The organism is Streptomyces sp. NPDC001339, from assembly GCF_042895955.1.
Classification (GTDB): Bacteria; Actinomycetota; Actinomycetes; order Streptomycetales; family Streptomycetaceae; genus Streptomyces.
In genome coordinates, this window is record NZ_JBIAWT010000002.1 from 173,015 (window position 1) to 229,487 (window position 56,473).

At 71.4% G+C, this 56,473-nt stretch carries 54 protein-coding genes and 2 pseudogenes (1 of these 56 only partly in view); 36 read left to right on the top strand and 20 right to left on the bottom strand.

The window, feature by feature from the left end:
- The 9 genes from ACFY12_RS05955 to ACFY12_RS05995 all read left to right on the top strand — a co-directional run.
- On the top strand, positions 1-716 hold the 3' portion of the coding sequence (locus tag ACFY12_RS05955; protein WP_390714521.1) for an FKBP-type peptidyl-prolyl cis-trans isomerase. The gene continues 292 nt to the left of window position 1, outside the view; only the last 716 of its 1,008 coding nucleotides appear in the window; its start codon lies beyond the left edge, outside the window; the stop codon is at positions 714-716.
- A 69-nt stretch (positions 717-785) separates the two neighbouring features.
- The gene (locus ACFY12_RS05960; protein ID WP_390714522.1) at positions 786-1,160 is read left to right on the top strand and encodes an FKBP-type peptidyl-prolyl cis-trans isomerase; all 375 of its coding nucleotides are present in this window, start codon (positions 786-788) and stop codon (positions 1,158-1,160) included.
- A gap of 153 nt (positions 1,161-1,313) precedes the next feature.
- The gene (locus ACFY12_RS05965; RefSeq protein ID WP_390714523.1) at positions 1,314-2,381 is read left to right on the top strand and encodes a helix-turn-helix transcriptional regulator; all 1,068 of its coding nucleotides are present in this window, start codon (positions 1,314-1,316) and stop codon (positions 2,379-2,381) included.
- A gap of 20 nt (positions 2,382-2,401) precedes the next feature.
- A complete protein-coding gene (locus ACFY12_RS05970; RefSeq protein WP_390714524.1) occupies positions 2,402-3,352 on the top strand; it encodes a helix-turn-helix transcriptional regulator in 951 nt (316 codons plus the stop codon).
- Positions 3,353-3,470: 118 nt separating this feature from the next.
- Positions 3,471-3,716, top strand: coding sequence for a hypothetical protein (locus ACFY12_RS05975; protein WP_390714525.1), 246 nt, complete (start codon positions 3,471-3,473; stop codon positions 3,714-3,716).
- A gap of 63 nt (positions 3,717-3,779) precedes the next feature.
- Positions 3,780-3,983 (top strand): hypothetical protein, encoded by a 204-nt coding sequence (locus ACFY12_RS05980; protein WP_390714526.1) that lies wholly within the window; start codon positions 3,780-3,782, stop codon positions 3,981-3,983.
- 246 nt (positions 3,984-4,229) lie between these two features.
- Positions 4,230-4,532 (top strand): Sec-independent protein translocase subunit TatA, encoded by a 303-nt coding sequence (tatA, locus tag ACFY12_RS05985; protein ID WP_390714527.1) that lies wholly within the window; start codon positions 4,230-4,232, stop codon positions 4,530-4,532.
- A 63-nt stretch (positions 4,533-4,595) separates the two neighbouring features.
- Positions 4,596-5,609 carry a twin-arginine translocase subunit TatC gene (gene tatC, locus ACFY12_RS05990; protein WP_390714528.1) on the top strand — a complete coding sequence of 338 codons (1,014 nt, stop codon included), beginning with the start codon at positions 4,596-4,598 and terminating at the stop codon, positions 5,607-5,609.
- Between the two features lie 208 nt (positions 5,610-5,817).
- Entirely contained in the window at positions 5,818-8,628 is a 2,811-nt protein-coding gene (locus tag ACFY12_RS05995; protein ID WP_390714529.1) for a DEAD/DEAH box helicase, read from the top strand.
- A gap of 438 nt (positions 8,629-9,066) precedes the next feature.
- Here ACFY12_RS05995 and ACFY12_RS06000 read toward each other — a convergent pair whose 3' ends face one another.
- Together ACFY12_RS06000 and ACFY12_RS06005 are read right to left on the bottom strand one after the other, a co-directional pair.
- Complete coding sequence (locus ACFY12_RS06000; RefSeq protein ID WP_390714530.1) at positions 9,067-9,918, bottom strand: siderophore-interacting protein; 852 nt, start codon at positions 9,916-9,918, stop codon at positions 9,067-9,069.
- Positions 9,919-10,031: 113 nt separating this feature from the next.
- Positions 10,032-10,946 (bottom strand): 5'-3' exonuclease H3TH domain-containing protein, encoded by a 915-nt coding sequence (locus ACFY12_RS06005; protein WP_390715057.1) that lies wholly within the window; start codon positions 10,944-10,946, stop codon positions 10,032-10,034.
- A 226-nt stretch (positions 10,947-11,172) separates the two neighbouring features.
- On the opposite strand from ACFY12_RS06005, the gene ACFY12_RS06010 reads away from it, so the two are divergent.
- From ACFY12_RS06010 to ACFY12_RS06025, 4 genes are all read left to right on the top strand, one after another.
- The gene (locus ACFY12_RS06010) at positions 11,173-12,342 is read left to right on the top strand and encodes a glycine betaine/L-proline ABC transporter ATP-binding protein (protein ID WP_390714531.1); all 1,170 of its coding nucleotides are present in this window, start codon (positions 11,173-11,175) and stop codon (positions 12,340-12,342) included.
- A complete protein-coding gene (locus ACFY12_RS06015) occupies positions 12,335-14,170 on the top strand; it encodes an ABC transporter permease/substrate binding protein (protein ID WP_390714532.1) in 1,836 nt (611 codons plus the stop codon). Before ACFY12_RS06010 ends, ACFY12_RS06015 begins: the two co-directional genes overlap by 8 nt.
- A 257-nt stretch (positions 14,171-14,427) precedes the next feature.
- Complete coding sequence (locus ACFY12_RS06020; RefSeq protein WP_390714533.1) at positions 14,428-14,865, top strand: hypothetical protein; 438 nt, start codon at positions 14,428-14,430, stop codon at positions 14,863-14,865.
- 126 nt (positions 14,866-14,991) lie between these two features.
- On the top strand, positions 14,992-15,732 hold the full coding sequence (locus ACFY12_RS06025) for a helical backbone metal receptor (RefSeq protein ID WP_390714534.1): 741 nt from the start codon (positions 14,992-14,994) through the stop codon (positions 15,730-15,732).
- A gap of 20 nt (positions 15,733-15,752) precedes the next feature.
- On the opposite strand, the gene ACFY12_RS06030 is transcribed toward ACFY12_RS06025, so the two are convergent.
- Positions 15,753-16,895 carry a TDT family transporter gene (locus tag ACFY12_RS06030; RefSeq protein WP_390714535.1) on the bottom strand — a complete coding sequence of 381 codons (1,143 nt, stop codon included), beginning with the start codon at positions 16,893-16,895 and terminating at the stop codon, positions 15,753-15,755.
- Between the two features lie 70 nt (positions 16,896-16,965).
- Here ACFY12_RS06030 and ACFY12_RS06035 point away from each other — a divergent pair, with 70 nt between their 5' ends.
- Together ACFY12_RS06035 and ACFY12_RS06040 are read left to right on the top strand one after the other, a co-directional pair.
- Positions 16,966-17,919, top strand: coding sequence for a LysR family transcriptional regulator (locus ACFY12_RS06035; RefSeq protein ID WP_390714536.1), 954 nt, complete (start codon positions 16,966-16,968; stop codon positions 17,917-17,919).
- Between the two features lie 105 nt (positions 17,920-18,024).
- Positions 18,025-18,384 carry a hypothetical protein gene (locus tag ACFY12_RS06040; RefSeq protein ID WP_390714537.1) on the top strand — a complete coding sequence of 120 codons (360 nt, stop codon included), beginning with the start codon at positions 18,025-18,027 and terminating at the stop codon, positions 18,382-18,384.
- A gap of 42 nt (positions 18,385-18,426) precedes the next feature.
- Here ACFY12_RS06040 and ACFY12_RS06045 read toward each other — a convergent pair whose 3' ends face one another.
- The 3 genes from ACFY12_RS06045 to ACFY12_RS06055 form a co-directional block, all read right to left on the bottom strand.
- On the bottom strand, positions 18,427-19,131 hold the full coding sequence (locus tag ACFY12_RS06045; protein ID WP_390714538.1) for a gamma-glutamyl-gamma-aminobutyrate hydrolase family protein: 705 nt from the start codon (positions 19,129-19,131) through the stop codon (positions 18,427-18,429).
- 54 nt (positions 19,132-19,185) lie between these two features.
- Positions 19,186-20,667, bottom strand: coding sequence for an ethanolamine permease (eat, locus tag ACFY12_RS06050; RefSeq protein ID WP_390714539.1), 1,482 nt, complete (start codon positions 20,665-20,667; stop codon positions 19,186-19,188).
- Between the two features lie 144 nt (positions 20,668-20,811).
- Positions 20,812-21,561 (bottom strand): FadR/GntR family transcriptional regulator, encoded by a 750-nt coding sequence (locus tag ACFY12_RS06055; RefSeq protein ID WP_390714540.1) that lies wholly within the window; start codon positions 21,559-21,561, stop codon positions 20,812-20,814.
- Between the two features lie 73 nt (positions 21,562-21,634).
- On the opposite strand from ACFY12_RS06055, the gene ACFY12_RS06060 reads away from it, so the two are divergent.
- The 4 genes from ACFY12_RS06060 (at position 21,635) to ACFY12_RS06075 (ending at position 26,560) form a co-directional block, all read left to right on the top strand.
- A complete protein-coding gene (locus ACFY12_RS06060) occupies positions 21,635-23,002 on the top strand; it encodes a glutamine synthetase family protein (protein WP_390714541.1) in 1,368 nt (455 codons plus the stop codon).
- 14 nt (positions 23,003-23,016) lie between these two features.
- Positions 23,017-24,387 carry an aldehyde dehydrogenase family protein gene (locus tag ACFY12_RS06065; protein ID WP_390714542.1) on the top strand — a complete coding sequence of 457 codons (1,371 nt, stop codon included), beginning with the start codon at positions 23,017-23,019 and terminating at the stop codon, positions 24,385-24,387.
- Entirely contained in the window at positions 24,384-25,187 is an 804-nt protein-coding gene (locus ACFY12_RS06070) for a 3-oxoacyl-ACP reductase (RefSeq protein ID WP_390714543.1), read from the top strand. The genes ACFY12_RS06065 and ACFY12_RS06070 overlap by 4 nt, the downstream gene beginning before the upstream one ends.
- Before the next feature lie 89 nt (positions 25,188-25,276).
- On the top strand, positions 25,277-26,560 hold the full coding sequence (locus ACFY12_RS06075; protein ID WP_390714544.1) for a haloacid dehalogenase-like hydrolase: 1,284 nt from the start codon (positions 25,277-25,279) through the stop codon (positions 26,558-26,560).
- Positions 26,561-26,650: 90 nt separating this feature from the next.
- On the opposite strand, the gene ACFY12_RS06080 is transcribed toward ACFY12_RS06075, so the two are convergent.
- The gene (locus tag ACFY12_RS06080) at positions 26,651-27,874 is read right to left on the bottom strand and encodes an amino acid deaminase/aldolase (RefSeq protein ID WP_390714545.1); all 1,224 of its coding nucleotides are present in this window, start codon (positions 27,872-27,874) and stop codon (positions 26,651-26,653) included.
- A gap of 216 nt (positions 27,875-28,090) precedes the next feature.
- Here ACFY12_RS06080 and ACFY12_RS06085 point away from each other — a divergent pair, with 216 nt between their 5' ends.
- The 4 genes from ACFY12_RS06085 (at position 28,091) to ACFY12_RS06100 (ending at position 32,218) form a co-directional block, all read left to right on the top strand.
- Positions 28,091-29,383, top strand: coding sequence for a hypothetical protein (locus ACFY12_RS06085; RefSeq protein ID WP_390714546.1), 1,293 nt, complete (start codon positions 28,091-28,093; stop codon positions 29,381-29,383).
- 47 nt (positions 29,384-29,430) lie between these two features.
- Entirely contained in the window at positions 29,431-30,588 is a 1,158-nt protein-coding gene (gene mycP / locus ACFY12_RS06090) for a type VII secretion-associated serine protease mycosin (protein ID WP_390714547.1), read from the top strand.
- A 70-nt stretch (positions 30,589-30,658) separates the two neighbouring features.
- Positions 30,659-31,390, top strand: coding sequence for an SseB family protein (locus ACFY12_RS06095; RefSeq protein WP_390714548.1), 732 nt, complete (start codon positions 30,659-30,661; stop codon positions 31,388-31,390).
- Positions 31,391-31,471: 81 nt separating this feature from the next.
- Entirely contained in the window at positions 31,472-32,218 is a 747-nt protein-coding gene (locus tag ACFY12_RS06100) for an MIP family channel protein (RefSeq protein WP_390714549.1), read from the top strand.
- Positions 32,219-32,260: 42 nt separating this feature from the next.
- On the opposite strand, the gene ACFY12_RS06105 is transcribed toward ACFY12_RS06100, so the two are convergent.
- Complete coding sequence (locus tag ACFY12_RS06105; protein ID WP_390714550.1) at positions 32,261-32,650, bottom strand: DUF1844 domain-containing protein; 390 nt, start codon at positions 32,648-32,650, stop codon at positions 32,261-32,263.
- Positions 32,651-32,993: 343 nt separating this feature from the next.
- Between ACFY12_RS06105 and infC the strand changes: the two genes are divergently transcribed.
- The 7 genes from infC to pheT all read left to right on the top strand — a co-directional run bounded on the left by infC (position 32,994) and on the right by pheT (position 40,477).
- The gene (gene infC / locus ACFY12_RS06110; RefSeq protein WP_390714551.1) at positions 32,994-33,680 is read left to right on the top strand and encodes a translation initiation factor IF-3; all 687 of its coding nucleotides are present in this window, start codon (positions 32,994-32,996) and stop codon (positions 33,678-33,680) included.
- Between the two features lie 123 nt (positions 33,681-33,803).
- The gene (rpmI, locus tag ACFY12_RS06115) at positions 33,804-33,998 is read left to right on the top strand and encodes a 50S ribosomal protein L35 (protein ID WP_016576627.1); all 195 of its coding nucleotides are present in this window, start codon (positions 33,804-33,806) and stop codon (positions 33,996-33,998) included.
- A 104-nt stretch (positions 33,999-34,102) separates the two neighbouring features.
- Positions 34,103-34,486 carry a 50S ribosomal protein L20 gene (gene rplT, locus ACFY12_RS06120; RefSeq protein WP_390714552.1) on the top strand — a complete coding sequence of 128 codons (384 nt, stop codon included), beginning with the start codon at positions 34,103-34,105 and terminating at the stop codon, positions 34,484-34,486.
- 141 nt (positions 34,487-34,627) lie between these two features.
- Positions 34,628-35,482: a TrmH family RNA methyltransferase gene (locus tag ACFY12_RS06125; protein WP_390714553.1), complete on the top strand. Its 855-nt coding sequence runs from the start codon at positions 34,628-34,630 to the stop codon at positions 35,480-35,482.
- Positions 35,483-35,565: 83 nt separating this feature from the next.
- Positions 35,566-36,675, top strand: coding sequence for an ATP-binding protein (locus tag ACFY12_RS06130; protein ID WP_390714554.1), 1,110 nt, complete (start codon positions 35,566-35,568; stop codon positions 36,673-36,675).
- A gap of 152 nt (positions 36,676-36,827) precedes the next feature.
- Positions 36,828-37,952, top strand: a complete 1,125-nt coding sequence (pheS, locus tag ACFY12_RS06135; protein WP_390714555.1) for a phenylalanine--tRNA ligase subunit alpha — start codon at positions 36,828-36,830, stop codon at positions 37,950-37,952.
- Positions 37,952-40,477 (top strand): phenylalanine--tRNA ligase subunit beta, encoded by a 2,526-nt coding sequence (pheT, locus tag ACFY12_RS06140; RefSeq protein ID WP_390714556.1) that lies wholly within the window; start codon positions 37,952-37,954, stop codon positions 40,475-40,477. Before pheS ends, pheT begins: the two co-directional genes overlap by 1 nt.
- A 217-nt stretch (positions 40,478-40,694) precedes the next feature.
- On the opposite strand, the gene ACFY12_RS06145 is transcribed toward pheT, so the two are convergent.
- A complete protein-coding gene (locus tag ACFY12_RS06145) occupies positions 40,695-41,276 on the bottom strand; it encodes a methyltransferase family protein (protein ID WP_390714557.1) in 582 nt (193 codons plus the stop codon).
- 82 nt (positions 41,277-41,358) lie between these two features.
- Between ACFY12_RS06145 and ACFY12_RS06150 the strand changes: the two genes are divergently transcribed.
- Positions 41,359-41,895, top strand: coding sequence for a GNAT family N-acetyltransferase (locus ACFY12_RS06150; protein WP_390714558.1), 537 nt, complete (start codon positions 41,359-41,361; stop codon positions 41,893-41,895).
- Positions 41,896-41,922: 27 nt separating this feature from the next.
- Here ACFY12_RS06150 and ACFY12_RS06155 read toward each other — a convergent pair whose 3' ends face one another.
- The 5 genes from ACFY12_RS06155 to ACFY12_RS06175 form a co-directional block, all read right to left on the bottom strand.
- On the bottom strand, positions 41,923-42,699 hold the full coding sequence (locus ACFY12_RS06155; protein WP_390714559.1) for an SAM-dependent methyltransferase: 777 nt from the start codon (positions 42,697-42,699) through the stop codon (positions 41,923-41,925).
- 76 nt (positions 42,700-42,775) lie between these two features.
- On the bottom strand, positions 42,776-43,036 hold the full coding sequence (locus ACFY12_RS06160) for a hypothetical protein (protein WP_390714560.1): 261 nt from the start codon (positions 43,034-43,036) through the stop codon (positions 42,776-42,778).
- A gap of 179 nt (positions 43,037-43,215) precedes the next feature.
- Positions 43,216-43,824, bottom strand: coding sequence for a response regulator transcription factor (locus tag ACFY12_RS06165; RefSeq protein WP_390714561.1), 609 nt, complete (start codon positions 43,822-43,824; stop codon positions 43,216-43,218).
- Positions 43,821-45,044, bottom strand: a complete 1,224-nt coding sequence (locus ACFY12_RS06170; RefSeq protein ID WP_390714562.1) for a sensor histidine kinase — start codon at positions 45,042-45,044, stop codon at positions 43,821-43,823. Before ACFY12_RS06170 ends, ACFY12_RS06165 begins: the two co-directional genes overlap by 4 nt.
- A 132-nt stretch (positions 45,045-45,176) precedes the next feature.
- Entirely contained in the window at positions 45,177-45,617 is a 441-nt protein-coding gene (locus tag ACFY12_RS06175; RefSeq protein ID WP_390714563.1) for a hypothetical protein, read from the bottom strand.
- A gap of 479 nt (positions 45,618-46,096) precedes the next feature.
- Between ACFY12_RS06175 and ACFY12_RS06180 the strand changes: the two genes are divergently transcribed.
- Positions 46,097-48,217: a bifunctional polysaccharide deacetylase/glycosyltransferase family 2 protein gene (locus ACFY12_RS06180; protein WP_390714564.1), complete on the top strand. Its 2,121-nt coding sequence runs from the start codon at positions 46,097-46,099 to the stop codon at positions 48,215-48,217.
- Between the two features lie 110 nt (positions 48,218-48,327).
- Positions 48,328-49,560 carry an LCP family protein gene (locus ACFY12_RS06185; protein WP_390714565.1) on the top strand — a complete coding sequence of 411 codons (1,233 nt, stop codon included), beginning with the start codon at positions 48,328-48,330 and terminating at the stop codon, positions 49,558-49,560.
- Between the two features lie 44 nt (positions 49,561-49,604).
- Here ACFY12_RS06185 and ACFY12_RS06190 read toward each other — a convergent pair whose 3' ends face one another.
- Entirely contained in the window at positions 49,605-50,141 is a 537-nt protein-coding gene (locus ACFY12_RS06190; RefSeq protein ID WP_390714566.1) for a MarR family winged helix-turn-helix transcriptional regulator, read from the bottom strand.
- Positions 50,142-50,259: 118 nt separating this feature from the next.
- Between ACFY12_RS06190 and ACFY12_RS06195 the strand changes: the two genes are divergently transcribed.
- Complete coding sequence (locus tag ACFY12_RS06195; RefSeq protein WP_390715058.1) at positions 50,260-51,045, top strand: dienelactone hydrolase family protein; 786 nt, start codon at positions 50,260-50,262, stop codon at positions 51,043-51,045.
- A 48-nt stretch (positions 51,046-51,093) separates the two neighbouring features.
- Here ACFY12_RS06195 and ACFY12_RS06200 read toward each other — a convergent pair whose 3' ends face one another.
- The 3 genes and pseudogenes from ACFY12_RS06200 to ACFY12_RS06210 form a co-directional block, all read right to left on the bottom strand.
- Positions 51,094-52,287 carry a branched-chain amino acid ABC transporter substrate-binding protein gene (locus ACFY12_RS06200; RefSeq protein WP_390715059.1) on the bottom strand — a complete coding sequence of 398 codons (1,194 nt, stop codon included), beginning with the start codon at positions 52,285-52,287 and terminating at the stop codon, positions 51,094-51,096.
- A gap of 597 nt (positions 52,288-52,884) precedes the next feature.
- Positions 52,885-53,490, bottom strand: a pseudogene (locus ACFY12_RS06205) (caspase domain-containing protein); the annotation flags it as partial.
- Between the two features lie 3 nt (positions 53,491-53,493).
- Positions 53,494-53,967, bottom strand: coding sequence for a hypothetical protein (locus tag ACFY12_RS06210; RefSeq protein WP_390714567.1), 474 nt, complete (start codon positions 53,965-53,967; stop codon positions 53,494-53,496).
- Positions 53,968-54,493: 526 nt separating this feature from the next.
- Here ACFY12_RS06210 and ACFY12_RS06215 point away from each other — a divergent pair.
- Positions 54,494-54,622, top strand: a pseudogene (locus ACFY12_RS06215) (histone-like nucleoid-structuring protein Lsr2); the annotation flags it as partial.
- On the opposite strand, the gene ACFY12_RS06220 reads toward ACFY12_RS06215, so the two are convergent.
- Positions 54,564-54,800: a hypothetical protein gene (locus ACFY12_RS06220; RefSeq protein ID WP_390714568.1), complete on the bottom strand. Its 237-nt coding sequence runs from the start codon at positions 54,798-54,800 to the stop codon at positions 54,564-54,566. The pseudogene ACFY12_RS06215 and the gene ACFY12_RS06220 sit on opposite strands and share 59 nt — an antisense overlap.
- Positions 54,801-55,349: 549 nt before the next feature.
- Here ACFY12_RS06220 and ACFY12_RS06225 point away from each other — a divergent pair.
- A complete protein-coding gene (locus ACFY12_RS06225) occupies positions 55,350-55,505 on the top strand; it encodes a hypothetical protein (RefSeq protein WP_390715060.1) in 156 nt (51 codons plus the stop codon).
- A gap of 178 nt (positions 55,506-55,683) precedes the next feature.
- Here the strand turns inward: ACFY12_RS06225 and ACFY12_RS06230 are convergent, their stop codons facing one another.
- Positions 55,684-56,274 (bottom strand): DUF4870 domain-containing protein, encoded by a 591-nt coding sequence (locus ACFY12_RS06230; protein ID WP_390714569.1) that lies wholly within the window; start codon positions 56,272-56,274, stop codon positions 55,684-55,686.
- Positions 56,275-56,473: the final 199 nt, after the last annotated feature.

Here is a 56,473-nt window from a genome sequence, read left to right on the forward strand (position 1 = left end):
TGTCGATGAACTACACCGGCAAGCTCTGGAAGGGCGGCAAGGACCTCGGCAGCTCCTATGACCAGGGCGGCGCGCAGCTGGTCACGGCCGGTTCGGACGCCGCGATCGCGGCGTTCTCGAAGGCGCTGGTGGGCCAGAAGGAGGGCAGCCGCGTCCTGGTGGTCGCTCCGCCGTCCGCGGCGTGGGGCGATCAGGGCAACCCGCAGGCGGGCGTGTCCGGCACCGACACCCTGGTCTTCGCACTCGACGTGGGCAAGATCACCCCGAAGATGGCCAAGGGCACCCAGGCCGACATCCCGTCGGATCTGCCGCAGATCAAGGCGGACAAGGAGGAGCCCGCCACGATCTCGATCCCGAAGAACGATCCGCCGAAGAAGCTGGTCGACAAGGTCCTCATCGAGGGCAAGGGGGCCGAGATCAAGAGCGGCCAGCGGGTGACCATGCAGTACAGCGGCGCCGCCTGGAAGATCAACGAGGGCAAGCCCAAGGCCGCGCTCTTCGACTCGTCCTGGAAGACGGGCCAGCCCTTCACCACCGCGATCGGCCAGGGCCAGGTCATCGAGGGCTGGGACAAGGGCATCGTCGGCAAGCACGTCGGCGACCGGGTGCTGCTGGTGATCCCGCCGGACCAGGCGTACGGCAAGGAGAACAAGGGCAAGGAGCTGCCGGCCGACTCGACGCTGGTGTTCGTGGTCGACATCCTGAGCGCGGCCTGATCTGCGGTACCGGCAAGATCTGCGAGACTGGCCAGGTAATCGTAAAGATTCGTAAGTAGGAGCACATTCGTGAGCATCGACAAGCCCGAGATCGACTTTCCTGAGGGTCCGGTTCCGACCGATCTGGAGATCGTGGACCTGTGGGAGGGCGACGGGCCGGTCGCCAAGGCCGGGGCCATGGTCTCGGTCCACTACGTCGGCGTCTCCTACAGCACCGGCGAGGAGTTCGACGCGAGCTGGAACCGCGGCAAGCCGCTGCAGTTCCAGCTGGGCGCCGGCCAGGTCATCCCGGGCTGGGACCAGGGCGTGCAGGGCATGAAGGTCGGCGGCCGCCGCCGGCTGACCATTCCGCCGCACCTGGCGTACGGCGAGCGCGGCGCGGGCGGCGGCCGGATCGCCCCGAACGAGACGCTGATCTTCGTCTGCGACCTGGTCTCGGTCTGAGTCTCGGTCCGAGACACCTGTAGGTCACCGTCCGTACGGGCACCGACCGCTTCCGAGGACCCGTGCCACCCCTGGCACGGGTCCTCGGGTTTTCCCGTACGTGTCCCGAGCGGTACGGTCAGCGATCGGGAAGTTCCACGAGAAAGGGCGTCGATGGCCATTGCCAAGGCCGAGCGGCTGATGAACCTGGCGCTGTGCCTGCTGGGGACGCGACGCCCGCTGACCAAGCGCGAGCTGAGAGACTCGATCGAGGCCTACGTCGAGGCCTTCGGGCCGGGGAGGGGTGCGGCCTTCGGGCCGGGGAGGGGTGCGGCCTTCGGGCCGGGCAGAGGTGCGGCCCCCGCGTCGGGCAGAGGCGCGGCCGGCAGTGACGACTCCTTCAACCGCATGTTCGAGCGGGACAAGGACGATCTGCGCGAGCTCGGCCTGGTCATCGAGACCGTCGAGGGCATCGACGGCGAGATCGGCTACCTGGCCCGCCGGGACAGCAACCGGCTGCCCCCGATCACCCTGGACGCCGAGGAGGCCGCCGCCCTCGGGCTCGCCGCCAAGGTCTGGCAGCAGGCCCGTCTGGCCGGCGCGGCCAGCGGTGCCCTGCAGAAGCTGCGCGCCGCCGGGATGCCGCTGGCCGAGGACGGCGGGGAGGACTACGACGCCGGACCGCCGCACAGCGCCCTCGAACCCCGCATCCCCGCCCATGAGGCGGCCTTCGAGCCGTTGATGCTGGCCTGCCGTGACCGCCGCCCGGTCGTCTTCGACTACCGCAAGTCGACCGCCGCGCACCCGGAGCAGCGGCAGGTCGAGCCGTGGATCCTGGAGTGCTGGCGCGGGCACTGGTACGTCGCCGGCTGGGACCGCGGACGTAAGGCGGAGCGGGTCTTCCGGCTCTCCCGGATCACCGGCAAGGTCCGTTCCCGGCAGGGCAAGTTCACCGCTCCGGTGCCCGATCACGTCACCGTACGGGAGACCGTGGAGAGCTGGGCGGGGGAGACCGCCACCGGCACCGCGCGGATCAGACTCCGGGCCGAGCACGGCTATCCGCTGCGCGCCCGGGCGCTGTCCGTGCGCGAGCTGGGCGACGGCTGGGACGAGCTGGAGATCCCCTACGGTCATGGACTCGACGCCTGGCTCGTGGAGTTCGGCCCGGATGCGGTGGTGCTGGAACCGGCCGAGCTGCGGGCCGATGTCGTCGACCGGCTGCGTGCCGTGGCCAAGGGCTGAGAGGGACGGGACGCGGACTCATGGCTTCCAACGCGATCGACCAGACCCGGCGGATGCTGTCGCTGGTGACGTACCTGCGGGAGCGCCCCGGCGCCCGGGTCGGCGATGTCGCCCGCGCCTTCGGCATCACCGAGGACGAGCTGATCGCCGATCTCGACGTGCTGCCGATGTGCGGGACGAGCTTCCGCGGCGGCGACCTGCTCGACATCGACACCGACGGCGACCGGATCTGGTGGCACAACCCCGACGATGTCGCCGAGCCGCTGCGGCTGGCCGCCGACGAGGCGACCGCGCTGCTGGTCGCGGCGCGCGCGGTGGCGACCCTGCCGGGGCTGCGGGAGGGCGACCGGCAGGCGCTGCTGCGGGCCACCGCCAAGCTGGAGGCGGCGGCCGGTGAGGCGGCCGGCGCCAGTTCCCGGCTCTCGGTGACGTTCGAGTCGGAGGGCGGGGTGTTCGCCGACGTCGACCGGGCGATCGCCGAGCGGCGCAGGCTGTGGCTGCGCTACTACTCCCCGGCCCGCGACGAGCTGACCGAGCGCGAGGTGGACCCGATCCGGCTGTTCGCCGTCGGCCATACGTACATGGAGGCCTGGTGCCGGCTCTCGGAGGCCCGGCGCACCTTCCGGCTCGACCGGGTCGCCGAGATCAAGCTGCTGGACGCGCCGGCCGATCCGCCGCCGGTCGAGCTGCGGGACCTGTCGGAGGGGCTGGTGCAGCCGGCCGCCGAGGATCCCGAGGTGTCGGTCGAGGTCGGTCCGGGCGGACGCTGGGTCGCCGAGTACTACCCGCACGACAGCGCCGAGGAGCTCCCCGACGGCGGGCTGCGGATCACCCTGCGCACCCCCGATCCGGCCTCGCTGCGGCGGCTGGCGCTGCGGTTGGGCCGGGACGGCCGGATCGTGGCGCCGCAGGCGCTCGCGGACAGCGCCCGGCGCGCGGCGGAGCAGGCGCTCGCGGCGTACGGCGAGTGAGCGAGCACAGCGAGCTCACCCTCAAGAGGTGCGCGCGCCGGGCATGCGGGGCCGGGCGAAGCGAGGTATCGGCATGAGCGGTGCGCGGGGTGCGGGGAGAAGGCGGAGGCAGCGAGGGATGACGACCACGATGGCGGGCGCGACCGCTCCGGTGCTGTTCAAGGCGGCCTGCCCGGACTGCCGGGGCCGCTTCGAGCTGGACTCGGACGCCTTCCGGCTGGCGATCGGGGCCAGCCGGCGCACCACCTTCTACTCCTTCACCTGCCCCGACTGCGGCCGGGCGGTCCGCAAGCCGGCCGGGGAGCGGATCGTCGAACTGCTCACCGGCGGCGGGGTGCGCACGCTGCGGCTCCACACGGGCTGACGGACGGGCTCGGCGCCGTACGGCTGACCGGCGGGCTCGTGGCGCGACCGATAGGCTCGCCCCATGCTCTGGCCCATGATCGCAATCACCCTCGGCTTCCTCGGGATCGCCGTGCTCGGCATCCTCGCCGTCCGCGTCTTCGTCGAGGTGCGACGGCTGGCACGGCAGGTGGGGGCGGCGTCGGAGCGGATCCAGCGGGCGGCCGACGATCTCGAGCGGGCGGCCGTGCCACTGGCCTCGCGGCTGCACGGGGCCGGCCGGGACTGACCCCGGCCCCGGTCGTCGGCCGGCCGTGGACGTTGCCGAGCGGTGCCGGGAGCCTGCTCCGGCGGGGAGCGGAGAGGTAGGCTGGCCGGCGGTTCGGGCAGTGCGGCGCTCTCGGCAATCGGGAGTACGCAAGGGGATTGCCCGGCGTTCACCACCGAACGTTACGATCGACGCAGCACCAGTACGCCAGACCGACCCATCGGCAGGCAACCAGCAGACGCCGCCCCGGCGAGAAGGTAGTCGCACATGCTCAGCAACCTGAGGGCCCCCGAGATCATCCTGATCCTCGTTGTCATTGTGCTGCTGTTCGGCGCGAAGAAGCTTCCGGACATGGCGCGTTCGCTCGGCAAGTCCGCTCGCATCCTCAAGAGCGAGGCCAAGGCGATGAAGAAGGACGGCGGCGAGACGGACGGCGGTGCCGCGGGCACGGCGTCCGAGGCTTCCGCCGAGGCGGCCCCGCAGGCTCCTCGTACGATCCAGGCGGCTCCCGGTGACGTGAGCAGCTCGCGCCCCGTGGCCGAGCCGAGCCACGCCACCAAGCAGAGCTGACCGTACCGATCCCGTCGGACCCGTCCGGTCCGGGACGGCTGATGCACGAGACGAGGAAGTGGGTTGCTCAAGTCTGCCCGCAAGCAGAAGCAGCACAAGGACCCCGAGGGGCGGATGCCGCTCGCGGCGCACCTGCGTGAGCTGCGTAACAGGCTGCTGAAGTCGGTGCTGGCGATCGGTGTGGTCACCGTCGTCGCGATGCTCTATTACAAGGAGATCGCACACTTCATCACCGGGCCGACGATCAAGGCCGTGGGCTGTCCCGAGGGCATCACCGGTGCGATGCGTGAGCACCCCTGTGCGCAGGTCTACGCGAACGGTCTGATCGCGCCGTTCACGATCCTGCTGAAGCTCTCCCTCACCACGGGTGTGGTCCTCGCCAGCCCGGTGTGGCTCTACCAGTTCTGGGCCTTCCTCGCGCCGGGTCTGCACGCGCACGAGAAGAAGTACGCGCTGAGCTTCGTCGGCGCCGGTGTGCCGCTCTTCCTCGGCGGCGCCTACCTCGCGTACGCGGTGCTGCCCACCACTGCCGGGGCGCTGGTCGGGCTGACTCCCGAGCAGTGGGGCAACATGTTCCCGGCCGACGAGTTCCTCGACATCGTCACGCGCATGGTCGTGGTCTTCGGCCTCGCCTTCGAACTGCCGCTGCTGCTGGTGCTGCTCAACTTCGGCGGGGTGCTCACCGGGCGCCGGATCCTGAGCTGGTGGCGGTTCATGGTGCTGGGCATCACGATCTTCTCGGCGCTCGCCACGCCGACCGGTGACCCGATGACCATGTGCCTGCTGGCCTCCCCGATCGTTCTGCTGTACTTCGGCGCCGTCGGTGTCTGCCTGCTCAACGACCGCCGTCGCAGGCGGGCCGACCCTGACGCGGAGCTGGACGACGACGAGGCGTCCGAGCTGGATCTGACGCCGTCGGAGGTCGGGGAGATCGAGCCGGTGCCGTCCGCGCGGATGCTGCCGGAGCAGACCGGCCGCGGCGAGGGCGACGACGGGTCGCAGGGACATGGCGGCGTCGGCGGCGGGCGCGCCCCCGGCAGCCCCGGAGGCCCCGGCGGCTACGACGACGTGACGTGAGCGGCCGGCGGTGACGGACCGCGACACCAGGTGACGGCCCCCGTGCTCGACTCGACGAGCCGGGGGCCGTTCGCCCGCACGGGACCGGGCGGCTGTCCGGCGGCGAGGACGGCTGCCCGGCGGTGAGGGGGACTTCGCCGGTGGCCAGTAGCGGTCCCCCATAAAGATCGGGTCGTTGTCAGAGGTGGCCGGTAGGCTCGTAAGCACGATGACCGAGGACATGTCCCCTGCTGAACGCTATGCCGCCGCCAAGCTCCGGGCGGCCGAGCAGGCCACCGCACTCGCCCCCTTCCGCGGGCTGTACGACTTCGATCTGGACCCGTTCCAGGTCGAGGCGTGCCAGGCCCTGGAGGCCGGAAAGGGCGTGCTGGTCGCGGCTCCCACCGGATCCGGCAAGACGATCGTCGGCGAATTCGCCGTCCACCTGGCCCTGGAGCAGGGCCGTAAATGCTTCTACACCACCCCCATCAAGGCGCTGTCCAACCAGAAGTACCTGGACCTGGTCAAGCGTTACGGCGCCGACAAGGTCGGCCTGCTGACCGGCGACAACAGCGTCAACTCCGAGGCCCCGGTGATCGTGATGACCACCGAGGTGCTGCGGAACATGCTGTACGCGGGCTCGCAGTCGCTGGTGGGCCTCGGGTATGTGGTGATGGACGAGGTGCACTACCTCTCCGACCGCTTCCGCGGCGCCGTCTGGGAAGAGGTGATCATCCATCTCCCCGAGTCCGTGACGCTGGTGTCACTGTCCGCGACGGTCTCCAACGCCGAGGAGTTCGGTGACTGGCTGGACACGGTCCGTGGCGACACTGCCGTGATCGTCTCCGAGCACCGCCCGGTGCCGCTGTGGCAGCACGTCCTCGCCGGCCGCCGGATATACGACCTGTTCGAGGAGCGGGACGGCCAGGGCGGCGGCCGCCGGGAGGTCAACCCGGACCTGGAGCGGCTGTCCCGGATGGAGAACAGCCGGCCGACGTTCGGCCGGGACAAGCGCCGGGGCCGGAACATGCGCGAGGCGGACCGCGAGCGCGAGCGGCGGCAGCGCGCCCGGATCTGGACACCGAGCAGGCCCGAGGTCATCGACCGCCTCGACAACGAAGGCCTGTTGCCCGCCATCACGTTCATCTTCAGCCGCGCGGGCTGTGAGGCGGCCGTCCAGCAGTGCCTGTACTCGGGTCTGCGGCTGAACGACGCGGAGGGCCGCGAGCAGGTCCGGCGGATAGTCGAGGCGCGGACGGCCGGCATCCCGGACGACGACCTCCATGTGCTGGGCTACTTCGAGTGGCTGGAAGGCCTGGAGCGCGGTATCGCGGCGCACCACGCCGGCATGCTGCCGACCTTCAAGGAGGTCGTCGAGGAGCTCTTCACCAAGGGCCTGGTCAAGGCCGTCTTCGCCACCGAGACGCTGGCGCTGGGCATCAACATGCCCGCGCGTTCAGTGGTGTTGGAGAAGCTGGTGAAGTGGAACGGCGAGCAGCACGCCGACATCACGCCCGGCGAGTACACCCAGTTGACGGGCCGGGCCGGCCGCCGCGGCATCGACGTCGAGGGCCATGCGGTGGTGCTGTGGCAGCGCGGCATGAACCCGGGAGCCCTGGCCGGCCTGGCCGGCACCCGTACGTATCCGCTCCGCTCCTCCTTCAAACCGTCGTACAACATGGCGGTCAACCTCGTCTCGCAGTTCGGCCGGCACCGTTCGCGGGAGCTGCTGGAGATGTCCTTCGCGCAGTTCCAGGCCGACAAGTCGGTGGTCGGCATCTCCCGGCAGGTGCAGAAGAACGAGGAGGGCCTGGCGGGCTACCGCGGCTCGATGACCTGTCATCTCGGCGACTTTGAGGAGTACTCCCGGCTGCGGCGGGAGCTGAAGGACCGGGAGACGGAGCTGGCCAAGCAGGGCGCGGCGCAGCGGCGGGTGGCGGCCGCGGCGGCCCTGGAGAAGCTGCGGCCCGGCGACGTCATCCACGTGCCGACCGGCAAGTACGCGGGCCTGGCGCTGGTCCTGGACCCCGGTATGCCCTCGGGGCGGACCAACGGCCACCGCGGCTTCGACGCGCAGGACGGCCCGCGGCCGCTGGTGCTGACCGCCGAGCGGCAGGTGAAGCGGCTCGGCGCGATCGACTTCCCGGTCCCGGTCGCCGCACTGGACCGGATGCGGATCCCCAAGTCCTTCAACGCCCGCAGCCCGCAGTCCCGCCGCGATCTGGCGTCCGCGCTGCGGACGAAGGCGGGGCACATCCCGCCGTCGCGGCAACGCAAGCAGCGTTCGGGGGCGGCCGACGACCGGGAGATCTCCCGGCTGCGGACGGCGATCCGCGCGCACCCGTGCCATGGCTGCGCCGAGCGCGAGGACCACGCCCGCTGGGCGGAGCGCTACCACCGGCTGCAGCGTGACACCCGCCAGCTGGAGCGCCGGATCGAGGGCCGGACGAACACCATCGCCCGTACCTTCGACCGGATCTGCGCCCTGCTGACGCAGCTGGACTACCTCGAAGGCGACACGGTCACCGACGAGGGCCGCCGGCTGGCCCGGCTCTACGGCGAGCTGGATCTGCTGGCGAGCGAATGCCTCCGCGAGGGCGTCTGGGAGGGGCTCGGCCCGGCGGAACTGGCGGCCTGCGCCTCGGCGCTGGTGTACGAGGCGCGGCAGGCCGACGACGCGGCGGCACCCAAGCTGCCGTCCGGGAAGGCCCAGGCCGCGCTGGGGGAGATGGTCCGGATCTGGGGCCGGCTGGACGCCCTGGAGGACGACCACGGGATCAGCCAGACGGAGGGCGTCGGCCAGCGCGAGCCCGACCTCGGCTTCGCCTGGGCCGCGTACCGGTGGGCCTCCGGCTTCAGCCTGGACGAGGTGCTCCGCGAGGCGGAGATGCCGGCCGGCGACTTCGTCCGCTGGTGCAAGCAGCTGATCGACGTCCTCGGCCAGATCGCGGCGGCGGCCCCACCGGGCGTAGCGCGCGCGGCGCGCCAGGCGGTGGAGGGGGTTCTGCGGGGCGTGGTGGCCTACTCCTCCGTGGGTTAACCGTCCGCTGCGCTTGCGCTCCGCTAGGGGCTTCCCACGTTGTCGGCTGCGGCGCCGTACCTCCGTTTCGCCGTTGCGCCTGCGGCGGGCGTGGTTGGTCGGGTGCGGGTCCGCTCCTCCGGACTTCGTCCTGCGGAGCGGCCCCTCTCGGGAGTGGGAGGAAGAACGGTGAGTGGGGGTGTGCGCAAGTGGTCCACTGCGCGCACGTAAGGGATCACGTACGCCCCCACCGGTCTTCTTCCACCCACCCACGGGAGGGGGCGCACCGCAGAACGAAGTTCGGAGGGGCGCACCCGTGACGTACAGCCCCGCGCAGCGGCAACGGCCCGCCGCCAGGCGCCACGGCGGGAAAGCTAAAAACGTGGGAATCAAGCCAAGCGCAGCGGACGGGCGCAACGGCGAGCAACAAGCACGGCGCCGCAGCCGACAACGTGGGGATTACGCCGAGCGCAGCTCTTGTTCGGACTCCACCTGCTGGTTCCACGCCCGCTTGGACGCCTGCCAACCGTCCTCGTTGTGGCCGCTGCGCCAGTAGCCCGAAATGGAGAGAGCCTCGCGGGGGACGTGGCGTTCGACGCGCAGGAGGTGGCGGAGTTCCTTGACGAAGCCGGCTTCGCCGTGCACGAACGCCTGGACCTGGCCGGGCGGGAAGGTCAACGCCCGTACGGCGGCGACCAGTTCGCGGCCGACGGGGGCGGTGCCGCGGTGGAGCCAGGTGATCTCGGCGCCGGCCGGCACGTCGAGCTCCTGGTGTTCCTCGGGTCCCGCCACCTCGATGAAGGCGTGTACGGGAACGCCGGCCGGTATCCGGGCGAGGGAGGCGGCGATGGCCGGGAGGGCGCTCTCGTCGCCGGCCAGCAGATGCCAGTCCGCCGTGGGGGCGGGGGCGTAGGCGCCGCCGGGGCCGAGGAGGAAGATCTCGTCGCCCGGCCGGGCGGCGGACGCCCACGGTCCGGCCAGTCCCTCGTCGCCGTGCACCACGAAGTCCACGGCCAGTTCGCGGCGTTCGGCGTCCCAGGCGCGCACGGTGTACGTGCGGGTTCTGGGCCACCGGTTGCGCGGGAGTTCGGCGCGGATCTGCGCGATGTCGAACGGTTCCGGGTAGCGCACTCCGGGAAGCGGGAAGACCAGCTTGACGTAGTGGTCGGTGTACTCGCCGGCCGTGAACTCCGCCAGCCCGTCGCCGCCGAGCACCACGCGGACCATATGCGGGGTGAGCTGCTCGGTGCGCTGTACCCGGGCCCGGTGCAGGGTGGGCTTCTTGCGGGTCGGACGCTCTGCTGCTGCCACGGCGACTCCCTGACATGAGACTTGTTAGGTATACCTAAGCTAACAGGTCGTCGGTGCTGGTGGATCACCGGTTTCGGGCAGTAGTACCAGGCTGAAGGGCGGGTCCTCGCCGGCTACCGGCGGAGTGCGGCCAGCAGACGCTGCAGGGCGCCGCCGAGGCCCCACTGGGCCGCCAGGGCCTCCAGGCGCTCGGGATCGGCCGGATCGGCGGGGAGGGTGTGGTCGATGTCGGGGACGGGGGCGTCGTCGGCCACCTTGACGACCTTCGGCGCGACCTCGACGTAAGGGCGTGCCGTCAGCAGGCGCGTGCGCTGCGCGGGGGTCACCTTCGAGGCCGGGTCCTCGGCGGCGGCCATGATGCCCGCGAGATCGCCGTAGGCGGCCAGCAGCTTGGCGGCGGTCTTCTCGCCGATGCCCGGTACGCCCGGCAGGCCGTCGCTGGGGTCGCCGCGCAGCAGTGCCAGGTCGGCGTAGCCGGGGCCGTCCACGCCGTACTTCTCGCGGAGCAGGGCCTCGTCGGTGAGCTGGAGGGTGCCGACGCCCTTGAGGGGGTAGAGGACGCGGATGCCGCGCCGGTCGTCGACGAGCTGGAAGAGGTCGCGATCGCCGGTGACGATGTCGACCGGGCCGTCGGCCCGTGCGGTCAGGGTGCCGATGATGTCGTCCGCCTCGTAGCCGGCCGCGCCGATACGGGCGATGCCGAGCGCGTCCAGGACGTCCTCGATGATCGGGACCTGCGGGGAGAGGGTGTCGGGGATCTCCTCCGTGTCGGGTTCCGCGGATCCGGCCGGGGCCTCCTCGGCCACCCGGTGCGCCTTGTAGGTGGGGATCAGGTCGACCCGCCACTGGGGGCGCCAGTCGGCGTCCATGCAGGCGACCAGGTCATCGGGGTGGTGGTCCTGGACGAGCCGGGCGATGAAGTCCAGCAGGCCGCGTACCGCGTTCACCGGGGTGCCGTCCGGGGCCCTGACCGAATCCGGTACCCCGAAATAGGCGCGGAAGTAGAGGGAGGCGGTGTCGAGGAGCATCAGGCGTCGAGTCACATCCCGCATGATGCCGTATGCCCCTTACGTCACACCGATGTGATCTGCCGCACTGTCGAGTTTGAGCCTTTTATGGCCGGGCAGGCGCGCACCTGGAGTGGACCCGGAGGAGTTTCAACCTTTTACCGGTGGAAGACGGGCGGACCCCGTACGCTCCACGACCTGCCTGCGGGGGTGGCAGGTCGTTTTACGTGCGACCAGAGAGGTATATGTGTCCAGGCTGCAAGCCGAGCACCTGTACAAGGTGTTCGGCAGACGACCCGAGGACGCGGTCCGCAAGCTCCAGGCCGGTGCCGGCCGGGACGAACTGCGGGCCGAAGGCATCACCGCCGCCGTGATCGACGCCTCGATCGAGGTGGACGAGGGCCAGATCTTCGTCGTCATGGGTCTGTCCGGATCCGGTAAGTCGACGCTGCTGCGCATGCTCAACGGGCTGCTGGAGCCGACCGCGGGCACCGTGCGCTTCGACGGCCAGGACCTCACCTCGCTCAGCGACAAGGAGCTGCGCGCGGTCCGCTCCGAGAAGATCTCCATGGTCTTCCAACACTTCGCGCTCTTCCCGCACCGCAGTGTGCTGGAGAACGCCGCCTACGGCCTGGAGGTGCGGGGCATACCGCGCGCCGAGCGCGAGGAGCGCGCCGCCGAGGCGCTGGCCCTCGCCGGGCTCAAGGGCTGGGAGAAATCCTGGCCCGACGAGCTGTCCGGCGGTATGCAGCAGCGCGTGGGCCTCGCCCGGGCGCTGGCCACCGACGCCGATCTGCTGCTGATGGACGAGTCCTTCAGCGCGCTCGACCCGCTGATCCGCCGCGATATGCAGGATCAGCTGCTGGAGCTCCAGAAGACCCTGAAGAAGACCATCGTCTTCATCACCCATGACCTGAACGAGGCGATGCGGCTCGGCGACAAGATCGCCGTGATGCGGGACGGCCGGATCGTGCAGACCGGCAGCGCCGAGGACATCCTCGTCCGGCCCGCCAACGACTACGTCGCCTCCTTCATCCAGGACGTGGACCGCAGCCGGGTGCTCACCGCCGGTGCGGTGATGACCGAGGTCGGCTCGGTGCTCGGCGGGACGGCACCGGACGGCGGGAAGCTCGGCACGGTCGAGGACTTCCGGGCCGCGGCGCCGGCCACCGTCGGCCTCGACACCCCTCTGGTGGAGCTGTTCGCGCCCTGCTCGGCCAGCAGCGTGCCGGTCGCGGTGACCGACGCCGAGGGTGCCGTGGTCGGCGCCGTGCCGGCCGAGCGGCTGCTGGCGGTGCTCGGCGAGCCGGGACCCGGCCGGCCGGACGGACCCGACGCACCGGACGCGGCGGTGGCCGCCGCGGTCCCCGCGCAGTCGGAGGGTCAGTCCGAGGGCAAGGTGACCGCCCGTGCCTAGGATCCAGGTAGGCAGCTGGGCGAACGACGCCGTCAACTGGCTGCGGGACAACCTCGACTGGCTCTTCAGCTGCGTCACCACGGTGCTGAACGGCCTCTACGACGCGATCCACTCGGTGCTCGCCGCGCCCGCACCGCTGCTGCTGGCCGGCATCCTCGCGGTGCTCGCCTGGTGGCTGCGCGGGCTGCCGGCCGCCGTGCTCACCTTCCTCGGCTTCGCGCTGATCGACTCGATGCAGCAGTGGGGCCCGACCATCGAGTCGCTCTCCCTGGTGCTGGTGGCCTGCCTGATCACCGTCGCGGTCGCGGTACCGCTCGGTATCTGGGCGGCCCGCAGCCGGGTCGTCGGCGGGGCGCTGCGCCCCGTCCTGGACCTGATGCAGACCATGCCGGCGATGGTCTACCTCATCCCCGGCATCCTCTTCTTCGGCCTCGGCGTGGTGCCCGGCATCGTCGCCACCATCGTCTTCTCGATGCCGCCCGCGGTCCGGATGACCGAGCTGGGCATCCGGCAGGTCGACGAGGAGCTGGTCGAGGCGGCCGAGGCGTTCGGCACCCACCCGCGGCGGACGCTCTTCCGTGTCCAGCTGCCGCTGGCGCTGCCCACGATCATGGCCGGAATCAACCAGGTCATCATGCTCGCCCTGTCCATGGTCGTCATCGCCGGCATGGTCGGCGGCGGCGGTCTGGGCTCCTCCGTCTACAACGCGATCAGCTCGGTCAATGTGGCCCTGGGCGCCGAGGCCGGCCTCGCGGTCGTCATCCTCGCCATGTACCTGGACCGGATGACCGGCGCGCTCAACCAGCGGGTCTCCCCGCTCGGCCGGCGCGCGCTGGCCAAGGCGCAGGCGTCGCTCGGCGGGCTGAAGTTCCTGCGGTGGCGGCCCGCCACCTCGATGGCGATGGCCGGTGTGGTGGTGCTCGCGCTGATCGCCGGCGGGATGAGCGTCTTCGCCAAGGACGGCGGCACGGCCGGCGGCGGCAGCGGCCGGCCGATCCGCCTGGGTTACGTCAACTGGGACGAGGGCAAGGCCACCACGTACCTGTGGAAGGAGATCCTGGAGCAGCGCGGATACCGGCCCCAGGTGCAGGCCCTGGAGGCAGGCCCGCTCTTCGCCGGGCAGGCCCAGGGCGATCTGGACGTGCAGACCAACGCCTGGCTGCCGACCACCCACGCCTCGTACTGGGAGAAGTACCAGAACCAGCTGGAGGACCTCGGCGCCTGGTACGACAAGACCTCGCTGGAGATCGCGGTCCCGTCGTACGTCAAGGACGTCAAGACCCTCGACGACCTCAAGGGCAGGGCCGCGGAGTTCGGCGGCCGGATCACCGGAATCGAGCCGGGCGCCGGCGAGATGAAGATCCTCAAGGACAAGGTCCTGGGGGACTACGGCCTGGGTGGCGAGTACTCCGTCCAGGAGTCCAGCACCGCGTCGATGCTCAGCGAACTGGACCGCGCCGTCCACCAGAAGAAGCCGATCGCGGTCACGCTGTGGTCGCCGCACTGGGCGTACGACAAGTACCCGCTCACCAAGCTGAAGGACCCCAAGGGCTCCTTCGGCTCCGGTGACAGCCTGCACCTGCTGGGCCGTAAGGGCTTCGCCCAGGACGAGCCCGAGGTCGCCCGGTGGATGAAGAACTTCCACCTGGACGAGAAGCAGCTCACCAGCCTGGAGAACGAGGTCAAGACGGCCGGCGAGGGCCATGAGCAGGACGGTGTGCGCGCCTGGCTGAAGAAGAACCCCGGCCTGGTCGACACCTTCGCGCCGGCCGGCAAGGCCCCGTCCGGCAAGGCCTCGTCCGCCAAGGGCAAGGACGCCGGGAAGTAGAAGAAGGTGGAGGGACGCGGGGAAGCAAGGTTTCAGTGGGTGAGCCGGTGACGTAGGCGATTCACCGCCATGCAGCTTCCCCCCCCCGCGATCACACCCGCGGGTGTTCGAGCCCCCGTCCGGCCGCTGTCGGACGGGGGCTCGCCGTTGTCTCCCGGCCCCTTCACCCCGGTTGCTGTCACCTGTCCCCCGAGCGCGTCACCTGACCGGGCGCGGCCTCGTCGCGGAGCGGGGCGGCGGATGATTCGCTGGAGGGCGTGAAGTCCGCACGCCCCGCCGCCGTCGCCCTGATCAGCGCCACCGCGCTGGGGCTCGGCGCGCCCGTCGCCGCGGCCCGGGTGGAGCCGGATCCGATGTCGGCCGGTCAGCGGGTGCGCATCAGTGACGGCCGGCAGTGCGCGGCGGCCCGGGGTGCGCGGGCGGACTCGGCGCTCTTCGGTTCGGTGGCGCTGCGGCCGAGCACGCGGGGGATGGCCGCCGATGCCTGGGTCCTCGAGCGGGCGGCGCCGGGGCGCTACCAGGTCACCATCGAATGTGCGCCGGGCGGGGCGAAGTTCACCGAGACCGTGACGGTGCACCGCGGGCGGGTGGAGGGGGTGAACATGGTGCAGGCAGCCAGTGGTCTGGCGCTGTTCCTGCTGGCCGGCAGTGCGGCGTATCTGCTGCGGCGGCGCGGGGCCGGCGCGCGGTACTGAGCGTACTCGTACGGAGCGGCGGGTGCGGTGGCGTCGAGAGCGGGTGGGGTGAGGACGTTCCCGGGTGACGGGTGACGGGTGACGGGTGACGGGTGGCGGGTGGCGGGACGGGCGTACCGTGGGCGGATGACCCGTCACCGGCCCGTCCGACGCGTGGTGTCCCTGGTGCCCTCCCTCACCGAGGCGGTGGCGGCCTCCGCCCCCGAGCTGCTGGTCGGCGTCACCGACTGGTGCAGCCACCCGGCCGGGCTGGACGCCGCCCGCATCGGCGGCACCAAGAATCCCGACACCGCGGCGATCGCCGCCCTGGCGCCCGACCTCGTCCTCGCCAACGAGGAGGAGAACCGGCCGCCGGACCTCGACGCCCTGCGGGCCGCGGGGCTCGACGTGCTGGTGACCGAGGTACGGACGCTGGACCAGGCGTTCGGCGAGCTGCGGCGGGTCCTGGTCGACGGCTGCGGACTGCCCCGGCTCGCGTGGCTGGACGCCGCCGAGGCCGCCTGGCGTGATCTGCCGGTGCGCCGCGGGGACGGGAGGGCCGCGGTGGTGCCGGTCTGGCGGCGGCCGTGGATGGTGCTCGGCCGGGACACCTTCGCCGGGGACGTCCTCGCCCGCCTCGGCGTACGCAATGTCTACGTTGGCTGTGCCGAGCGCTATCCGAAGATCGCGCTCGCCGAGCTCAACGCCGCCCCGGCCGATCTCGTCGTGCTCCCCGACGAGCCGTACCGGTTCACCGCCGACGACGGGCCCGAGGCGTTCCCGGACCTGCCCGCCGCGCTGGTCAGCGGCCGCCATCTGACCTGGTACGGACCGTCGTTGGCGGAAGCTCCCGACGTTCTGGCGAAGGCGCTCGCCGCGGCCCGGTGACGTCGCCCGGACCGTGGAGACTACGCCTTGACCGGCTGAGGTACCGGCTGAGGTGCCGTCAGCAGGCGTCCGTGGACCAGCCCGCTCGCGGTGCGGCAGCCGGCCACCGCCACCGCCGTCACCAGGACGGCGAACAGCGCCACGGCCAGCCAGGTGAAGAGGGCCAGACCGGTGTGCGCGGCCAGCCCGGCCGCTCCGGTGACGCAGGTGCCGAGCGGGAAGGTGAAGCCCCACCAGGTCATCGCGAAGCCCATACCGGCGCGGAACGCGCGGACCACCATCGCCCCCGCTATCGCCAGCCACAGCAGCGCGAAGCCCGTCACCGGCACGCCGTAGAGGACCGCGAAGGCGCTCATGGCGTGGGCGGTCGCGGCGTCCACGGTTTCCGGGGCGACGCCCGCGAGGTTGCTCACCGCGGTGGTGGACTGGCCCAGCGGGCCGAGCACGAGGAAGAGGGTGGGTGTCAGGGCGAGCGGCAGCGGGCCGTGGTGGAGGAGCCGGGACACGACGAGGGGGAGTACGGCCAGGGTCGCCAGCAGGGACATGCCGAACAGGGCGTAGCAGGCCAGCAGCAGCGCCTGCCGCGGCTGGCCGGCCGGCAGATGGGGGACGAGCGCGGGGCCGAGGGCCGCGGAGACCATGGGGGCGACGAGGGGCAGCAGCCAGACGGGGGTGGCGCTGCCCGGTTCGATGCGGTGCCGGGTCACCATCAGGTACGGGATCGCCGCGGCACCCACGACACCGACGAGGGTGCCCAGGGACCACAGGGTGACGTCGACGGCGAGGGCGGCCGGCTCGTCGATGACGTCCCGGCCCACCGCGAGCGTGCCGCCGCCCACCGCCAGCAGCGCCATGGCCAGGCAGCCGTAGAACGGGGCCACCGACGGGTCCTGGAGGTGGCGGCGGGCCTGGTCGGTGTGGCGCAGCCAGTGCACGGCGCGGGCCGTCAGGAGCGTCACCAGCATCAGCGCCGACAGCGCCCAGACCACCTGGTAGGCGGTGTGCAGGCCGGGAGCGGTGAGCGGGAGGGCATGGCCCGCGTTGGCGACGATGGCGGTGCCCATGACGGCGGCGTACCAGTTCGGCCCCAGGTGACGGACCGGGCTCGGGGGCCGCGGAGCGGAGGGGGCGGTGCGGGACGCTGCGTGCGCGAGGGTAGCCATGGCTCCAGCGTCTCCGTGCGGAACCGTCCCCACCAGGGACTATCCGTCTATGACGGCATAAGCTGGGGTTATGGGCAGGAGTGGTTACGAGGAGGGCGCCGGTGCCGGGCCCGTCGCCGTATCGCTGTCGCACCGGGTGCCGGATCTCGGTGCGCTGGAGCTGCTGCTCGCCGTCGCGCGGCTGGGCAGTCTGGGGCGGGCGGCCCGGGACCGGGGGATCAGTCAGCCCGCGGCCAGCAGCCGGATCCGGTCGATGGAGCGGCAGTTGGGGGTGGCGCTGGTCGAGCGGTCGCCGCGCGGCTCCCGGCTGACCGACGCCGGGGCGCTGGTGACGGACTGGGCGCGGCGGGTGGTGGAGGCGGCCGAGGCGTTCGACGCGGGGGCGCAGGCGCTGCGCGGGCAGCGGGACTCCCGGCTGCGGGTCGCGGCGAGTATGACCATCGCCGAGTACCTGCTGCCCGGGTGGCTGGTCGCGCTGCGGGCGGAGCTGCCCGGGACGGCCGTCTCGCTGCTGGCGGGGAACTCCAGCGCGGTGGCCGAGCGGCTGCTGGCCGGTGCGGCGGACCTCGGTTTCGTGGAGGGCCTGCAGGTGCCGGCGGGGCTGGACGGTGCGGTCATCGGGCATGACCGGCTGCTCGTCGTCGCCGCGCCGTCGCATCCGTGGACCCGGCGCCGCAGCGCGCTGACCCCCGCCGAGCTGGCCGGGACCCCGCTGATCCTGCGCGAGCGCGGCTCCGGCACCCGGCAGGTGCTGGACGCGGCGCTCGCCGGGCACGGCGGACTGGCCGAGCCGCTGCTGGAGCTCGCCTCGACCACCGCGGTGAAGGCCGCCGTGGTGAGTGAGGCGGCACCGTCGGTGCTCAGCGAGCTCGCGGTCGGGGAGGAGCTGAGCGCCCGCCGGCTGGTGGAGATCCCGGTGAGCGGGCTGCGGCTCGGCCGTGACCTGCGGGCCGTGTGGCGGACCGGTCAGCGGCCCGTGGGCCCGGCCCGCCGCCTGCTGGGGCTGACCCGGGGGACGTCCTGAGGCGGCGGGAGCGGTGTTGATCGCCGCACACGGGCCTCGCTAGGGTGTGCGAATCGAGTGGGCGCCACCGCGCCCACTGCGGACAACAAGGGGGAACGGCCGCATATGAGGCTCAAGTTCATCGCGCCCGCCGTCGTCTCGGCGGCTCTGGTCGGCACCGCGTTCACTGCCGGGACGGCTGTGGCCGGCACACCCGGAGCGGCGCGGCCGGCCGTGACGGCCAAGGCCACGGCGGCCGACTGCGTCTCCGCGTGGGCCCAGGAGAATGTGAAGATCCGCAAGGAGCGGAAGCTGAACAGCACCGCGGTCGGGCTGTTCACGAAGGATGCGAAGACCTGCATCCAGGGCAAGGGGACGGGGCAGGCCTACGACCTGTGCAACCGCTCGGGCAACGACTGGTACAAGATCACGTTCCGCGGCAACACCGGCTGGATCCCCGCCTCCTGCGGGATGCGGGAAGTCTGAGATACGCGGGACGTCCGAGGCACACGGGACGTCTGAGACACGTCACACCTCACGCCCCGGGGACACCTCGCGTGCCGCCGCCACCAGCGCGTCCATCACGCGCGGGTCGTCCCCGGCCTCCGGGTGCCACTGCACCCCCAGCGTGAAGGCCCGCGCGTCCGGCAGTTCCAGCGCCTCGACGGTGCCGTCCGCCGCGTACGCCGAGGCCAGCAGCCCGCTGCCGAGCCGGTCCACCGCCTGGTGGTGGTACGTCGGTACGGACACCGGCTCGGGCAGCGCACGGCCGAGCAGCGTCCCGGGGACCGGCTCGACATCGTGGTGCCCGAAGACCCCGGGCGGTCCGGCATGCCCGTCGAGGTGCTGGACGAGGGTGCCGCCCCGTGCCACGTTCAGCAGTTGCAGTCCGCGGCAGATGCCCAGCAGCGGCACCCCGTCCGTCAACGCGGCCTCGATCAGGGCGAGTTCCCAGGCGTCCCGGTCCAGGGCCGGCGGTCCGGTCCTGGGGTGCGGCTCCGCGCCGTAGCGGTCCGGTGCCACATCCGCGCCGCCGGCGATCACCAGTCCATCCAGCCGGGCCACCGTCGCCGCGGCGGTCGCCGGATCACCGGGCGGCAGCAGGACGGGCAGTCCGCCCGAGCGCTGGACCAGCCGGGGGTATCCGGCGGGCACCAGCGCGGCCGGCAGCGTCCAGACTCCCCAGCCGGCCTCCTCCTGATAGGTGCTGACGCCGATGAGGGGGCTGGTCACGGGTCCTCCAAGGGTCCAAGGGGTGGGAAGAGCACGGGAGTCGGGGACGGTCGGTCAGTGTTCCAGCTCGGCTTCCGCCGCCGCCAGCGCCGCGAACTCCTCCTCGGGCGCCGCGGCCACCAGCCGGTGCCGGGAGTAGAACGCGAAGTACGCCAGCGCCACGACGTACACCGCGAGCGCGATGACCGCGGCGTCCTTGTCGACCAGGAACGTCGCCACCAGCGCCGAGCAGGCCAGAACGAAGGCGACGGACGAGGTCAGCAGGCCGCCGGGGGTGCGGTAGGGGCGGTGCAGACCGGGCTCCCGGCGGCGCAGCACGATATGCGACAGGGCCATCAGAGCGTACGAGATGGTGGCGCCGAAGACCGCGATGTTCAGCAGCCGGGCGCCGTCGCCGGTGGCCGCGGCGAGCCCGAAGCCCAGCCCGCCGGGCACCAGCAGCCCCAGGTAGGGGGCCTTGCGGCGGCTGGTCAGCGAGAGGAAGCGGGGGAGGTAGCCGGCCCGGGAGAGGGCGAACAGCTGCCGGGATCCGGCGAAGATCAGCGAGAAGAAGGACGCCACCAGGCCTGCCAGGCCCGCGTAGTTGACGATCCGGCTGACCGTCGTCGGCACACCGTGCGGTTGCAGCGCCTGGACGAGGGGGTCGCCCACCGACTGGAGGGCGGCCGAGCCGCGTGCCCCCGTCGCGGCGACAAAGGTGATCAGGGCGAGCAGCAGCAGCACGCCCATCGCGGCGGCCATCGCCCGGGGCAGGGAACGCGCCGGGTCCTTGGTCTCCTCCGCGGCCAGCGGTACGCCCTCGACACCGAGGAAGAACCACATGGCGAAGGGGAAGGCCGCCCAGATCCCCAGGACCCCGAACGGCAGCCAGGAGTTCGCCCCGAAGGCGCCGGCCTCGACCGGGATGTCGTCGAGCGCGTCGACGTGGAAGTCGGTGAGCGCGGCGCAGGCGAAGACGAGGAGCGCGGCGACCGCGACGGCGGTGACGATCAGGCTGAAGCGGAGCGCCTCGCCGACGCCCCACAGGTGGATCCCGATGAAGAGGACGAAGCAGGCGAGGTGGACCGGCCAGCTCGAGTGCAGGCCGAAGAGGCCCAGGGATTCGATGTAGTCGCCGATGAAGAGGGCGATCGCGGCCGGGGCCAGGACGTATTCGATGAGGATGGCGGTGCCGGTGAGGAAGCCGCCCCAGGGGCCCAGCGCGCGCCGGGCGAAGCCGTAGCCGCCGCCGGCGGTGGGCAGGACCGAGGCCAGCTCCGCCAGCGCGAAGACCAGGCAGGTGTACATCAGGCCCATCAGGACGGCGGCGATCGCCAGGCCGCCGAAGCCGCCGTGGGCCAGTCCGTTGTTCCAGCCCGAGAAGTCGCCGGAGACGACGTAGGCGACGCCCAGGCCGGTCAGCAGCAGCGGTCCCGCGCTGCCGCGGCGCAGGGTCCGCCGCTCCAGATAGGCGGCGTCGGACGAGGCGCCGCCCGGGGGAGCGCCGCCGGTGGAGGCGGTGGGCGGTGCGGTCTGCGAATCGGTGCTGTCGGCCATGAGCCGCTCCTGCCTCGCCGAGGGGAATCGAGCAAAGGTTCTGGCGCGTACCTTTGCTTCCCGGGGCGCTCCGGCGCAAGACCTCTGTGTAAAAGAATGGTTAACCGGGGCCTCGGGGCGCCGGGGTCTCAGGGTGCCGGGGTCTCAGAGCGCAGGGGCCTCAGGGTGTGCCGGTGCGGCCAGGAAGCCGCGCAGCAGCGCCGCGGTCCCGCAGCAGTGCTCCCGCATCACCTCGCGGGCGCCGTCGGCGTCGCCCTCCAGCACCGCCTCGACCAGCGCGCCGTGCTGGGCCTGCGAGTGCTCCAGATTGCGTACCAGCAGCGGAATGCAGTCCAGCAGCTCGTTCACGGTCGCCCGCACGGCCGCGTACTGGGCGGCCAGCGACGGGGAGCCGGACAGCTCGGCGAGGGTGAGGTGCAGCAGGGTGTCCTGCCGGCGGTAGTCCGCGAGCGGTGCGTCCTGGGTCGCCGCCAGGGCCGCCCGCAGCCGGTCGGCCCGTTCCCCGGCCAGGCCGTGCGCGGCGCACAGCCCGGCCGCGCCCACCTCCAGCACCTCCCGGAACCGCAGCGTGTCCTCGACATCGGTCTTCTCGATCCGGCGGCGCAGCTCGGTCTCGCCCGGGGTCTCGGTCCGCACCCGGACGAAGGTGCCGCCGTAGCGCCCGCGCCGGCTCTCCACCAGGCCCTCGTCCTGGAGCACCTTCAGCACCTCGCGCAGGGTGACCCGGCTGATCTGGAGCCGCTCGGCCAACTCCCGCTCCGCGGGCAGCCGTTCGCCCTGGGGTACCAGGCCGAGCCGGACGATCTGGAGTATCTGCTCCAGGGCCTCCTCGAAACCGTTGCCCGCCCGCACCGGCCGCAGTACGGGTGCCAGCCGGTCAGCCGCACCGTCCATCGTCACCCCTTCCCAAGCAATGGTTCATGTGCATACCTTATGACCTCCGGATGCAGTGACAGGAGGCACCACCGTGGCAGACCGCACGCCCCCACTCTCCGTCGGGGAGCTCAGAGCCCTCGTCGACACCGGGGAGATCGACACTGTCGTCCTCGCCTTCACCGATATGCAGGGCAGGCTCCAGGGCAAGCGGTTCGCGGCCCGGTACTTCCTCGACACCGTCCTCGACCACGGCACGGAGGGCTGCAACTACCTCCTCGCCGTCGACGTCGACCTCAACACCGTCGACGGCTACGCCATGTCCTCCTGGGAACGCGGCTACGGCGACTTCGCCATGCACGGCGACCCCGCCACCCTGCGCCGCACCCCCTGGAACCCGGGCACCGCCCTGATCACCGCCGACCTCGCCTGGCACGACGGCTCCCCGGTCGCCGCCTCACCCCGGCAGATCCTGCGCCGCCAGCTCGACCGGCTGGCCGAGCGGGGCTGGCGCGCCTTCGCCGGCACCGAGCTGGAGTTCCTGCTCTTCAAGGACTCCTACGAGGACGCCTGGTCACGCGGCTACCGCCAGATGACCCCGGCCAACCAGTGGAACGGCGACTACTCCGTCCTCGGCACCGGGCGCGTCGAACCCGTCCTGCGCCGCATCCGCAACGAGATGGGCGCGGCCGGGATGACCGTCGAGTCCGCCAAGGGCGAGTGCAACCTCGGCCAGCACGAGATCGTGTTCGTCTACGACGAGGCGCTCACCACCTGCGACCAGCACGCGATCTACAAGACCGGCGCCAAGGAGATCGCCGCCCAGGAGGGCATGGCGCTCACCTTCATGGCCAAGTACGACGAGCGTGAGGGCAACTCCTGTCACATCCACCTCTCGCTCCAGGACGAGCAGGGCCGGCCGGTCCTCGCCGACGACTCCGGCCCCTACGGCATGTCGCCCACCATGCGGCACTTCCTCGCCGGCCAGCTCGCCGCGCTGCGCGACTTCACCCTCTTCTACGCCCCCAACATCAACTCCTACAAGCGCTTCCGGCCCGGCTCCTTCGCCCCCACCGCCGTCGCCTGGGGCCCCGACAACCGGACCTGCGCCCTCCGGGTCGTCGGTCATGGCCGTGCCCACCGCCTGGAGAACCGCCTCCCCGGCGGCGATGTGAACCCCTACCTCGCGGTCGCCGCCATGGTCGCGGCCGGCCTGTACGGCATAGAGCACGAGCTGGAGCTCCCCGAGGCGACGACCGGCAACGCCTACACCGCCGACGCCGCGCACGTCCCCACCAGCCTCCGCGAGGCCGCCGGGCTGTGGGAGCGCAGCGCCGTCGCGCGGGAGGCCTTCGGCGACGAGGTCGTCGACCACTACCGCCACATGGCCCGCGTCGAACAGGACGCCTACGACGCCGCCGTCACGGACTGGGAGCGCTTCCGCTCCTTCGAGCGCATGTGAGGAAACCACCACCCGTGTTGCACGAGCTGAAGATCATCAACCCGGCCACCGAGGAACTGGTGGCCACCGTCCCCACCACCTCCCCCGACGAGGTCGACGCCGCGGTCCGCCGGGCCGCCACCGCCCAGGAGGCCTGGGCCGCGGTGGCCCCCGGCGACCGGGCCCGGATCCTGCGCCGCTTCGCCGAGGTCGTCGACGCCCATGTCGACCCGCTCGCCGATCTCGAACTCCGCGAGGCCGGGCACCCGTTGGGCAATGCCCGCTGGGGAGCCGGCAACGTCCGCGATCTGCTGCACTACGCCGCCGGGGGAGTGGAACGGCTGACCGGACGTCAGATCCCGGTCGCCGGCGGGCTGAACATCACCGTCCAGGAGCCGCTCGGCGTCGTCGCCGTGATCGCCCCCTGGAACTTCCCGATGTCGATCGCCGCCTGGGGCACCGCCCCCGCCCTCGCGGCCGGCAACGCCGTCCTCCTCAAGCCCGCCGAGACCACCCCGCTCACCGCCCTCCGGCTCGCCGAACTCGCCCTGGACGCCGGCCTCCCCGAGCACCTCTTCCAGGTCCTGCCCGGCGAGGGCCCGGTCACCGGCACCGCACTGGTCGACCACCCCGGCGTCGCCAAGGTCGTCTTCACCGGCTCCACCGCCACCGGCCGGCAGATCGCCGCCCGCTGCGCGGCACAGACCAAACGGCTCACCCTCGAACTCGGCGGCAAGAGCCCCAATATCGTCTTCGCCGACGCCGACATCGAGGCAGCGGCGGCCGCCGCCCCCGCCTCCTTCCTCGACAACACCGGCCAGGACTGCTGCGCCCGCAGCCGCATCCTCGTCCAGCGGAGCGTCTACGACCGCTTCATGGAGCTGCTGGAGCCCGCCGTCAAGGCGTTCGTGGCGGGCGACCCGGCCGACCCCGCCACCCGGATGGGCCCGCTGATCTCCGCCGCCCAGCGCGAGCGGGTACGGTCCTACGTCCCCGAGGACGCCCCCGCCGCCATCCGCGGCGAGGTGCCCGCCGGGAAGGGCTTCTGGTACCCGGCCACCGTCCTGGAGGGCCGGCCCGGGGACCGTACCGCCGTCGAGGAGATCTTCGGCCCGGTCGCGGTCGCCCTCCCCTTCGACGACGAGGCCGATGCGGTACGGCTCGCCAACGCCAGCGACTACGGGCTCTCCGGCTCGATCTGGACCCGCGACGTCGGCCGGGCGCTGCGCGTCTCACGTGCCGTCGCGGCCGGCAACCTCTCCGTCAACTCCCATAGCAGCGTGCGCTACTGGACCCCGTTCGGCGGGTTCAAACAGTCCGGACTCGGCCGTGAACTGGGCCCGGACGCGCTCACCGCCTTCACCGAGACCAAGAACATCTTCATCAGCACAGAGGAGTCCCAGTGAGCGACGACCAGACCGCAGTGTGCCGCCGCCTCGTCGGCCGTACCGCCGTGATCACCGGAGCCGGCAGCGGCATCGGCCTGGCCACCGCCCGCCGGCTGGCCTCGGAAGGCGCCCATGTCGTCTGCGCCGACATCGACGAGGCCGCCGGCAAGAAGGCCGCGGACGAGGTCGGCGGGCGCTTCGTCCAGGTCGACGTGACCGACTCCGAGCAGGTCGAGGCGCTCTACAAGACCGCCTTCGACGCCTACGGCTCGGTCGACATCACCTTCAACAACGCCGGTATCTCCCCGCCCGACGACGACTCCATCCTCACCACCGGCCTCGATGCCTGGAAGCGCGTCCAGGAGGTCAACCTCACCTCCGTCTACCTCTGCTGCAAGCACGCCCTGCCCTATATGCAGCGCCAGTTCCAGCAGACCGGGCGCGGCGGCTCCATCATCAACACCGCCTCCTTCGTCGCCGTCATGGGCGCCGCCACCTCCCAGATCAGCTACACCGCCTCCAAGGGCGGCGTGCTGGCCATGTCCCGCGAACTGGGCGTGCAGTTCGCCCGTGAGGGCATCCGGGTGAACGCCCTGTGCCCCGGCCCGGTGAACACTCCGCTGCTCAAGGAACTGTTCGCCAAGGACCCCGAGCGCGCGGCGCGCCGTCTCGTCCACGTCCCGGTCGGTCGGTTCGCCGAGCCCGAGGAGATCGCGTCCGCGGTCGCCTTCCTCGCCAGCGACGACTCCTCCTTCGTCAACGCCGCCGAATTCCTGGTCGACGGCGGTATCGCCGGGGCCTACGTCACTCCGCTCTAGCCCCTCTGTAAGGTCCATGACCAGCACCGGAACCGGCTCTCGTGCCGGTTCCGGTTGCGGTCCTGCCCCTCATGCGTCAAGGAGGATGCATGCGTACCCAGCGCACCCTCGTCTCCGGCCTGCTCGCGGCCGCCGCCCTCGCGGCCTCGGTGCCCGCCGCCACCGCCACGGCCGCGCCGGCCCAACCCCGGTCGCGCACCGCCTGCCCCCAGCTGTCCACGGACCTGCAGTGGTACGGCGACAACCGCGCCAAGCTCCAGAAGATGATCGACGAGCGCGGCAGTTGCAGCGGCATAGGAGGCCCCCGGCCGGTCGCCGCCTTCGACTGGGACAACACCGTCGTCAAGAACGACATCACCGACCTGACCATCGCCTGGGCGCTCCGGCACGACAAGATCCTCCGCCCGGCGAGCTGGAAGTCCACCAGCAAGTGGCTGACCGACGAGGCCGACGCCGCCCTGACCAAGGCCTGCGGCACCGACGTGCCCGTCGGCAAGCGGCTGCGCACCTCCACCAACGCCGCCTGCGCGGACGAGATCTTCGAGATCCGCGCCGAGGGCAGGACGATGAGCGGCGCGGCCGCCTTCGCGGGCGAGTGGAACCACCGGCGCACCGTCCCGCAGTACGCATGGGTGCCCCAGCTCTTCACGGGACACACCGTGCGGCAGCTGGAGTCGTACACCAGGAAGGCCCGCAAGGAGGCCCTGGCCGCGCCGGTGGGTGCCACCCAGAAGGTCGGGACGCACGAGGTCTCCGGCTACGCCCGCTACTACGACCAGCAGCGCGACCTGATCCGCACGCTCAAGAAGGCCGGATTCGACGTCTACATCGTCTCGGCGGGCTCGGAGCCGGTCGCCGAGGTGTGGTCGCGCGGCGTCGGCATCGACCGCGACCACACCATCGCGATCCGCTCGGTCCTGGACAAGCGCGGCCGGATCACCCCCTGGACCCAGGGCTGCGGCGACGTCCCCGTCAGCAAGGGCGAGGCCATCCCGTACATGGACGGCAAGCGCTGCTTCATCAACCAGGAAATCTACCGCGTCAAGGGCAAGAAGGCCTGGCAGCAGCAGCCGTGGGACCGGCGCATCGCGCTCGGCGGCGGTGACGCCGACACGGACGTGACGTTCGTCGGCGACGCCACCGGCGCCCACCTCGTCCTCAACCGCAACAAGGCCGAGGTCATGTGCCGCGCCTACGACAACAGCGACGGCCGCTGGGTGGTCAACCCGATGTTCATCGACCCGAACCGGCGCCAGGCCGCCCCGTACCCGTGCTCGACCACCGGCTACACCCGGCCGGACGGCACGCACGGCCCGGTCCGCCGCCCGGACGGTTCGGTGATCCCGGACCAGCAGGACACCATTCACGGCTGACGGCTGACGGCTGACGGCTGACGGCTGACGGCTGACGGCTGACGGCCCGGGGGCCCGGGGGCCCGGGGGCCGCACCTTCCTGTGCGGGTGTCACAGGAAGGTGCGGCCCTCGCCCCGGTACGTCGGCACCGTGTCCACCACCCGGTCCCCGTCGATCAGCTGCAGCGCGTCGAACCGCTCGCACAGCTCACCGGCCTTCGCGTGCCGGAACCACACCTTGTCGCCGATCGCCAGGCCGTCCGCGGCCGGCCCCAGCAGCGGCGTCTGCACCTCACCGGGCCCCTCCTGAGGGTCATAGCGCAGTCCGGTCGGCAGATACGGCACCGGCAGCCGGTCCGCACCCGCCGCCCCCGACGCCGGATAGCCGCCGCCGAGCACCGTCACCACTCCACGGCCGGGCCGGCGGACCACCGGCTGGGCGAAGAGCGCCGCCGGACGCCCGCGGAACGAACGGAAGTTGTCGAACAGCGCCGGTGCATACAGCCCCGATCCCGCCGCGATCTCGGTGACCGCCGCCTCCGCCGCCGTGTGCTGCACACTCCCCGTACCGCCGCCGTTGACGAACTCCAGCCGCGGTGCCACCGCCCGCACCGCCCGTACGGCCTCCCAGCGCCGCCGCGCCAGCTCCTTGCGCGCCGCCGCCTGCATCACCCGGACCGCCCGCGAGAACACCGGCCGGCCGGCGACCTCGTCGCCCACCCCCGCCACATGCCCCTCGTAGGCCATCAGCCCCACCAGCCGGAAACCGGGCCGGCGCACCACCGACCGGGCCAGCGCGGCCAGATGGTCCGGCGACCGCAGCGGTGACCGCCGGGCACCGACCCGTACCGCCCCCAGCCGGTACGAGGCGTCCAGCTCCAGGCACACCCGTACCTCCTCGCCGCCGCCCGCACCCCGGGGCCGGGCCGCGTCGATCAGATCCAGCTGTGCCGGGTCGTCGACCATCACCGTCACCGCGGCCGCGAGCCCGGCATCGGTGGTCAGCTCGGCGAAGCCCGCCCGGTCCGCCGAGGGGTACGCCACCAGCACGTCCGGGAAACCGGAGCGCGCCAGCCACAACGACTCGGCCAGCGTGAAGCCGAGGATCCCGGCGAAGCCGTCCCGCGCCAGCACCCGCTCCAGCAGCGCCCGGCAGCGCACCGACTTGCTCGCCACCCGGATCGGCTTCCCCCGGGAGCGGCGCACCAGATCGGCGGCGTTGGCGTCGAAAGCCCGGAGGTCGATGACGGCCAGAGGGGCGTCGAGGTGGGCGGTGGCCCGGTCGTAGTCGCCACAGGGCTTCTCGCCCCGCGCGTCGGCTCTCTGCGAAGGCATGACCGCAGCCTGCCAGAGCTCCCCGCCGCCGCGTAGGGGAGAGATCCCGACAGAGTGGACACCGGGTCGCCCGTGGGTTGCCGCACCGGCGCGGCCAGCCCGTAGAGTGACTCGATGCCGCAACCAGCAGGTCAGCGGCGTGTTGTCCGGATACGAACCACCCTGCCCCGATTGCGCATCGGGTTAGGCGGGGAGGCGGCGCGAGGGGGAGCGCGGGTGAGCACCGACGCAGAATTCGCCGATGCGCGACGGATCCCGCCCATACCCCCGCACCCGCCCGTGGCACCCGCGCCGGACGAGGACCCTCATACGGCCGTGCTGCGCCGCCGCGTCCCCGCTGCCCCGCCCGTACCCCCCGCCGCCCCACCCGCCCCACCGGCCCCGTCCGCGCACCACCCCGCGGCCTCCGTCCCGCCACCCGGCCCCGCGCGCCCGGCGGTTCCGCCCCGCCCCACCGCACCGCCGCCCGGCCCGGCCGGACAGCCCGCCGCCTTCCGCGACACCGCCGCCTACCACCTCGCCCGCAGCCAGGACCTGTGGCACGAGCCCCACGAGCGCGCCGCCGCCACCCCGCCGGCCCCCGAACCGGCCTCCGCCACCCCGTCCGCGGCGCCCGGCAGCCGGCCCCCCACTCCCGCGGCCGAGCACCCGCCGCGTCCTCCCCGGCCCCGGACACCGCCCCCGCCCCAGACGGCCGGCGGCGTGCCCGCGCCGTCCCCACGGCCGGCCGGGACCGGCCGCCGTCCCGGCGCCCGGATGATCACCGCCGCGGCCTGCCTCGTCCTCGGCATCGGCCTCCTCGGCGGCGCGGCGGCCGGGAGTTGGCTCACCGCCACCCGCGCCGACGGCCCGCCCTCCCGCGAGGCCGCCTTCGCCAAGGGCCGCGACGCCTGGCACAACACCCCCGTCGACACCCTCTTCCCGCGCACCGTCGAGGGCCTGGGCATCGGCCCCGGAGGCGCCGACCGGACCTGGAGCCGGATCGCCGTCGCCCCCGACGGCGGCTGCGCCGACGCCTACGACGCACCGCTCGCCCAGGCCCTCGCCCGGGCGGGCTGCGTCCGCCTGCTGCGCGCCACCTACCTCGACGCCACCCGCACCAACGTCATCACCGTCGGCGCCCAGACCACCGAGGCCGACCTGGCCGGCATGCTGGCCCTCAACACCCGCTTCAGCACCCAGAGTCTGGGCCACCGCACCGACCTGATGCCGCTGCCGTACGCGCCCAAGGGCACCCCCGCCGAGCGCTTCGGGCGCGCGCAGCGGGCGAGCTGGACGGTCAGGGTGCTCACCGACATCCCGGTCGTCGTGTACGCGGTCTCCGGCTTCGCCGACGGCCGCACCGTCGCCGCACCGCAGCCCGCCGAGGCCGCCACCCGGGCCGGCGCCACCACCGCCCCGGCCGAATCCGGCCTCGGCCACGATGCGAAGGACCTCGCGGACCGTGTCGCGGCGGCCTTCCGCACGGCCTCCGGCATCCCCGGGAAGAGCGCGGAGTCGCCGGCATGACGAAGGCCGTGACGAAGGCCATGAGGAAGGCCGTGACGAAGGCAGCCATGAGGAACAACCTGCTGCGTGGTGCCACCGCGCTGGCCTCCGCGGCGCTCGCCCTGCTCCCCGCCGTACCGGCCCGGGCCGACGCCATCCGCGCCCAGGAGTGGGGCCTGCAGGCCGTCCACGCCCAGGAGGCCTGGCGCACCACCAAGGGCGCAGGCACCACCGTCGCCGTCCTGGACACCGGCGTCGACGCCCGCCACCCCGACCTCGAAGGCCAGGTGCTGCCCGAGAAGGACCTGGTCGGCTTCGGCGCCGGCCCCGGCGACGCCACCTGGGCACAGCACGGCACCGGCATGGCGAGCGTCATCGCCGGCCGCGGCCACGGACCGGGCAACCAGGACGGCATCCTCGGAGTCGCCCCCGAGGCCCGGATCCTCCCGGTCCGCGTCATCCTGGAGGACAAGGACCCCGAGCGCGAACGCGCCCGCACCGCCCGGGCCGGCGCGCTCGCCGACGGCATCCGCTACGCGGCCGACCACGGCGCCGACGTGATCAGCATGTCCTTGGGCGACGACAGCGAGACCGCACACCCCGAGCCCCGGGAGGACGCCGCGATCCAGTACGCCCTCGGCAAGGGCATCCCCGTCGTCGCCTCCGCCGGCAACGGCGGTATCAAGGGCAACCGCGCCTCCTACCCCGCCGCCTACCCGGGTGTCATCGCCGTCACCGCCGTCACCGAGCAGGGCGGCCGCGCCCCGTTCTCCACCCGCCACTGGTACGCCGCGGTCAGCGCCCCCGGCCACGACATCCTCATGGCCGGCAACGACGACGGCTACGTCAACGGCTGGGGCACCAGCCCCGCCGCCGCCTTCGTCTCCGGCGCCATCGCCCTGATCCGCTCCGCCCATCCCGACCTCAGCCCCGCTCAGATCCGCGGTCTGCTCGCCTCGACCGCCCAGGACGCCCCCGAGGGCGGCCGCGACGACGACCTCGGCGCCGGCCTGATAGACCCCGCCGCCGCCCTGGAGGCCGCCGCCGGCCTCGAGCCCACCCCGCAGAAGCCGTCCCCCGCCGCCTACGCCCACCGCTACTTCGGCCCCGGCCCGACCCCGGACGCCACCGACGACACCCCCACCCCCTGGCTCCCCTGGACCGCCGGCGCCATCGGCCTGGCCCTCCTCACCACCGCCTTCCTCCTCCGGCGCACCCGTACCTGACCGCGCCCCACGGAACGCCCCACCGGACGCGCCGGACGACGCCGCACACCGCCCCGATACGCTCGGGACCGTGCAGAAGAACATCCCCGACCCCGGTTTCGCCGACGACGACGGCTCCGCCGACCCCGCCCTCGCGGCGGCGCTGGCGGCCTACGACACCGACCGGAGCACCGAACCCCGGCTCCTGGCCGCGCTGGCCGGCGCCCGCGTCCTCGTTCCCGTCGTCGCCGTCCTCGGCGAGGTGGAGGAGGGCCCGGACGGTCTCCGCCGCGAGAAGACCAGCGATATGGCCGTGCCCACGCTCCAGGCCCCGGACGGCCGCCGTGCCCTGCCCGCCTTCACCTCCATGGAGACGCTGCACCGCTGGCGCCCCGACGCCCGCCCGGTGGCCGTTCCCCTGGAGCAGGCGCTGCTGGCCGCCGCCCACGAGCAGGCCGACACCGTCGTCGTCGACCTGGCCGGCCCGGTGACCTACGCACTGACCGGCCCCGCCCTGCGCGCCCTCGCCGAGGGCCGTACGAGCGCCGACCCGCTCGCCGACCCGGCCGTCACCGACGCCCTGCGTGCCGTGCTCGCCGCCGAGCCCGCCGTCCTCGCCGCCCATCTCGCGCCCTCCGCCGAGACCGACGGCACTCTCGCCCTCGGCCTGGCCGCCGACGCCCCGCCCGCCGAGGCCGCCCAGCGGCTCGCCCAGGCCCTGGCCGCCGACGAGACCCTGCGAGCCCGGCTCGTCAAGGGCCTCGACCTGGCCCTCCTGCGGCCCGGCGCCACCACCCCGGGGGAACCCCTCTACCAGCGCTGACCCGTCACGCCCCAACGGGCGCGATCGTCTCCACGGCCGCACAATGCGAGGAGAGCTCAAGATCCACGCGAGGAGAGCCACATGGAGACAACGGAGACGGAAACCGAGCCCGAGGGCGGCGCGGCCCCGGCCGTGAGCCGGGCCGTCGTGTGCGAGTTCCTCGGCACGCTGCTCCTGGTGTTCTTCGCCGTCGGCTCGGCGGTGCTGGCCGGTGAGTACATCGGCACCTTCGGCATCGCCCTGGCCTTCGGCTTCACGATGCTGGCACTGGTTTACGCCCTCGGCCCGGTCTCGGGCTGCCACATCAACCCCGCGGTCACCCTCGGCATGCTGCTGGCGCGCCGGATCCCGCCGCGCACCGCCGTCGAGTACTGGATCGCCCAGATCGTCGGTGGTATCGCCGGCGCCGCGCTGCTCTTCCTGGTGGCCAAGCAGGTCCCGGGGCTCCAGACGGACGGCGCCTTCGGCACGAACGGCTGGGGCGACCGCTCGGCGGTGCACATCAACCTCGGCGGCGCGTTCGTCGCCGAGATGGTGATGACCTTCCTCTTCGTCTACGTGGTGCTGTCGGTCACCCACGCGGGCGCGGCGGCCGGCCTCGCCGGCGTGGCGATCGGCCTGGCGCTGGCCACCGTCCACCTCATCGGCATCCCCCTGGACGGCACCTCCGTGAACCCGGCCCGGTCCCTCGGACCGGCCCTGTTCGCCGGCGGCGCGGCGCTCACCCAGGTGTGGCTCTTCCTCGTCGCACCCCTAATCGGTGGCGTGATCGCCGCCGCCGTACACCAGGTCACGCACCCTCCCCAGGCCGACGCTGGGCCCACCTGAAGACCACAGGTGTGACGATCAGGCGTATCGGTATCGGACGTATCAGGCGAACACGGGACCGGTGAACTTCTCGCCCGGCCCCTGCCCCGGCTCGTCCGGAACGATCGATGCCTCGCGGAACGCCAGCTGGAGCGACTTCAGGCCGTCGCGCAGCGGTGCGGCGTGGTAGGAGCCGATCTCGGTGGCGCTGGCCGTCACCAGTCCGGCGAGGGCGTGGATCAGCTTGCGTGCCTCGTCGAGGTCCTTGTGCTGGGCGCCCTCCTCGGCGAGCCCGAGGTTGACCGCCGCCGAGCTCATCAGGTGCACCGCGACCGTGGTGATCACCTCGACCGCCGGCACCTCCGCGATGTCCCGGGTCATGCTGTCGAAGTCGGGACGCGGCGCGTCCGTCGCGCTCGCGGCGTCGGGCTGCTGCGGGGTCTGGTCACTCATGTGGCTTCTTCCTGCTGAGGGGTCGGCTCAAGCCTATGACCCGCGCCCGCGGGCCCCGCGTCCGGGGACGTCCGCGTGCGCACACCGTCCGCACACGAGTGCGCACACCATCCGCACACGAGTAGGGCTGCCCTCTTGACTCGTGTATTCTGGTGTTCCGACCGGCCGGACACGTATGTGAACGGCCCACAAGTGGAGGCTCCGATCTCCCACCCGGCCGACCTCAGGGACGGCGGGTCACTGGTCAGGCTGCGCCCCGCGGAGACTTCGCGGCGGTGCTCCCGATCTCGTTCTGGAGCCCCGCCTGTGTCCCGTCCGGGGCGTTTTTCACGTCACGGCGCGGTTGGTCACACCGAACAGACGTTACGCGGCAGTCCGCCAGGCCGTCGCGTGGTGCTACCGAGGAGGATCCATCAGCGCCGAGCCCCGCATCAACGACCGGATTCGCGTCCCCGAGGTGCGACTCGTCGGTCCCAGTGGCGAGCAGGTCGGCATTGTGCCGCTTGCCAAGGCCCTGGAGCTTGCGCAGGAGTACGACCTCGACCTGGTCGAGGTGGCGGCGAACGCCCGTCCGCCGGTCTGCAAGCTCATGGACTACGGAAAGTTCAAGTACGAGTCGGCCATGAAGGCCCGTGAGGCGCGCAAGAACCAGGCGCACACGGTCATCAAGGAGATGAAGCTCCGGCCGAAGATCGACCCGCACGACTACGACACCAAGAAGGGTCACGTCGTCCGGTTCCTCAAGCAGGGTGACAAGGTCAAGATCACGATCATGTTCCGTGGTCGCGAGCAGTCCCGCCCCGAGCTGGGCTTCCGGCTGCTGCAGCGCCTCGCGGAGGACGTCCAGGACCTCGGCTTCATCGAGTCGAACCCGAAGCAGGACGGCCGCAACATGATCATGGTCCTCGGTCCGCACAAGAAGAAGACCGAGGCGATGGCCGAGGCCCGTGAGGCGCAGGCCGCCCGCAAGGCGGAGCGCCAGGGTGGGGCTCCCGCGGAGGAGCCCGCCGGGGAGCCCGCCGAGGCGTGATCCACGGGCGCGAGCCCCGGATGCATGCCGGGGCACCCGCCCCGGACACCAACCGATACATCTGACGCTCCCGTCAGCCGGTCCATGCCGGTGGGAGCGCCACTGACGAGGAGAGAACGGCGCATGCCGAAGAACAAGACGCACAGCGGTGCCAGCAAGCGCTTCAAGGTCACCGGCTCTGGCAAGGTGCTGCGTGAGCGCGCCGGCAAGCGCCACCTGCTCGAGCACAAGTCGTCCCGCGTGACGCGTCGCCTCACCGGCAACGCCGAGATGGCCCCGGGCGACGCCGCGAAGATCAAGAAGCTTCTCGGCAAGTGAGTCCGGGCGCCCCGCCGACGGCCGGGGCGCTGGACCAGGACCGGGACCCAATCGAACCGGGCCGCGTGACGAACAACCGCGGCCCCGCTACAAGGAGTTAACAAGTGGCACGCGTCAAGCGGGCAGTCAACGCCCACAAGAAGCGCCGGGCGATCCTCGAGCAGGCCAGCGGCTACCGCGGCCAGCGCTCCCGCCTGTACCGCAAGGCGAAGGAGCAGGTCACCCACTCTTTCGTCTACAACTACAACGACCGCAAGAAGCGCAAGGGCGACTTCCGTCAGCTGTGGATCCAGCGCATCAACGCCGCTGCCCGCGCCAACGGCATGACCTACAACCGCTTCATCCAGGGTCTGAAGGCCGCCAACATCGAGGTGGACCGCAAGATCCTGGCCGACCTCGCGGTCAACGACTCGAACGCGTTCGCCGCGCTCGTCGAGGCCGCCCAGAAGGCGCTCCCGAGCGACGTCAACGCCCCGAAGGCTGCCTGAACCCCAGCCTGACGACGTTGTGACGCGGACCCGCAGGCCCCCGGCCTGCGGGTCCGCCGCATTTCCGTCCGGCCCCGCTACCGGCCCGGACCCCGTACGCCGGACCCCCACCGCACGAACAACAGAAGCGAGCCGCCGCCCATGGGCACCCCCGAGCTGATCTCCCCGCGTTCCCCGCGCGTCACCGACGCCCGGCGGCTGGCCCGCCGTGCCTTCCGGGGCAAGGAGCGCCGGTTCATCGCCGAGGGCCCGCAGGCCGTACGGGAGGCGATCGCCCACCGCGTCGGCGGTGAGTCCACGCTCGTCGAGCTGTTCGCGACCGTCGAGGCCGCCGAGCGGCATGCCGAGATCGTCGAGGCCGCCCGGGCCTCCGGGGTGCGGGTGCACCTCGCCGACGACCGGACCGTCGCCGACATCTCCCAGACGGTCACCCCGCAGGGCCTGCTCGGCGTCTGCCGGTTCCTCGACTCGCCGTTCGAGGAGATCCTCGCGGCCCGCCCGCGGCTGGTCGCGGTGCTCGCGAACGTCCGCGACCCCGGCAACGCGGGCACGGTGCTGCGCTGCGCGGACGCCGCCGGCGCGGACGCGGTGGTGCTCACCGACGCCTCGGTGGACCTCTACAACCCCAAGTCCGTACGGGCGTCGGTCGGTTCGCTCTTCCACCTCCCGGTCGCGGTCGGCGTACCCGTCGAGCGGGTGGTGAGCGGGCTGCGGACCGCAGGCGTCCGGATTCTGGCCGCCGACGGCGCGGGCGACCGTGACCTCGACGCCGAGCTGGACGCCGGCTCCATGGGCGGGCCCACCGCCTGGGTCTTCGGCAACGAGGCCTGGGGGCTGCCCGAGGAGACCCGGGCGCTGGCGGACGCCGTCGTACGGGTCCCCATCCACGGCAAGGCCGAGAGCCTCAACCTCGCGACGGCCGCCGCGGTCTGCCTCTACGCCTCCGCCCGTGCCCAGCGCGGCGCCGGCGGCTGCCGCGCGGTGTCACCCGCCTGAGGGGGCGTGGCCGGGATTCCCCCGGCGCCTCCGATGCGAGCTAGTAGTCTTGCGTGCCCGGGGCCCGGAAGGGGGTAACGGGGATGAGTGTGAGGACTTCTGGCATCGCGGTCGCTGCTGAGGGCTGCCCGTCCGACGAATCCGTGGGCGGCCTCGACCCCGACACACTGCCCGACGGCCTGGTCGTCGCCGACGAACACGGCCGGGTGATCTGCTTCAACGCCGCCGCCGCGAGGATCACCGGCATACCGTCCGGGGAAGCGCTCGGCCGCCCCCTCGAAGACGCCCTTCCGCTCCAGGACGTCGAGGGCCGCCGCTGGTGGCGGCTGACCGACCCGTACGGCGGGCTGGCCATCCGCCGCGGCCAGCCCGAGCGCAATCTGCTGCTCGGCGGCCGTGAGGTGCTGGTCTCCGCGCGCTATGTGCGGGCCCGGCCGACCGGTCCCGTGCAGCGCCTGGTGATCGCGCTGCGCGGTACCGAGGCCAGGCGGCGCACCGAGCTGAGCCACGCCGAGCTGATCGCCACCGTCGCCCATGAACTGCGCTCCCCGCTGACCTCCGTCAAGGGGTTCACCGCCACCCTCCTCCAGAAGTGGGAACGCTTCACCGACGACCAGAAGCGGCTGATGCTGGAGACCGTGGACGCCGACGCCAACCGCGTCACCCGTCTGATCGCCGAGCTGCTGGACATCTCCCGGATCGACTCCGGGCGGCTGGAGGTGCGGCGGCAGCGGGTCGACATGGTCGCGGCGGTGCGCCGGCACGTCCAGGCGCAGACCACCGCCGGTGAGCGGCCCGACCGCTTCCTCGTCCGGATGCGGGAGCCGCTGCCCGATCTGTGGGCGGATCCGGACAAGGTGGACCAGGTGCTGGGCAACCTGCTGGAAAACGCGGTGCGGCACGGCGAGGGAACCGTCACCATCGAGGTCGGACCGGTATCGGACGCGACCAGCGCGGAGGGGACGAGTGTGACCGTGAGCGACGAGGGCCCGGGCATCCCGGAGGAGTCGATGAGCCGGGTGTTCACGCGGTTCTGGCGGGGCAGCAAGCGCGGCGGCACGGGCCTGGGCCTCTACATCGTCAAGGGCATCGTGGAGGCGCACGGCGGCACGATCACGGTCGGCCGGGCCCCGGCCGGCGGCGCCCAGTTCCGCTTCAGCCTGCCCGTCGCGGCACCGGCCTTCATGAACTAGGGCCGATCGCGGCGGGCGCCCCGCGGGCCGTACGCCGACGGCCCGCCCCTTAGACTTGGCCTTTGGCACCTTTGGCGCACAGGCATCATCGGGGGCACTCGCCGAGGCGAAGCGAGCCAAGCCAAGCCAGTCCACCGGAAGCACGGGAAGAGATGTCCGCACCCAATAAGTCGTACGACCCTGTCGAGGTCGAAGCACTCAAACCGGAAGAGATCGAGCGTATGCGGGACGAGGCGCTCGCCGCCTTCGCGGCCGCGGCCGATCTCGACGCGCTCGCCCAGGCGAAGGTCGCGCACACCGGTGGCACCTCGCCGCTCGCCCTCGCCAACCGCGAGATCGGCGCCCTGCCCCCGCAGGCCAAGGCGGAGGCCGGCAAGCGCGTCGGCCAGGCCCGTGGCCGGGTGAACCAGGCGCTCAAGGCCCGTCAGGAGGAGCTGGAGGCGGAGCGCGACGCCCGGGTACTGGTCGAGGAGGCGGTGGACGTCACGCTGCCCTACGACCGCACCCCGGCCGGCGCCCGGCACCCGCTGACCACGTTCATGGAGCGGGTCGCCGACGTGTTCGTGGCGATGGGCTACGAGGTCGCCGAGGGCCCCGAGGTCGAGGCGGAGTGGTTCAACTTCGACGCGCTCAACTTCGTCCCGGACCACCCCGCCCGCCAGATGCAGGACACCTTCTTCGTCCAGGGCAACGGCACCGAGGGCGACGAATCCGGCGTCGTGCTGCGCACCCACACCTCGCCGGTGCAGGCCCGGACGCTCGTCGACCGCGAGCCGCCCGTCTACGTCGTCTGCCCGGGGCGGGTCTACCGCACCGACGAGCTGGACGCCACGCACTCCCCGGTCTTCCACCAGATCGAGCTGCTCGCCGTCGACGAGGGCCTGACCATGGCCGACCTCAAGGGCACCCTCGACCACATGGTCCGGGCGCTGTTCGGACCGGACATGAAGACCCGGCTGCGGCCGAACTACTTCCCGTTCACCGAGCCGTCCGCCGAGATGGACATGGTCTGCTACGTCTGCCGTGGCGAGTCCGTGGGCAACCCCGACCGGCCCTGCCGTACCTGCTCCAGCGAGGGCTGGATCGAGCTGGGCGGCTGCGGCATGGTCAACCCCAAGGTGCTGATCGCCTGCGGTGTCGACCCGGAGAAGTACAGCGGGTTCGCCTTCGGGTTCGGAATCGACCGGATGCTGATGTTCCGGCACAACGTGGAAGACATGCGCGACATGTTCGAGGGCGACGTCCGGTTCACCCGGCCGTTCGGGATGGAGATCTGATGCGGGTCCCGCTTTCTTGGCTGCGGGAGTACGTCGACCTGCCGGCGACGGAGACCGGCCGGGACGTACAGGAGAAGCTGGTCGCGGTCGGCCTGGAGGTCGAGACCGTCGAGCGCCTCGGCGCGGGCCTCACCGGCCCGCTCGTCGTCGGCCAGGTGCTGACCATCGAGGAGCTGGAGGGCTTCAAGAAGCCGATCCGCTTCTGCACCGTCGACGTCGGCGCCGCCAACGGCACCGGCGAGCCGCAGGAGATCGTCTGCGGTGCCCGCAACTTCTCGGTCGGCGACAAGGTCGTGGTCGTCCTCCCCGGCGCCGTGCTGCCCGGCGACTTCAAGATCGCCGCGCGCAAGACGTACGGCAAGAAGTCGCACGGCATGATCTGCTCCGGCGACGAGCTCGGCATGGGCGATGACGGCAGCGGCGGCATCATCGTGCTGCCGCCCGAGTACGAGCCCGGCACCGACGCCATCGAGCTGCTCGAGCTCGTCGACGAGGTGCTGGACATCGCCGTCACCCCGGACCGCGGCTACTGCCTGTCGATGCGCGGAGTGGCCCGCGAGGCCGCCATCGCCTACGGGCTGCCGCTGCGCGACCCGGCGCTGCTGGACGTCCCGCCGCCGAACGCCAACGGCTACCCGGTCCAGGTCGCCGACCCGATCGGCTGCGACCGCTTCACCGCCCGTACGGTCACCGGTGTGCAGCCCGAGGCGCGCAGCCCCCTCTGGCTCCAGCGCCGCCTCCAGAAGGCCGGGATGCGTCCGATCTCGCTCCCCGTCGACATCACCAACTACGTGATGCTGGAGCTCGGCCAGCCGCTGCACGCCTACGACCGGGCCAGCGTCGACGGCCCGATCGGCGTCCGCCGCGCCACCGCCGGCGAGCGGCTGACCACCCTGGACGGCACCCAGCGGACGCTGGACGCCGAGGACCTGGTCATCACCGACAACCGCGGGCCGATCGGCCTGGCGGGCGTGATGGGCGGTGCCAACACCGAGATCGGCGGCGCTGTCACCGACCCGGAGACCGGCCGGGTGCGCGGCACCACCGACATCGTCGTCGAGGCCGCGCACTTCGACGCGATCTCCATCGCCCGTACCGCCCGTCGGCACAAGCTCTCCTCGGAAGCCGCCAAGCGCTTCGAGCGCGGCGTCGACCCGGAGGCCGCGTCCGCCGCGGCCCAGCGGACCGTCGACCTGCTGGTGCTGCTCGGCGGCGGCACCGCCGAGGAAGGCGTCACCGAGGTCGTCTCGCCCCGCGGCCCGCGGACGATCACCGTCCCCGCCGACCACCCGGACAAGGTCGCCGGTGTCGTCTACGGCCGGGAGACCGTCGTCCGCCGCCTCCAGGAGGTCGGCTGCGACGTCTACGGCCAGGACGAGCTGGTCGTGACCGTGCCGTCCTGGCGGCCGGACCTCAGCGACCCCAACGACCTGGCCGAAGAGGTCATCCGGCTGGAGGGCTACGAGAACCTGCCCTCCACCCTCCCGCTGCCGCCGGCCGGCCGCGGGCTGACCGAGCGTCAGCGGCTGCACCGCAGGGTCGGCCGGGCGCTGGCCGGCGCCGGCTACGTCGAGACGCTGAACTACCCCTTCACCGGCTCGCACGTCCTCGACCAGCTCGGCATCGAGCCGGACGACCCGCGCCGCACGGCGGTCACCCTCGTCAACCCGCTCAGCGACGAGGAGCCCGACCTCCGCACCACGCTGCTGCCCGGCCTGCTCGGCTCGCTCCGCCGCAACTACGGGCGCGGTACGCACGACCTCGCGCTCTTCGAGACCGGCCCGGTCTTCCGCGCCACCGGTGACGAGAAGCCGGCCAGCCGCCTGGTCGTCGACCGCCGGCCGACCGACGACGAGATCGCCTCACTGGACGCCTCGCTGCCGCAGCAGCCGCGGCGGGCCGCCGTGGTGCTCGCCGGAGGCCGTGAGCAGACCGGCTGGTGGGGTGCGGGACGCCCCGCGGACTGGGCGGACGCCATCGAGGCGGGCCGTACGGTCGCCCGGGAGGCGGGCGTCGAGCTGATCGTCCGTCAGGACCAGCACGCCCCGTTCCACCCGGGCCGGTGCGCGGCGCTGCTCGCCCTCGTCGATGGTGAGGAGGTCCTGGTCGGCAACGCCGGTGAGCTCCACCCGCGGGTCATCAAGGCGCTCTCCCTGCCCGAGCGGAGCTGCGCGATGGAGATCGACCTGGACCGCCTGGAGCAGGCCGGCAGCGGCCCGCTGACGGCGCCCAAGATCTCCGCCTTCCCGGTCGCCACGCAGGACGTCGCGCTGATCGTCGACGACACGGTTCCGGCGGCGGACGTCGAGGCCGCGCTCCGCGACGGCGCGGGCGAACTCCTCGAATCGCTGCGGCTGTTCGACGTCTTCACCGGGGAGCAGGTGGGCGCGGGCAAGAAGTCGCTGGCGTACGCGCTGCGCTTCCGCGCCTCGGACCGGACGCTGACCGCGGACGAGGCCTCGGCCGCGCGCGACGCGGCGGTGGCGACGGCCGTGGAGCGGACGGGCGCGGCCCTGCGGGGCTGACGGCCTCACCGGTCACCCGGCAGCAACCGGGGCGAGGGCGTGGACGGTACGAGCCGTCCGCGCCCTCGCCCTTTGCCGTTCCGTGGGGAAATCCGCCCGCCGGCTGATTCCCGCCGGCCGGAGACGACACGCCTGGGCGTGGAACGTCATACGCGCTCCACGGAGGTACCTTGCGCAGGCCGGAGTGGTGCGGACCAGGCGGCCGCCCGGTGGCGGTTCACCAGATCCCTGGGATCAGGCGTGCGGTACGAGCGGCGTACTCGGTGTAGTCCGTGCCGAGGGCGGAGGTGAGGACGGTGTCTTCGGCATGGATGCGGTAGAGGGAGCCGGCCACGGCACTGCCGGTGAGGACGAGGTGGGCCGGCAGGTGGTCCAGGCAGAACCCGGCGCAGGCGATCACGATCAGGCCTCCGGCGTAGGAGGGGTGCCGCAGATAGCGGTAGGGGCCGGTGCGGACCACCGGCTGGCCGGGACGGACATCGATGGTGCCGCGGAAGTGCTCGCCCAGGCAGGCCACCGCCCAGTGGCGCAGTGCCAGGCCGGCCCAGACACCGGGCAGGGCGATGAGCGTGTTGGTCGCGCGGTCGCCCGTCAGGCGTGCGGACCGGGTGCCGTACAGCAGAGCCGCCGCGCCGGCCTCGCCGAGGGCGAGAGCGGTGAGCACGACGTAGGTGCTGCGCCGGTCCGCGGCGAGCGGCTGGGGCGGGCAGTGGCGGTTCCGGCGACGCTCACGCAGGGCCCACCTGGCCTCGAGGCCGTACGCCGCTGCTGCCGTAGCGGCTGCCAGAGTCCAGGCCACGGCGGTCCTGGACGGGCCGTGTGCGGGCTGCTTCAGCGCAGGTTTCCGGAAGGTGAGACAAGAGATGAGCGAGGTGCGAGGCATGAGCGAGGTTCTTCCTCTCCGTCCATTCCGGGAGAGTGAGCTCCCGGTCCTGGACCGGATGCTGAACGATCCTGAGGTTCTGGGGCAGTACGCGTGGACCGGATGGTCCGGCAACACGACGGCGCTGCGGCAGCGATGGGAGAGGGACCGGCTGCTGTCGCCCGACGTCAGCATGCTGGCCCTGGTGCGGCAGGACGCGGCGGTAGGCGCGATGACCTGGCGCCCCGTGGCGTACAACGGGGTGTCGCAGTGCTGGAACGTCGGGGTCTTCGTACTGCCGGAGGAACGCGGCCGCGGTGTGATGGCGGGGGCGAGCCGTGCCGTGGTGGATTACCTGTTCGCGCACACCCAGGCACACCGCATCGAGGCCCATGTGGAGGCCGGCAACATCGCGGCCCGCCGCTGCGCCGAGCGGGCGGGGATGGTCCACGAGGGCACGGCCCGCGGTGCCGCCTGGCGTGGGGGCGGCTGGCGGGACTTGGACGTGCTCGCGGTCCTGCGCAGCGACCTCCCGCCACCGGCAGCGGATGACTGAGGGCATGGCCGGGCGCCTGCTCGACGGTCAACGGCGACGGGTGAAGCGGGCCAGCAGTTCCCGGTCGACCGGCCGCTGCGGCAGGGACGGTACGACCAGTGTGGAAGCTGCCGACAGCGCGGTATCAGGAAGCTTCGCCAGCGGTGTGGTGGTCATGCGGGGCTCCGCGGCGACATACGGCGATGCCTCGTAGACGGTGACCGGATGGTCGGCTCCGTAGTGGGGGACCAGGACCTCGGTCAGGCAGGTGGCGCCGGGGACCGGGTCGAACCGCCGATCGCGGTCGGGCATGCCGATCACACCGACCTGCCACAGGATCATCAAGCTCGTGGGGTCGAAGACGCGGTGGCGGATCAGGAAATCGGTCGCCTCGAAGCTCTGGCACCCCTGCTGCCCAGGGTCCAGGCCCAAGTCGGCGAACAGCCAGTCCTCCGCGGAGCAGGCGGGAACCATGCGTGCCGCAATCCCCTCCAGGCGCGCCCGGCGGATCGCCTCATGCCCCATGTAGGCGAACACCCCCGGATGCCCGTACAGGGCCACACACACGAACTGGCCGCGGCGTACCTCGGACAGGGTGTGCTCGACCATCTCCTCATAGGAGTCATACCGTGGCTTGCCCGCGGCGTAATGGTCGTCGAGTGTTTCGACCGAGGGATTCAGCTGTCCGATGTGACGGGTCACCAAAGGGTCCCCGATCAGGCACAGCACTTTGTCAGCCTGCTCGATACAGGCCCGTGCTTCCACCGTGAGGTCGCCGATGGCCCGATACCCGGTCCCCACCACGACCAACTGCGCGTTTTCCATGGTTACCTCCACCAGGCCACCGGCTCCCTTATAGACGTGCTCGCTTACGGATCTGTTCTTTTGTGGATCTGCTCGCCTACGAGCCGGACGCACCCTCGTCGTCAGGTTCAAAGCCGAGGATGACGAGGAGGAGGACTGCGGAAGCCTCTTCCCTGACCGGGCTGTGCTGCGACAGCAGACCGCGGATACGGCCCACATCACCCGAGACGACCGCCTCCCGTTCCTCGGTGCCCAGGGCGCTGTCGGCGACGTACGCCTCCGCCGAACGGCGGAACGCGTGCTGTCGGCGAGGCTGCGTCACCAGCTCTTCGACGAATTCCACGACTGCAGCGGACATGACTGTTCCCCTTTCGTTGGGATCAGGACCCACCAACACAGACCACCACAGGGACATCCGCGGAGCCCGGCAGAATGCTGCAAAAGGGTGATTCTCCGCCGCTGCAACCAGGCTCTACGACCAACCGCCATAACCGGCTGCCATAACCAACCGCTATAACCAACCGCTGTAACCGGCAGCTACAACCAGCCGCGTTCATCCGCGACGCGCAGCGCTTCCATCCGATTGCGGGTCCGGGTTTTGGTGGTCGCCGCCGAAAGGTAGTTACGAACGGTTCCTTCGGACAGGTACAGGCCGGCCGCGATGTCCGCCACCGTGGCACCGGAGCGTGCGGCGATGAGCACATCGCGCTCCCGGGCGGTGAGGGGGGATTCACCCGCCGCCAGAGTGGCCACGGCCAGTTCCGGATCCACCACCCGCTCTCCCCGCATCACGCGGTGGATGGCGTCCGCGAGCACCTCGACCGGGGCGTCCTTCACCACGAACCCGACGGCGCCGGCCTCCATGGCCCGGCGCAGGTAGCCCGCGCGGCCGAACGTGGTGAGGATGACCACGCGGCAGGACGGCACGTGTTCGGCGAGGACCGCCGCCGCTGCCAGCCCGTCGAGGCCGGGCATCTCGATGTCGAGCAACGCCACATCCGGCCGGGCCTCCCGGGCCGCGTCCACGATCTCGTCGCCCCGGCTCACGGAGGCGACGACCTCGAAGTCCTCCTCCAAGTCCAGCAGCGCGCACAGGGCTTGGAGGATCAGCGTCTGGTCGTCGGCGAGCAGGAGACGGATCGTCATGGCAGGGTGGCCACCGTTTCTTCAGTGGCCACCGATTCGTCAGTGGCGACCGTTTCTTCAGTGGCGACCGTTTCTTCGAGTTCTTCGGTCTCTTCAGCAGCCGCCGTTTCTTCGAGCGATACGCGCAGGCGCCAGCCCCGTGGACTCACCGGTCCGGCCTCCACCCGGCCGCCGGCCGCCGCGACCCGCTCCCGCAGACCGGAGAGCCCGTTGCCTTCACCGGACGGGCCGCCCACGCCGTCGTCGCGGACTTCCACTTCCGATGCCGAGAGCGTGACGGTGCACCGGCCGGCGCGCGCATGGCGTGCGACGTTGGTGAGGCCCTCCCGTACCGCCCAGCCGAACAGCTCCTGATGTGCGGGGTCGACCACGTCGGTGGCCGTGGGCAGGTCGGCGGTGACGCCCGACGCCCGCAGCAACTCCCGTCCGCGGGCGAGTTCGTTGGCGAGCGTGACCTCGCGGTAGCCCGACACCGCGGCACGCACCTCGGCGAGCGCCTGGCGGGTCAGCTGCTCGACTTCGGCGATCTCGGGGAGCGCGCGGGAGGACTCGTTCGCGGCGAGGCGGCGCGCGAGACCGCTCTTGACCGTGATGGCGGTGAGCGAATGACCCAGCAGGTCGTGCAGGTCACGCGCGATCCGGGCGCGCTCGGCCTCCGAGGCCAGCCGGGCCACCTCGGCCCGCGCCTGGAGCAACGAGCGGTTGGCGCGGGCGATTTCGGAGAACGCGTAGACGGTCAGGGAGGTGAAGACGATCGCCAGCGCCTGGCCCCAGCCGGGCCCGTCGTGCCATGAGCGGACCAGACACGGGACGACCAGGCTGGCGAGCGCGCAGACCGCCACCGTCAGCGCCACATGACGCTGTACGAAGACGGCCGCCATCGAGACGATGACCGCGCACAGGAAGAAGGCGTCGGTACGGGCGTACGGCAGGGCCGCGACGAACAGCACGGACATGGCGCCGAGCAGCACCCGGAACGGGGTCCGGGCGAGCCGTGCGGCCGAGGCGCCCGCGAGCGCACAGCAACAGCAGAACCCGGCCACGATCGCATAGCCGACAAGGGCATCCGTACCGTGTGCGTACTCGGCTATTCCGGCCACCGTCACCAGCGGGAAGACCAGCATTCCGGTGGCCAGGACCAAGCGCCGCCACCCCCGCGACCATCGCTCCGGTGTGACGGCCGACCAGTCGCCCGGTGGGCTCATGCCTTCGTACGTCACAGCACGCTACCGCCGTCCTTGCGTTCGGGTGTGCGGCCTGCCGCCGCGCGGTGTTTCCGCGTTTCCACGGTATCCGTGACCCGCGGAGCGCCCATGGCCCGGGCCCGGGGGAGGGATGATCTTCGGCCACCGTCAGGTGTGGTGCTGCTGTGCGGCGAACACCGATCGCAGCACCTTGCCGTTCGCCTTGGTGACGACGCCCAGCAAGACCATTCCGCATACAGCCTGTTCGATCCTCAGCCACACCGGGAAGGCGCCGGGCAGTGCGACGATGACGGCGATGGCCGCGACCATGACTCCCGAGGACACCCGCAGCCGGAGGAAGGACTTGCGGTGACCGCGGGAGGCCCGGGCCGCGAAGGAGGCCATGAGCAGGGAAGTGGCGACGACGATGATGCAGCGGACCCAGGCGGTGTCGGTCGCGATGCCGGGGTGGTTGCGTAACAGGACGAGCGCGATGAGCGTGAGAACGCTGAGGCCGACGTAGCAGCCGACGAGTCGCTTGGTGCTGCGGAACGCCTGCCGGACACTCTCGCCGTTCAGGCGTTCCGCCCCGAGGACCCGGGTTGTCATGGTGATCCTTTCGTTTTCCTGCCGGTAACGTGGACGAAACTCACGTGGGGCATTGGGCTTGCGGGCCGTCTCCCGGAATTCCCGTCGTACCCATGCCGCATCCCTTACGCATACTTGCCGCGTCCCTTACAGATACTTATGGTGCGCGGCGGTGCCGTGCGCTCGGTAGTGAGATCTCCCATTGTTCGCCCATGACAAATGTCATGAATTGCAGGAGAGGCAGCGGGCGCCACTCCCTGCACCTGTTTGTTCAGGCGGTTCCCCTGATAAGCCGTTATGCCCGTTCTCCTGAGCCATGAGCACGGCTGCCCGTTTTCCGGATCCGCGCGCTCCGCCAAGGCCGGAAACTGGCCGTCCACCAGCAGGGACGCCCGGATACACTCTCCTGTCATGGGTGAATGGAAAGTGGATAGTGAGTGGCGAATACGTTCACTGTGGCGGTCCTTGAGTCGACCGGACAGCAACGCAGACCCCCGGTGATGGCGGCTCGGCACAAGCAGGCTCGGCACAAGCAGGCAAGGGACCCGAAGGCGCACTGGCTGTTGCTCGCGCTCACCCTGCCCGCCCTCTTCGGCGCTCTGCTCTTCCAGGGCTGGACCGTGAACGAGGTCGACGGCTCCACGACCAAACTGCCCTGCACGCAGCCGGTGCCGCCGGCCGCGTCCGGCGCGGGACCCGTCCTCGCCGTGGACGGCGACCGGGTGCGCTCCGCCTCGATGCCGGCCGGCACCGTCGCCCTCACCTACGACGACGGCCCCGACCCGTACTGGACCCCACGGCTGCTCACGCTGCTCAAGAAGCACCGCGCGCACGCCACCTTCTTCCTCAGCGGCGCCAAGGCCGTCCAGTACCCCGATCTGGTCAAGCAGATCAGGGCCGAGGGGCACGAGATCGGCTCCAACACCTACACCGGCGCCGACCTGGGCAACGCCTCCGGCGTGCGCACCGCCCTCGAACTCGGGCTCACCCAGAGCGCGTTCGCCGGTGCCGACAGCTTCCGGACCACGCTGCTGCGGATGCCAATGACCACCACGGTCGCCACCCTGTGCGGCGCCGAATGGCCCGCCGTGCAGGGCGCGTCGGCCGACGGCTACACCCTCGTCGCCGCGGACCCGCCCGGGCGGACGCCCGCCGACGGCCTGGTACGCCAGTTCAGCCACACCTCCCTCGCCTACCGCGAGACCGGGCAACTGCTCACCGACCCGGACGCCCGCCGGTTCACCACCATTTCGGAGGGCGCCGGCATCGACGCGCCCGTCACGACCGAGGCGTCCGGGACCGAGCACTGGGCGGGCACCGCGCTGATCTGGTTCCAGTGGCTGGGCCAGGGCTTCGTCGCCGCCCTCACCTGGGTGCTGACCGTCGCCGCCGCGCTCGGCCTGTTCCGCCTGTTCACCCTGGTCCTGTTCGCCCGTATGCACGTCAGACGCCTGGAGCGGCACCGGCCGGGTGCGCCCCGGCTGCGCGAGATACGCGGACCGGTGTCCGTCCTCGTGCCCGCGTACAACGAAGAGGCCGGGATCGGCAACACGCTGCGCTCGCTGCTCGCCTCCACCCACCAGCAGCTCCAGATCATCGTGATCGACGACGGTTCGTCGGACCGCACGGTGGAGATCGCGAGCGACTACGCGCGGCGGGACCCGCGGGTGCAGGTGGTGTGCCAGGCCAACGCGGGCAAGGCCGCGGCCCTCAACCACGGTCTGGCGTACGTCCGTTCCCCGTACGTCGTGATGGTCGACGCGGACACCGTCTTCGAGCCCGACGCCGTCCAGCGGCTCGTCCAGCCGCTCGCCCACCCGGCGATCGGCGCGGTGAGCGGCAACACCAAGGTCGGCAACCGCAAGCGCCTGCTGGGCCGTTGGCAGCACCTGGAGTACGTCTTCGGCTTCAACCTGGATCGCCGGATGTTCGAGGTCCTGGAGTGCATGCCGACCGTACCCGGCGCCATCGGCGCCTTCCGGCTGGACGCGCTCATGGGGGTGGGCGGCCTGAGCGAGGACACGCTCGCCGAGGACACCGACCTCACCATGGCGCTGTGGCGGGCCGGCTGGCGGGTGGTGTACGAGGAGACCGCCATCGCCTGGACCGAGGTCCCCACCTCCCTGCGGCAGCTGTGGCGTCAGCGCTACCGCTGGTGCTACGGCACCCTGCAGGCGATGTGGAAGCACCGCAAGGCCGTCAGGGAAGTCGGAGCCGCCGGGCGCTTCGGGCGGCGCGGCCTGTCGTATCTCCTCCTCTTCCAGGTGCTGCTGCCGCTGCTCGCGCCGGTCATCGACGTCTTCATGCTCTACAGCGCGCTGTTCACCGACAGCCCGGTGAAGTCCGTGGCGACGTGGTTCGGTTTCCTGGCGGTGCAGATCGCCGTGGCCGCGTACGCCCTGCGGCTCGACGGCGAGCGCCGCCGCACGCTGTGGACGCTGCCCTTCCAGCTGCTGGTCTACCGGCAGTTGATGTACCTCGTGGTGATCCAGTCGGTGGTCGCCTTCGTGACCGGCAGCCGGCTGAAGTGGCAGCGCATGCACCGTTCCGGTACGGCCGCCGCGGCGGCCCAGCACATCGGCGAGGCTGCCGACCGCCGCAGCCTGACCGTGACGAGGTGACCCCCCTGTACTCCGAGTACTCCGACGAACTGACCTCGACGCCCGGGTCTTTGCCCGGACACGTGCCTGGTCCCTTGCCCGGCTCCGTGCCTGGCCCCATGCCTGGCCCCATGCCCGGTCCCGTGCCCGGCTCCGTGCCTGGCCCCTTCGGCCACGAGGGTGCGTACGCGCCTCACACTCACAGGGAGGCCCCTGCACATCTCGCTCACCAGGAGGCCCATGCACCCCTCGCGCACCAGGAGGCGCACGCGTCGCCCCTCGCGCAGCGGGAGGCGTATGCTCCGCTGCCGGATGGGCCACCGGCCGGCGGCGGACCCCCGCGCGGCCGGCGCAAGCCGAAACGGCGGCGGCGTACGCGCACCGGGCGCGTCCTGCGCGCGGTCGGTTTCCTGGTCGCGCTGGCCGTGCTCGGCTGCGTCGGCGCCTACGCCTGGGCGGGCTCCCGCCTGGCCGGAGAGGTCGACCTGTCCGCACTGCCGGACCGGCCCGCCGCCGGAAAGGGCACCAACTACCTGATCGTGGGCTCCGACAGCCGCGCGGGCCTCACCGCGGAGCAGGCGGAGGACCTGCACACCGGCTCCGGCCTGGGCGCCGAGGGCCGCCGTACCGACTCGATGATGGTGCTGCACACCGGCGCCCACGGCACCACTCTGACCAGCCTCCCGCGCGACTCCTGGGTCACCCTCCCCGCCTACGTCGACCCCGAGACCGGCATCCACTACAAGGCCGCCAAGAACAAACTCAACGCGGCGTTCTCCCTCGGCGGCCCCGAACTCCTGGTCCGCACCGTCGAGTCGAGCACCGGTCTGCGCATCGACCACTACACCGAGATCGGCTTCGCCGGATTCGTCGGCATCGTGAACGGGGTCGGCGGCGTCCGCATGTGCGTGGACCGGCACATCGTCGACGAGAAGTCCGGCCTCGACCTCACCCGGGGCTGTCACACCCTCGACGGCCGCGAGGCGCTGGCTTTCGTACGCCAGCGCCACCAGGAGAAGGCGGGGGACCTCGGCCGCTCCCGCAACCAGCAGAAGTTCCTGGCGGCCCTGGCGGCCAAGGCCGGATCCCCGGACGTCCTGCTCAGCCCGTCCGCCGTGGTCGGCACGGTGGGCGCGGGCCTGGACGCCCTCATCGTCGACAAGTCGACCGGGCCGCGCCAGTTGGCCCGTCTCTTCGACGCCCTGCACAAGGTGTCCTCGGGCGGTGGCAAGCAGCTCAACGTCCCGGTCTCCGGCGTCGGCGTGGGCACCTCCAAGGGCAGCGTCGTCGTCTGGGACAAGGAGGAGTCGCGCCGCCTCTTCGCCGAACTGCGTGCGGACCGCCCGGTCACGGCTGACGGCTGACGACCGACGGTCGAGGGCTGACGACCGACAGATATGACGGGTGGTCAGGACGTCGGCGCGTGGGGTGCCCGCCGCGTGTGTTGGTCCGTGCGATGGTCGGTGTGCTGGTCCGTGTGATGGTCCAGGAGGCGGGTGAGCAGGCACACCAACTGGTCGCGTTCGGCCGGACTCAGCGGCGCGAGCAGTTCGTCGTGGAGGCCGTCCAGGACCTGGTCGAGGCGGTGCAGCCGACGGCGGCCCCGGGCGGAGATCGTGATGGTGTTGCGGCGCCGGTCGTCGGGATCCGGAGCCCGCTCGACGAGGTCGCGCTCGGCCAGTTCGTTGAGCACGCCGACCATGTCGCTGCGGTAGATGCCGGAACGCCTGCTCAGCTCCGCCTGGCTCCCCGGCCCGTACTCCTGCAGTGAGGCGAGCACGGCGTAGTGCCACTTGCGGGCGTCGACCCGGGCCAGCCCCTCGTTGATCAGCCGGTCCGACCGCGCGGTCAGCTGCGACAACAGCCGGCTCGCCCGTCGACGCAGCCTGTCGGGCGTCCGGGGCGCACCGTCGCCGGACATACCGGCACCTTCGGCTCTGATCACGCGCCCATCCTACCCATTGCGTTAGTCCAACTAACGATATACGTTCACTCGCGCCGAGATCGTTGGTGCAACGACAGCGCAACAAACGACAGCGCAACAACGGTGAACATCGGTGAACATCGGCCGAGTTGGACTCCAAGGAAGGAAATCCACCATTCCCACCAAGACAAAGACACTGCGGATTCCCACCCCGGACGGCCAGGCCGACGCCTTCGCCGCCTTCCCCGACCACGGCGAGCGGCACCCCGGGGTGCTGATGTACGGGGACGCCTTCGGCATCCGGCCCGTGCTGCGGGAGATGGCCCGCGAACTGGCCGGGCACGGGTACTACGTACTCGTCCCCAATTTCTTCTACCGGCACGGCCCGGCGCCGGTGATCGAACTTCCCGAGTACATCGGAGAAGAGGCCCGGCCCGCGGTCATCGCCCAGCTGATGCCCTTGATCGAGGCCCACACCACCGAACGGATCCTGCGCGACGCCGACGCCTACCTCAGCTTCCTCACCACCCAGCCCGAGGTCGGCGCCGGACCGGTCGCGGTGACCGGCTACTGCATAGGTGGCCTCCTGGCGATGCGCACCGCCGCTGCCCACCCCGGCAGGGTGGCCGCCGTCGCCGGATTCCACGGCCCCGTGGGTGCCGACGGGCCCGACAGGGACCGCCTCCTGTCCACGCTCACCGCCCAGGTCCACCTCGGCCACGCCGAAACCGACCTGACTCCCGAGGACCTCGGTGAGCTCAACCAGGCCCTGGACACCGCCGGCGTCGGCTACACCTCCGAGATCTACCCCGGCACCGTCCACGGCTTCACCATGTCCGACACCGACGCCTTCAACCCCTCCGCACTACAGCACCACTGGGACCGCCTGCTCCCCCTCCTCGACCGCACCCTGGCCGACAACTGAGGCCCCGCTCAGGTCCGCTCAGTTCTGCTTAGGTCCGCTCAGTTCTGCTCAGGTGTCGTCGACGTGTACCCACTTGCCGTTCTTGACCGTGTACAAGGCGAGCCGCTGGTTGACCGCGTCTCCGTATGCGTCGAAGGCGACCTTCCCTGTCGCACCGTCGAATGAAGTGCGCTGAAGGGCGTCGACGACCTCGGCGCGGGCATCCTTCGGCAGCGTGCCGTGATGGGCGTCGACGACCTTCTTGACCGCCTTGATAATCGCCCAGGCCGCGTCGTAGGAGTAGCTGCCGTATGGGGTGGAGACGCCTTTGTAGCCGGCTTTCTTGTAGTTCTTGATGAACTCCTCGGCAGAGGGGAGGTCTTCCGCCGAGGGGAGTGAGGTGGTGAAGGCGCCTTCGCCACCCTCTCCGGCCTGCTTGATATACGTGTCGCTGTCGATGCCGTCACCGCCGGCGAACGGGATGCCGACCCCGGCCCGCTTCAGCTGGGAGCTGAGCGAGCCGGCCGCGCGGTAATCGCCGCCGTAGTAGACGAGATCGGCGCCAGAGGTTCGTACTTTGTCGGCGACGGCGGAGAAGTCCGTGTCGAAGGGGTTGACGTGTTCGGCGCCCACAACCTTGCCGCCACGCTTGACGAATTCGGCCTTGAAGGTGCCGACGAGTCCGGCGCCGTAGGTCGTCTTGTCGTCGATCACGAAGACGCTCCGCTTCTTGGCCTTGTCGTAGAGGTGCCGCGCGGCAAGCCTGCCTTGAGCGATATCTGTGGGGACGGTGCGGAAGTACGACGCGAACGGGCGGGATTTCTCACCACTGCGCCAGTTGTCGCCGTGGGTCAGGACGGGGTCGTTGGCTCCGGGGGAGACCGCGGCCAGCTTCGCGTCGTCGAGAACCTTCTGCATCGACTGGGCGATGCCGGAGTTCAGCGGGCCGACGACACCGAGGACACTGCTGTCGGCGACCAATGCGTTCGCGTTCCGCTGGCCGTCAGAGGGCTGGGAACGGTCGTCGAATGCCGCGATCTTGAAGGTGACACCGTCGACGACCTTGCGCTCGTTCGCCTGCTTGACGGCGAGGTCGGCCGAGTTTCTGATGCCGATGCCGATGGCGGAGAGGCCGCCGGTCAGTGGGGAGTCCACACCAAGGGTGACGACCTTGCGGTCGGACGAGCCTCCGCCGCCACCTGGGGTGTGGGAGTCCCCCTCGCCGACCGTGTGCGCGATCCACAGCGCGGCCGCGGCGGCCACGCCCAGTGCCGCTGCTGACCAGGCCACGCCGTTGTCGGCGAGACGACGAGGAAGCGGCCGCCGACCTCCCCAGGGCACGGCGGCGCTCACCCGCGGCTGCTCGATCCGCCGCCCCTCGCCCTCTGGCCGGGCCGGATCTGTGCGGAGGTCGGATTCCGCATCGGCCCCGGGCCCAGGACCGATCCGACCAGGCACCGACTCCGCCACCGACTCCGCCACCGGCTCCGCTGCCGACTCCAACTCCGCCACCGGCCCCGACTCATGTTCCGGCTCCGGCTTCGGCTCTGATCCCGGCTCTGATCCCGGCTCCGGCTCTGGCCCTGATTCTGGCCCTGGCCCTGTCCCTGGCCCTGTCCCTGGCCCTGGTCCTGAGACAGGCTCCGCTTCCGACGACGGCGTGGGGTCGAGGGGCGTGAGGTCGAGGGGCGTGGGGTCGAGGAACGAGGGGCCGAGGGGCGTGGGGGCGGAGGCGCGATTGCGGGCGAGGGCGATGAGCCCACCCGTGTTGCGGTTGCGCTGTTGGGGCAGCGGCCGGGACCGGGCCGCCAAGGTGCGGTGCAGATGCCGGTAGAGGGAGTCCATGTCGATCGGATCCGGCCCGTCCGGGATGCCTTCGTCCAGCGCGGTGATCAACTCGCCCGTGAACGCGGTGTACTTCTCTCCCGGTGGCGAGAGCGCCATACGGGTCTCGGCAGACGCGGTGAGCAGACAGGTGCCCTCGACCATCGCGTGGTCGGCGAGGTAATTGCCCGCGCCCATCCGGCCGACCAGCGCGCGCCCGCTGTAACAGCAGTCCAGGACCACCACGGTGCGCCGGGCGCCGGCCCGCGGATCCAGTACCGCCCGGCGCAGGTACTCGTACCGCAGCGCGGTGTACTCGCGTTCGCGATCCGAATCCGGTAACGCCAGGTAGAGCTCGTCGGTGTGCGGATCGGTCAGGCCGTGGCCGGCGTAATAGACGAGCAGGGTGTCCTGGGTCCGGTGGGCGATCTCCTGGACGGTGTCCAGGACCTCCTGGGCAGTCCGCGGCTGGGAGAGCACCGTGCAACGGTCGGAGGGCAGCCCCCACACCGCGGGGTCGTTCAGGACCTTCCTCAGGCCGTCCAGGTTGCGCGCAACCGCGGGGAGACTGGCCAGGGTTGTGTAGGAGTGCACCCCTACCAGCAGTGCTTCCGAACGGTTCGGGTCTGCCAGTACGGCCACCGGCTACTCCGCGTCGTCGCGGTCCGGCCCCGGGATGTCACCGGAACTGCCGATGCCCCAGGCCCTGAGAATCCGCTCCACCGTCTCGGGCGAGCCGTCCTGCACGGTGATCGACACGCCGTCGCGTTCGATCCGCACGTGGGGCGGGCGCGGGCGCGATCCGCGCCAGGTCGCCACAGCGACCAGCAGATTGCCCAGGGCGATGACGTCGCCGAACACGACGTTGACCACCTCCAGCGCCCCGCCCATGTCCCCCTGACGTGTGGGTGCGGTCCCGGCGGAAACCTCGGCCCGGCCGCTCAACTCCGGATCCGCGACCAGCCACCGGTACAAGGACGCCGCACAATCGGCACCCTCGCCGCCCTCGCTGCCATCGCCGCCCACAAGGCCCTCAGCGCCCTCGTCCGCATCGCCGGCACCGCTTCCGAACGTCAGCCGTACCTCCATCTGCCCCGAGCCCCCTCCGGCGACATCCATCCGTAGTGCTGCTCATCGTAGGCCCTGCCCGCGCAACGCTTCTGCTGCCCGAGGATTTCGGTCCGGGGCGACGTGACGGCCAGGCCGGGGCACTCAGCCAGACCGATCACCCGTCACCCGCCGGCAGCCCTGCCACCGGGGTTGTTCCAGGATGAACTCCCCCCGGAACAACCCCAGTTGACGCCACCGCCGCACTCGCAGGTACGCCTAATCCGCCACGCCCGCCAGTAGTGGTAATCGGTCTGGAACGGGGGAAGTCGTGTGGAAGCAGCCGTCAGGCACAGCCGGCCCAAAGCCAGTACGACGGCGCATCAATAATCTCGCGCCGTGCGTGCTTGGGCGGCCGGCCAACCGGCTTCGGTGGTGGCACGAGAGGCGAGAGGACCTCCCACTCGGCATCGGACGGATCCGTCGGATACGCAGCTCGCCGCATACCGGTCATCTCGGGCCCTCGACAGAGAAGCGACTACCAAGTCACCTTCCCTGAACGGAACTTCTCAGACGCCCTCTAGCTCCTCTTGAACCCCGGAAGGCTACTGCCGGTGGTGACGACACCGCGGCGATCAGGGCATGGGCGAAGGAACATGGCCACCAGGTCAATGACTGCGGTCGTGTCTCGGCTGACGTTCGCGCGGCGCACCAGAAGGCTCGCTGATCCACCCGCCGGTGGCCCCGTCCGCCTCACGCCGCGCAATGATCCGCTCACGACGTCGGCTCCACGCTTCCGCGCTCACGGAGTTCAGGTTGCAGTCCCGCCACGAACCGTTGATGAGCACGTGATTGCGGCGTATTTCGTCCGTGGCAAATCCCAGCTTGCCGAGCGCGCCGTGCACGGTCGTCGTCCAGCTTGGTCACCGCCAGATAGAACTCGGTCCGCGGAGACGACTGTGCGTTCCGGATCGCGCCGTCGATCCTGGCCTGGACCTCGTCACGATGCCGTCTGTCGAACGACAGTCACCTGGTGACACGATCGTCGCCGAATACGCGCAGCATGTCGTCGACGTCATCGATGGTGAAGTCACGTACCACCACTTTGTCGCCGACCAGCCTGAGGGGGTACAACAACGGGCCTTCTTGCCTCTCGGTGCGGCTGGCTCCGGGGGGGGCAGCCCCGCTGCGATCAGGACCAGACGTGATTCCTGAGGGCGTACAACGGTGTGGCGGCTTCCGTGAGGATGCCGTCAGCCCCAGCCGACATTCGAGCTGACCTGCCCCGCCCCAGCAAGAGCAAGGGCGCGGTTTTGGACAGTAGGCGTGCGGTAGGCGCGAGACCAGCTGTCGTCACTGACTGTGGGATGGATACGTGGCCAGTTGCCCCCTATCAGGTGGCCGCAGGTGGGGAGATCCGACGGTCACCGACAGATGAGTCGGTGATTGCCTTCATGGATCTCCAGCCCGTTACCCCAGGCCACGTGCTGGTCATTCCCCAAGCACGCAGTGGGGCTGGAGGATCTTCCAGAGGACGTCGGCGTCCAGATCTGGAAGGTGGCGTACCAGCTCGGACGGGCACTGCGCCAATCAGGAGTGTGGTGCGATGACGTCAACCTTTTTGCTTGCGAATGGCGAAGCGGCCTTCCAGGACCAGGAAGTCTTCCACGTACACCTGCACATTTTTCCCCGCTTCGTACGTGACTCACTTGGCATTGATGCTGACTGGTGCGTGCATAAACGAGACCAGCTCGACAAGGCGGCGACCGCCGTCCGTTGTGGCCTCGCTTACGCCTTGACTATCGGCCAGGCGACGAACTTCGGGTAGGACCACATCTGCCCGCGGCTGGCCTTGACGGTGCCGATGATGGCGAAAACGATGCCGGTCAAGACGAACACTCCCAGCAGGGCGAGCACGCTCAGCAGCACGATCGGGAGGGTGAGCGGAACAACCGGCTCGGAGTGCTGGCCCACCGTGGAGAGGGAGAGGGTCATGACACCACTGAGGTACATGATGAAACCCAAGACCACCACGATGCCCTGCGTGATGCCGAAGTTCATCGCCTGGGCGCCGTGATGGCGGACGAGCGGGTCATGCAGGTTGCGGGGATTGTTGCGGATGGTCATCGGTGCGATCCAGCCGAGGATCCCGCCGAGGCCGCAGCAGAAACCCGCGCCGACGGTGACGGTGAGCAGCGCGGAAAGATGGGTCCACATGGCCGCGGTAGACGGCGACTGCATCGGGTACGGGTAGCCCGCCTGCTTGCCCGGCTCCCACCCCGGCCCTGGTCCGTACGGGCCAGGACCTGCGCCATACCCGGGTGTCGCGCCGTGGGGAGGCTGCGGCTGCGGCTCGTCGGGCTTGTGGAACTCGACCATGCGTCGATCCCCCCATAATTCTCGTTGCAGTACGGGTGTGCGAATTTGTCGCTCAGAGTGACTATACGGGATGAGTCGGACATCCCCGATGGGTAGCGGAGCTGGAGGCTGCAACAAGGTGCGCCAAGCCCACGCTGCCCTGCGCCGCCGAGCCAGGCACGTTCCATCGGTCGCTCAACGACATCCACCAGTTGTCCAC

Coding starts and splice junctions, on each gene's coding strand:
- ACFY12_RS06055 (WP_390714540.1), bottom strand. CDS start 21,561: ATGGACGGTGCGGCTGACCGGCTGGCACCCGTACTGCGGCCGGTGCGG.
- ACFY12_RS06125 (WP_390714553.1), top strand. CDS start 34,628: ATGGGCACCCCCGAGCTGATCTCCCCGCGTTCCCCGCGCGTCACCGAC.
- ACFY12_RS05965 (WP_390714523.1), top strand. CDS start 1,314: ATGGCCATTGCCAAGGCCGAGCGGCTGATGAACCTGGCGCTGTGCCTG.
- pheS (WP_390714555.1), top strand. CDS start 36,828: ATGTCCGCACCCAATAAGTCGTACGACCCTGTCGAGGTCGAAGCACTC.
- ACFY12_RS05975 (WP_390714525.1), top strand. CDS start 3,471: ATGACGACCACGATGGCGGGCGCGACCGCTCCGGTGCTGTTCAAGGCG.
- ACFY12_RS05970 (WP_390714524.1), top strand. CDS start 2,402: ATGGCTTCCAACGCGATCGACCAGACCCGGCGGATGCTGTCGCTGGTG.
- pheT (WP_390714556.1), top strand. CDS start 37,952: ATGCGGGTCCCGCTTTCTTGGCTGCGGGAGTACGTCGACCTGCCGGCG.
- ACFY12_RS06100 (WP_390714549.1), top strand. CDS start 31,472: ATGGAGACAACGGAGACGGAAACCGAGCCCGAGGGCGGCGCGGCCCCG.
- ACFY12_RS06175 (WP_390714563.1), bottom strand. CDS start 45,617: ATGACAACCCGGGTCCTCGGGGCGGAACGCCTGAACGGCGAGAGTGTC.
- ACFY12_RS06150 (WP_390714558.1), top strand. CDS start 41,359: ATGAGCGAGGTTCTTCCTCTCCGTCCATTCCGGGAGAGTGAGCTCCCG.
- ACFY12_RS05980 (WP_390714526.1), top strand. CDS start 3,780: ATGCTCTGGCCCATGATCGCAATCACCCTCGGCTTCCTCGGGATCGCC.
- ACFY12_RS06080 (WP_390714545.1), bottom strand. CDS start 27,874: ATGCCTTCGCAGAGAGCCGACGCGCGGGGCGAGAAGCCCTGTGGCGAC.
- ACFY12_RS06005 (WP_390715057.1), bottom strand. CDS start 10,946: ATGCTCCTCGACACCGCCTCCCTCTACTTCCGCGCCTATTTCGGGGTA.
- ACFY12_RS06165 (WP_390714561.1), bottom strand. CDS start 43,824: ATGACGATCCGTCTCCTGCTCGCCGACGACCAGACGCTGATCCTCCAA.
- ACFY12_RS06030 (WP_390714535.1), bottom strand. CDS start 16,895: ATGGCTACCCTCGCGCACGCAGCGTCCCGCACCGCCCCCTCCGCTCCG.
- ACFY12_RS06180 (WP_390714564.1), top strand. CDS start 46,097: ATGGCGGCTCGGCACAAGCAGGCTCGGCACAAGCAGGCAAGGGACCCG.
- ACFY12_RS06025 (WP_390714534.1), top strand. CDS start 14,992: ATGACCCGTCACCGGCCCGTCCGACGCGTGGTGTCCCTGGTGCCCTCC.
- rpmI (WP_016576627.1), top strand. CDS start 33,804: ATGCCGAAGAACAAGACGCACAGCGGTGCCAGCAAGCGCTTCAAGGTC.
- ACFY12_RS06230 (WP_390714569.1), bottom strand. CDS start 56,274: ATGGTCGAGTTCCACAAGCCCGACGAGCCGCAGCCGCAGCCTCCCCAC.
- ACFY12_RS05995 (WP_390714529.1), top strand. CDS start 5,818: ATGACCGAGGACATGTCCCCTGCTGAACGCTATGCCGCCGCCAAGCTC.
- ACFY12_RS06185 (WP_390714565.1), top strand. CDS start 48,328: ATGCCCGGTCCCGTGCCCGGCTCCGTGCCTGGCCCCTTCGGCCACGAG.
- ACFY12_RS06160 (WP_390714560.1), bottom strand. CDS start 43,036: ATGTCCGCTGCAGTCGTGGAATTCGTCGAAGAGCTGGTGACGCAGCCT.
- eat (WP_390714539.1), bottom strand. CDS start 20,667: ATGGCCGACAGCACCGATTCGCAGACCGCACCGCCCACCGCCTCCACC.
- ACFY12_RS06075 (WP_390714544.1), top strand. CDS start 25,277: ATGCGTACCCAGCGCACCCTCGTCTCCGGCCTGCTCGCGGCCGCCGCC.
- ACFY12_RS06035 (WP_390714536.1), top strand. CDS start 16,966: ATGGGCAGGAGTGGTTACGAGGAGGGCGCCGGTGCCGGGCCCGTCGCC.
- tatA (WP_390714527.1), top strand. CDS start 4,230: ATGCTCAGCAACCTGAGGGCCCCCGAGATCATCCTGATCCTCGTTGTC.
- ACFY12_RS06130 (WP_390714554.1), top strand. CDS start 35,566: ATGAGTGTGAGGACTTCTGGCATCGCGGTCGCTGCTGAGGGCTGCCCG.
- mycP (WP_390714547.1), top strand. CDS start 29,431: ATGAGGAACAACCTGCTGCGTGGTGCCACCGCGCTGGCCTCCGCGGCG.
- ACFY12_RS06040 (WP_390714537.1), top strand. CDS start 18,025: ATGAGGCTCAAGTTCATCGCGCCCGCCGTCGTCTCGGCGGCTCTGGTC.
- ACFY12_RS06105 (WP_390714550.1), bottom strand. CDS start 32,650: ATGAGTGACCAGACCCCGCAGCAGCCCGACGCCGCGAGCGCGACGGAC.
- ACFY12_RS06210 (WP_390714567.1), bottom strand. CDS start 53,967: ATGGATGTCGCCGGAGGGGGCTCGGGGCAGATGGAGGTACGGCTGACG.
- ACFY12_RS06155 (WP_390714559.1), bottom strand. CDS start 42,699: ATGGAAAACGCGCAGTTGGTCGTGGTGGGGACCGGGTATCGGGCCATC.
- ACFY12_RS06225 (WP_390715060.1), top strand. CDS start 55,350: ATGGATCTCCAGCCCGTTACCCCAGGCCACGTGCTGGTCATTCCCCAA.